Genomic DNA, 54,661 nt, shown 5'->3' with positions numbered 1-54,661 from the left:
AGCAGGCTGACCGAGCCGATGAGGAAGACGATGGCGGCAAGGAGCGTCGCATAGCGGGCATACCATGTGCCCGTCGTCTTGCTGACGAGCCAGGTATAGCCGCGCATGAAGGCGCCTTCCTTCTCCTCGCCGTGCCCGTCCGCATCGCCCGAGCGCATGAGGTAGGCCGCCATGACCGGTGTGATCAGGCGCGCCACCGCAAGCGAGAAGAACACCGCCACGGCGACGGTGAGGCCGAACTGGATGAAGTACTGGCCCGGAATGCCCGGCATGAAGGAGACCGGCACGAAGACCGCGATGATGGTGAAGGTCGTCGCGATGACCGCAAGGCCGATTTCGTCGGCGGCCTCGATGGCGGCCCTGTAGGGCGTCTTGCCCATGCGGATATGCCGCGCGATGTTCTCGATCTCCACGATCGCGTCATCCACGAGGATACCCGTGGCGAGCGTCAGCGCCAGGAACGAGACGAGGTTCAGCGAGAAGCCCATCATGTCCATGACGAAGAAGGTGGGGATCGCCGAGAGCGGCAGCGCGACGGCCGAGATCAGCGTCGCCCGCCAGTTGCGCAGGAAGAGGAGGACCACGATGACGGCGAGCAGCGCGCCCTCCATCAGCGTGTGCAGCGCGGCCTCGTAGTTGCCGTAGGTGAAGTAGACGGCGTCGTCGACCAGTTCGACCGAGACGTCCGGATATTGCGCGCGCACCTTGTCGAGGGACTTGGCGACGGATTCGGCGACCGTCACCTCGCTGGCCCCCTTGGAGCGGAAGACGGCGAAGGTCACGACGGGATTGCCGTTGAAGCGCGAGAAGGAGCGCGGCTCCTCGTAGGTATCGGTGATCTTGCCGAGTTCGGCCAGCCGCACGAAGCGGCCGTTCGGCAGGGCGATCATCGTGCTGTTGAGCTTCTCGACGGAGCGGGCGTCGCCCAGCGTGCGGATCGCCTGCTCGGCGCCGGCGACCTGGCCGCGGCCCGAGCCGACATCCGTGTTCATGCTGCGGATCTGGCGGTTCACGTCGGCGGCGGTAATGCCGAAGGAATCGAGCTTGTCCGGGTTGAGGTCGATGCGCACCTCGCGGTCGGCGCCGCCGAAACGGTCGATCTTGCCGATGCCCGGCTGGCCCTGGAGCGCGCGCTTGACCTTGTCGTCGACGAACCAGGACAGCTCTTCGAGCGTCATGTTGGGCGAGGAGACCGCGAAGGTCTGGATCGCCTGGCCTTCCACGTCGATCTTGGTGACGACCGGCTCCTCGATCGAGGCGGGCAGGTCGCTGCGGATGCGGTCGATCGCGTCCTTGACGTCCTGAAGCGCCTGGTCCGTCGGCTTTTCGATCTCGAAGAGCACGGAGGTGACGGAACTGCCGTCGGTGACGGTCGACATGATGTCGTCGACGCCCTCGATGCCGGCGACCGCATCCTCGATTTCCTTCGTGACCTGAACCTCGAGCTCCGCAGGAGCGGCGCCGCTCTGCGTCACGGAAACGGCGATGACGGGCACGTCGATATTGGGGAACCGCGTGATCGGCAACGTATAGAAGGATTGGATGCCGACATACATCAGCAGGAAAAACGCGAGCAGCGGCGCAATCGGGTTGCGAATGGACCAAGCTGAAAAGTTCATGTCCCCGAAGTCCTTGTTGAGAGACCAGACGTTCCACGGGCTCCGGCCCCTTCCCGGGTGGCCCGTCATGCCACCGGGCGCCCCAGCCCGGCATTCGCTTCCGTCCGCTGCGGAAGCGGCCCCGCCGAGGCGGGACCGTCACGTCATTTCGTGGCCGCGGCCTGTTCGGCATGGACCGGATTGACCCGGTCGCCGTCGCGGACATAGGCGCCGGCCTTGGCGACCACCTCGTCGCCGGCCGCAAGGCCGCTGACGATCTCGATCACCTGGCCGTCCTGGATGCCGGTCTCGACCGGGACCAGCTTCACGACGCCGTTCTCGACCTTGCGGGCCACCGTCTTGCCGTCCGCCGTCGTGATGGCGGACAGCGGCAGGACGATGCCCTCCCTCTCCTCGACGACGATCTCGGCGCTGGCGAACATGCCGGCGCGCGCCCTGCCCGGATCGTCGAAGCGGATATAGACGCGGCCGAGGCGGCTCTGCGGGTCGAGCGTCGGCTCGACGAGGCGAACCGTGCCGGTGAGCCTGGCGGCGCCGCCGGCGAGCGCGACGGTCGCCTTCTGGTCCGGCGCGAGCTTGAGGATCGCATCTTCCGAAACGTCCGCCTTCAGCTCGATCTCGCCGTCGCGGATGACGGTGAAGAGCGGGGAGGCGGCACCGCTCGCGATCGCGCCGATCTTCGCCGTGCGGGCGGAGACGATGCCGGCGACCGGCGACTTCACCGCGGTGCGGGCGAGCTTCAGGTCGATGTCGTCGATCTGGGACTGGGCCACCTTGATGTCGGCCTCCGAAACGCCGATCGCCTGCTCGGCCGAATTGACGCGGGCAAGCGCCGCATCCGCGGCGGCGACGGCCTGGTCGACGGCGGCCTGCGACTGCGAACCGGATTTCACGAGCCGCTGGGCGCGGTCGCGGGCGCGGACAGCCTCGTCGGCGGTGGCCCTGGCTTCGACGAGCTGCGCCTTGATCTGCGCGAGCGCGGCCTCGGCCTTGGCCAGCGTGGCCTCGGTCTGGCTCTTCTGCAGGAGCAGGGCGTCGTCGTTCAGCGTGGCGAGCGTGCCGTTCGCTTCGATCCTGTCGCCGACATCGGCGGCAAGCGTGCGGATCGAAAGGCCGTCGACGAGCGGCGTGACGTAGACCTCCTCGACCGCCTGGACCGTTCCGGTCGCGATCACGCGGTCGACGATGGCGCGCGTCTCAGCGGCGGTGACGACGATCGCCGGAAGATTCTGTGCCTGCTGCTGTGCGGCTGCATCGCCGGTCGCCGCATCGGCGGCGAAAGCGAGAACCGGATTGACCGTCATGAACGCGGCGACGGAAAAAGAGAGAACTTTCCTGTGTCCAGAAGCCATAGGCCGAACTTTCCCAAAGCATGACGTTATGATCTTGGTCCGGGCGTTCTTCTTGTTCTTCTTGCCGGACCTTCATTCCCTGTCAGTGTGGCGGACACGGAACGGCTCCCGGGCCTCTCCAAGCTCCAACTGTCCGGTCTATGTAATTGGCGCGCATCGCCCTTACAAGAGGTAACGGAATGGTGCCTCATTATTTTATACGTTTGACATTTCGATGGCAACGCGGCACGTCGCCGCGTTGCTTCCCTCCGAAATGAAACGTGCGGGGACCAGGCCCCGCACGTGCCGTTTTCCCCACGCGGGGATTTACTTGAGCGCCTCGTCCGTGATCTCGTGCGTCCAGGCGCCTTCCGGCTCCTTGGAAATGACCGGATCCGAACCGCCGGCAAGCAGCGAGGCTACCGTGCGCTTGTAGTCCGCCTCGTCGAGCGCGCCGTTGGAGCCGGCGGTCAGCTTGGCGACCTCGCCCATCATGCGCTTCTGGTGCGCTTCGGTCTGCGCGCCGGTCGAGTCGTTCTCGAGAACGATGTCGGCGGCTTCGTCCGGGTTCTCCTCGGCGTATTTCCAGCCCTTCATGGAAGCGCGCACGAACTTGACCATCCTTTCCTTGAAGGCCGCGTCCTTGAGCTTGTCTTCCAGCACGTAGAGGCCGTCCTCCAGCGTCGCGACGCCCTGGTCCTCGTACTTGAAGGTCACGAGGTCCTCCGGCTTGATGCCGGCGTCGATGACCTGCCAGTATTCGTTGTAGGTCATGGTGGAGATGCAGGCGGCCTGCTTCTGGATCAGAGGATCGACGTTGAAGCCCTGCTTCAGCACGGTCACGCCGTCCGGCCCGCCGTCGGTCGGGATCTTCAGGTGGCTCATCCAGGAGAGGAAGGGATATTCGTTGCCGAAGAACCAGACGCCGAGCGTCTTGCCCTTGAAGTCCTCCGGTCCGGTGACGCCGGATTCCTTCAGGCATGTCAGCATCATGCCGGACGACTTGAACGGCTGGGCGATGTTGACGAGCGGCACGCCCTTCTCGCGGGTGGCGAGCGCCGACGGCATCCAGTCGACGATGACGTCGGCGCCGCCGCCGGCGATCACCTGGGCGGGCGCGATGTCCGGGCCGCCGGGCTTGATCTCGACGTCGAGGCCCTCCTCCTCGTAAAAGCCCTTGTCTTTCGCGACGTAATAGCCGGCGAACTGGGCCTGCGTCACCCATTTCAGCTGAAGCGTCACCTTGTCGGCGGCCTCGGCCTGGAACGCGGCAAGCGAGAAGGCGCTTGCCATAAGCAGCGATGCGATCTTCGTTTTCATGTCAGTTCCCTCTTTCTTATTTTACGCCTGTCCACCGCGGACAGACGGGTGCCAGAACGTGACGACCCGCTCGATGAGCGCGACGATCCCGTAGAAGGCGGAGCCGGCCACCGCGGCGACCGCGATTTCGGCCCAGACCATGTCGACATTCATGCGGCCTACTTCCGTGGAAATCCGGAAGCCCATGCCGACGATGGGTGTTCCGAAGAATTCTGCGACGATCGCGCCGATGAGCGCGAGCGTGGAGTTGATCTTGAGCGCATTGAAGATGAAGGGCCAGGCCGCCGGAAGGCGCAGCTTGAGAAGCGTCTGGAACCAGTCGGCGGCGTAGGTGCGCATCAGGTCGCGCTCCATGTGGCTCGTCGCGGCAAGGCCCGAGACCGTGTTCACCAGCATGGGGAAGAAGGTCATGATGACGACGACGGCGACCTTCGACTGCCAGTCGAAGCCGAACCACATGACCATGATGGGCGCGACGCCGATGACCGGCAGGGCCGAGACGAAGTTGCCGAGCGGCAGGAGGCCCTTCTGCAGGAAGGGCGAGCGGTCGATGAGGATGGCGACCGCGAAGCCGAGGCCGCAGCCGAGCGCATAGCCGACGAGCACCGACTTGAGGAAGGTCTGGCGGAAATCCGCCCAGAGCGTCGGCACGGAGCTGACGAGCCGGGCCCAGATCATGCTCGGCGGCGGCAGAAGGACGGAGGGGATGGCGAAGCCCCGCACGATGCCTTCCCAGAGCACGAGGACGGTGACGCCGAAGATCAGCGGCACGGCGAGGCGCGCGGCGCGGTCGGCGGCGGGGCTTGCGAATTTCCGGCGCACCAGCCATTCGTTGAATGCCCAGGCGGCGAGCCAGAAGACGATGGCGGTAAGGAGGATGGAAAGGTTCATGCCCGTGCCCCCATGCGCTTGAGGACGAGGCTGTGGGCGAAGCCGACGACGACGACCAGCAGCGCGGCCACTGCCGCCGCCATGAAGAGCGCCGCCCAGATCTGCACCGTCTGGCCGTAGTAGGAGCCGGCGAGCAGGCGCGCGCCGAGGCCGGCGACCGCGCCGGTCGGCAGTTCGCCGACGATGGCGCCGACCAGCGAGATGGCGATCGCCACCTTCAGCGAGGTGAAGAGGTAGGGCATGGAGGCGGGCCAGCGCAGCTTCCAGAAGGTCTGCGCGCTCGAAGCATTGTAGGTGTGCATGAGGTCGAGCTGGATCTGCTCGGGGCTCCTGAGGCCCTTCACCATGCCGACGACGACCGGGAAGAAGGAGAGGTAGGTCGAGATAAGCGCCTTCGGCATCAGGCCGGAAATGCCGACGGCGTTCAGCACCACGATGATCATCGGCGCGATGGCGAGGATGGGGATCGTCTGGCTGGCGATGACCCAGGGCATCAGCGAGCGGTCCATGGCCCGGTTGTGCACGATGGCGATGGCGAGCAGGATGCCGAGCACCGCGCCCATGGCGAAGCCGAGGAGCGTCGCCGAAAGCGTGATCCAGGCATGGTAGACGAGGCTGCGCCTGGAGGTCACAGCCTTGTTGACGGTGGTGTCCCAGAGCTCCGCGAAGACCTGGTGCGGCGCCGGCAGCACCGGCCGCTCCTGCGCCATGGTCTTCGGCAGGAGCTCCATGAAGCCGACCGTCCCGCCGGCGCGCGCCGCCTGGTCGCGCTCGAAGGGCGCGTTGAGGACGACGGCAAAGACGTACCACAGCACGACGAGCGCCAGCACGACGGTACCTATCGGAAGCAGGCGGTCGCGGAGGAAGCTTGCCTTGTCCATGGCTCAGCTCCGCGCGGGAGAGGGCAGCAGCATCAGCCCCATGGCGAGAATGCCGAGGCCGACGCCGGCAAGCTGGGTGCCGCTCAGCCGCTCGCCGAAGAACAGGAAGGCGATGACGTTGACGAGCAACAGCTGGGTGATGGCGGAAAGCGAGATGGCAAGCCCCAGCCCGCCCTCGCGCATCAGCCGCAGCATCATCAGGTTGCCGACGATGTAGAGCGTCATGGAGAGCAGGAGGTAGAGGATGTTCGTCGTGCCGACATAGGCGCGCGAGGAGGTTGCCGCGCCGATGAAGACGGCGGTCGCGCCGAAGAGCCAGAGCACGAAGGGCAGCTTCATCAGGCGTGCTCCTCATAGCTGTGCCCCGCCCTCAAACCTTCGCGCACGCGATGGGCGACCTCCAGGAATTCCGGCGTCTCGCGGATGCCGAGGGGCCGTTCCTTCGGCAGCGGCGAGTGGATAACGTCGGTGACGCGGCCGGGGCGGGGGCTCATGACGACGATCTTCGTCGAGAGGTAGACGGCCTCGGGGATCGAGTGGGTGACGAAGCAGATCGTCTTGTGGGTGCGCGCCCAGAGCTTCAGAAGCTGCTCGTTGAGATGGTCGCGCACGATCTCGTCGAGCGCGCCGAAGGGCTCGTCCATCAGGAGGAGATCGGCGTCGAAGGCGAGCGCGCGGGCGATGGAGGCACGCTGCTGCATGCCGCCGGAGAGCTGCCAGGGATATTTCTTGCCGAAGCCGGAAAGGTTGACGAGGTCCAGCGTGCGCTCGATGCGCGCCTTCCGGTCCTCCCGGGAATAGCCCATGATCTCCAGCGGCAGGGCGATGTTCTTCTCGATGGTGCGCCAGGGATAGAGCGCCGCCGCCTGGAAGACGTAGCCATAGGCGCGGCGCCTGCGGGCCTCCTCCGGCGTCATGCCGTTGACGGTGATCGAGCCGGAGGTCGGTTTTTCGAGGTCGGCGATGACGCGCAGGAACGTCGTCTTGCCGCATCCGGAGGGGCCGATGAAGGAGACGAAATCGCCCTTGCCGACGGAAAGGTCGACGCCGGTAAGCGCCGTGACCGGGCCGTCGGCGGTCTGGAAGGTAAGGCCGAGATCCTTGGCGGAGACGACGGAATCGGACGGGGACATGCTGCTCATCTTTCGGCGCCTCGCACGGCGCGGTTTCCAGCAGACTGCATGTCCCTTCCCGGCATTGCAATCGGCATTGTCTGCGGTATCACCTTGGGCACGGAATTCTCGCGGGGAACGAAACGATGACGGTTGAAACGAAGGCCGAGTGCCGGGTGGTGCGCCCGGGCGGCGCCTATGACGGAAAGCAGGGGTTCAGCTATTTCGAGGGCATCGCCCGCGAGACGGTGGGCTCGTCCGGCATCTGCATGCATCTCCTGACGATCCCGCCGGGCGGGCGGGCAAAGGCCCACATGCACGAGAGCCACGAGACGGCGATCTACATGCTCTCCGGAGAGGCGCATACCTGGTACGGCGCGCGGCTGGAGAACCACGTCGTCGTGAAGGCCGGCGAGATGTTCTACATCCCCGCCGGTGTGCCGCACCTGCCGGCCAACCTTTCCGGCGAGCCGGCCTCGGCCGTCATCGCCCGGACAGATCCCCATGAGCAGGAGAGCGTGGTGCTTCTGCCGCATCTCGAGGGGCTGGTTGCGGTTTAGGGGGCGGAGAGTGCAAGCACCCCCCTCTGTCCTGCCGGACATCTCCCCCTTACGGGGGGAGATCGGAAAGCCGTAACGTCTTCCCGAGACAGGATGGTTTTGTGCGCGGCAAGGGCGATGCATTCGCTGTGGCGCGGAGAGTGCTCCCAGCCGATCTCCCCCCTTGAGGGGGAGGTGTCCGGCAGGACAGAGGGGTGTATATGCCGCGGGCCTGATGCTCAAGACTTGCACCGCATCAGCGGCCCCCAGCGCGTGCCGTCGGGAAAGCTGACGGTGTAGCCGCCGCTATCCGGCGTCAGCGTCAGCTCGTGGGATGTCGGCTCGTCCGAGCCTTCCTCGTGGCATTCGGCCGGCACGACCGTCGCTCCGCCGACCTTCCTTCCCTCGCCCTTGAATTCGCAATGGGAGGCGGCGGTCGTGACGCCGTCCTTCCTTAAGAGGAAAAAGAAATCGGCGCCGGAGGATTCACCCGTCTCGGCATAGCGGCAACCTTCCTGGTCGCCGTAGCTGCCGTCCACGATGTCGGCCGCCGCGCCCGCCGGACCGGCAAGAACGATACCGAGAAGAAGGGCGGGGAGCGGACGGCCGGCGCGCATCACACGCCGCTCGCCGGAATGCCGCTGCGCTCCACCTTGCGCGGCGCGGTGATCTCCTTCCAGGTCGACAGCGCCTTGCTGACGGCCGGGAAGGGCTCGCGCCTGACGAACTGGCCGTGGCCCTCGCGCGTCTTCACCGCGCTTTCCTCGACGGCGACGACGCCACGCGTCAGCGTGTAACGCGGCAGGCCCGTCACCTCCTTGCCCTCGAAGACGTTGTAGTCGATGGAGGATTGCTGGTTCTTCGCGGAGATGGTCTTGGAGCGCTTCGGGTCCCACACGACGATATCCGCATCCGCGCCGACGAGGATCGCGCCCTTCCGCGGATAAATGTTGAGGATCTTCGCGATGTTGGTGGAGGTGACGGCGACGAACTCGTTCATGGTGAGGCGGCCGGTGTTGACGCCGTGGGTCCAGAGCATCGGCATGCGGTCTTCCAGGCCCCCGGTGCCGTTCGGGATCTTGCGGAAATCGCCGGCGCCGGTGCGCTTCTGGTCCGTGGTGAAGGCGCAGTGATCCGTGGCGACCACTTGCAGGGAGCCGCTCGCAAGGCCGGCCCAGAGCGAATCCTGATGCTGCTTGTTGCGGAACGGCGGGCTCATGACGCGGCGGGCGGCGTGGTCCCAGTCCTTGTTGAAATATTCGCTCTCGTCGAGCGTCAGGTGCTGGATCAGCGGCTCGCCGTAGACGCGCATGCCGTTCTGCCGGGCGCGGCGGATCGCCTCGTGCGCCTGTTCGCAGGAGGTGTGCACGACATAGAGCGGCGCGCCGGCCATGTCGGCGATGATGATGGCGCGGTTCGTCGCCTCGCCCTCGACGGAGGGCGGGCGCGAATAGGCGTGGCCCTCCGGCCCGTTGTTGCCCTCGTCCATCAGCTTCTGCTGCATGGCGGCGACGACGTCGCCGTTCTCCGCGTGGACGAGCGGCAGCGCGCCGAGCGCGGCGCAGCGCTGGAAGGAGGCGAACATCTCGTCGTCGTTCACCATCAGCGCGCCCTTGTAGGCCATGAAGTGCTTGAAGGTGTTGATCCCCTTCTCCTCGACGACTGTCTTCATCTCGTCGAAGACCTGCTCGCCCCACCACGTCACGGACATGTGGAAGGAATAGTCGCAGTTGGCGCGGGTCGACTTGTTGTCCCAGCGCTTCAGGGCGTCGAGCAGCGACTGGCCGGGATCGGGCAGACAGAAATCCACCACCATGGTCGTGCCGCCGGCAAGGCCGGCGCGCGTGCCGCTCTCGAAATCGTCGGCCGAGTAGGTGCCCATGAAGGGCATTTCGAGATGCACGTGCGGGTCGATGCCGCCCGGCATGACATAACAGCCCGCCGCATCCAGCACCGTATCGCCCGAGAGGTCCGGCCCGATCTCGACGATCTTCCCGCCTTCGACCTTGATGTCCGCCTTGTAGGTGAGGTCCGCGGTAACGATGGTCCCGCCCTTGATGACTGTGCTCATGATGGTCCGTTCCCTGTCTTGATTCTTCTTGCACGCAAAGCGCGGAGCCGCCCGGCAGGCCGGACGGCGGAACTCACTCCGCAATCCCCGCCGTCTCGATCACCGCGTGGAGCAGCACGTCCGCGCCGGCGGCGGCCCATTCCCTGGAAATCTCCTCCGCCTCGTTGTGCGAGAGGCCGTTAACGCAGGGGCACATGATCATCGTGGCGGGGGCGACTTTGGCGGCCCAGCAGGCGTCGTGGCCGGCACCGGAGATGATGTTCATATGGCTGTAGCCGAGGTCCTCGGCGGCCTTGCGGACGGTCGCGACCAGCGTCGGATCGAAGGTGACGGGATCGAAATGGCCGACCGCCTCGACAGAGCAGCCGACGCCGAGTTCTTCGCAGATCCTCGGCGCCTCCGCCTCGATGCGGGCGCGCATGCCGTCGAGCTTGGCCTGGTCCGGCGAGCGGATGTCGACGGTGAAGACGACCTTGCCGGGCAGCACGTTGCGCGAGTTCGGCGAGAAGAAGACCTGGCCGACGCCGCCGACGGCCCCCGGCTGGTTCTCCATGGCGACCGACTGCACCATCTCCAGGATGCGGGCCATGGCAAGACCGGCATTGACGCGCATCGCCATCGGCGTCGAGCCGGTATGCGCCTCGCGGCCGGTCAGCGTGAATTCCAGCCACCACAGGCCCTGACAGTGGGTGACGACGCCGATGTCCTTGCCTTCCGCCTCGAGGATCGGGCCCTGCTCGATGTGGTATTCGAAATAGGCGTGCATCTTGCGCGCGCCGACCTCCTCGTCCCCGGCCCAGCCGATGCGCTGCAGTTCCTCGCCGAAGGTCTTTCCCTCCGGGTCCTTGCGGGCATAGGCATAATCCTTCGTGTGCACGCCGGCGAAGACGCCGGAGGCGAGCATGGCGGGGGCGAAGCGGGCGCCTTCCTCGTTCGTCCAGTTGGTGACGACGATGGGATGTTTCGTCTTTATGCCGAGATCGTTCAGCGAGCGCACGACCTCGAGGCCGGAAAGGACGCCGAGCACGCCGTCGTACTTGCCGCCGGTCGGCTGGGTATCGAGATGCGAGCCGATATAGATGGGCAGCGCCTCGGGATCGGTACCCGCGCGCGTCATGAACATGGTGCCCATGGCGTCGACGCCCATGGTGAGCCCCGCCTCCTCGCACCATGTCCGGAAGAGCTGGCGGCCTTCGGCGTCGGCGTCGGTCAGCGTCTGGCGATTGTTGCCGCCGGCGACGCCGGGGCCGATCTTCGCCATCTCCATGAGGGAATCCCACAGGCGGTCCGCGTTGACACGCATGTTCTCGCCGGGTGCGGCCATGTCGTATGCTCCCACGTCTTCGGGCTCTGCGAAGCCTCATTTTGTTCCCGCCGGCCGGTGGCGCCGTTGTTGTTTTTGCGCCTTCCGATCAGGGCAGTTGCCTTTGTCTGATAACTGCCTGATAATTTGACCGGTTGGTAAACATTACAGCTTCCGTAGCGGCACTCAAGCCGAAAAACCAAAAAGCTTGGGGCTTCGCCCAAGAAAATGGCGGCTGGCTAAACTGGTGAATTTGACGGCACTTTTCCGGACGAGGGAAGCGCCGAGGGGGCACGATGGTACTACCGAGGGCAGCCAGGACGCAGCGGCGCACACGCATCCAGGAGGAGAAGGAGGAGCGGATCCTCGAAGCCGCGCTGGAAGTGTTCTCGCTGCACGGGTTCCGCGGCGCCACGGTCGACCAGATCGCCGAAGTCGCCGGCATGTCGAAGCCGAACCTGCTCTACTATTTCCGTACCAAGGAGGCGATGCACCGCGCGCTGATCACCCGCGTGCTCGATACCTGGCTCGATCCGCTGCGCGAATTCGATGCGGAGGGCAACCCGGTCTCGGAAATCCGCAGCTACATCCGCCGCAAGCTGGAGATGGCGCGGGATTTCCCGCGCGAGAGCCGGCTCTTCGCCAATGAAATCCTGCAGGGCGCGCCGAACATCGAGGACGAGCTGAAAGGGCCGCTGAAAGCGCTCGTCGACGAGAAGGCGGAGGTCATCCGCAGCTGGGCGAAGGCGGGCAAGATCGCCAAATGCGATCCCTATCACCTGATCTTCTCGATCTGGTCGACGACGCAGCACTATGCCGACTTCGATGTGCAGGTGCGCGCCGTCCTGGGGCAGGATCACGCCGGAGAGGGGCGGTTCGAGGATGCGGCGCGCTTCCTCGAACAACTCTTCCTCAACGGCCTGCACATCAGCGAGCAGCCGGCCTAGATTTCATCTTCAACGCTTCCGCCTTCGGCTGGCCGAACAGGCCGGCGACGATCTGCTCGCGTTCACGCCACAGCGCCGGCAATGCAAGGAGCGCGATGCAGACGACGGCGATCGTGGTCTTGGTGAACTGCGACAGTTCCGGCGTGCGCCCGTCGGCATAGTAGACGGCGTAGACGATGGCGACGTGCCAGACATAGACCTGAAGCGAATGGCGGCCGAGCAGGCGCAGGAAGCGCAGCGTGAAGACCGCGGTGACGGCGCGGGCAAGGCCGCGCACCCAGGCGCTGTGGTGCTTCGGCCCGGCGATCAGCAGCCAGGCGAGGCCGGTCGCCACGGCGGCGAAGTTCAGGAGGTAGACCGGGCCGAAATCGGCGCGGATCTCCATCGTCGCGAACTTGTCGAGCACGGATTGCGGCAGGAGATCCCAGGCGGTGACGATGCGCAGCGGCAGGAAGAACAGGCAGACGGCGAGCGCCGCCTTCGGCAGCAGGGTCTTTTCCGGAGAGAAGATGCGCTGCCAGTCGATCTTGTCCTGCGCGGTCAGCACGCCGATCACCATTGCCGAGAAGAAGACGATCTGCCAGCCGAGCATGTTGAAGCTGGCACGGATGCCCTGGCCGTCCGAACCGGTGATCAGCGTATTCACGGGATCGGTGACGAAGCGCTGCAGGCCGAGCTGCGCGGCCATCCAGACGATCAGCGAGCCGGCCAGCACATGCGCCCATTTCCCGTTGAGGCAGAGCCAGACGAGGGGCGGTGCGAAGAGCATGTAGACGATGTATTGCGGCAGGATGTCCATGAAGGTCGGCTGGAACAGGAAGGTGGCGATCGCCGCCAGCCGCAGCGGCTCGTCGAAATTCGTGGTGCCGAGCCAGTTGTACCAGAGCCGGTAGGCATCGGGCAGCAGCATCTGCACCACGAGCACGGCCATGACCGTGCCCATGGCGTAGCGGTAGAGCTCGAAAGCGCGGCTGTAGATCAGCTGGCGGCCGGTCTCGTAACCGGATTTGAGCATCTTGCGCGCATAGACCATGCCGATGAGCAGGCCGGAGAGGAAGACGAAGCCCTGGGCGTCCTCGACGAAGGCGAACTGGCGATGGTTCACCTCCATCATCCAGTAGCCGCCAACAAAAATCAGATGGTTGATGAGCATGAAGACGAGGAAATAGCCCCGCATGCCATCGATGATCTCAAATCGCTTCAAAATATGCGCTCCGTCGATACTCATACGCCCCAACCGGGCCGCAACGCATGGCGCGGCGGATCGTTCCGAAAAAAATCAGTCGGGCAGGAGCGCCATCAGCGCGAGGCCGCAGGCGGTGACGAGCGCGCCGGCCAGAACCGGCACGCTCGCCCAGCCGTGGCCGAGCAAGCCTTCGAGCAGGATGATGAAGCTCGGCGTCAGGTAGCCGTAGCCGAGCACCTTGGAGGCCGGCAGGCGCATCGAGGCGTATTGCAGGAGCAGGAACGTGCCGGCCGTGGTGACGACGGCGAGATAGGTGACGGCGGCGTAGACCGCGAAGGGCAGGGCGGAAAAATCCGTTTCGATGAGGCCGCGGATGCCGGCCGGCACCAGCCAGATCGTCGCGCCGACCGTGACCCAGAAACCGAAGGCGACCGCCGGCTCCCCGCGGTCGAAGCGGCGGATCAGCGGCACGTAGAGCGCATGGCAGACGACGCCGACGAAGAAGATCATCTCGCCCGCGCCGACGTCGAAGGAGAAGATCGCGCCGATATCGCCGCGGAAGATCACCCAGACGGCGCCGGCGGCGGCGATGACGAGGCCGGCAAGCACGCCGGGCCGCGTCTTCTGGCCGAGCACGGGCAGCGCGAAGGCCGCGCTCAGCAGGGGCATCAGGGTGAAGACCGCGCCTGTGGCGACGGGGCTCGTGAATTCCAGCGCCATGAACATGGTCAGCATGTAGACGGCGATGAGTCCGCCGAGCAGGAGAAAACGCCAGGCCTCTTTCGGCAAGGTGGCGGGAACGCGGAAGAGGCCGAAGGCGAGCGCGGCCATCACGGCGATGGTGAGCATGTAGCGCCAGAGCGTCAGAGGCTCGGCCTCCATGTGGCGCGCGGCCAGTCCGCCGAAGGAGAAGGAGCCGGCGATCAGCACGGCGAAAAGCAGCATGGCGAGGTGGCCCTTCAGCTTTTCGCGGCCTTTCGCGTGTATGGAGAGGCCCGCGCGGGGCGGCATACGCTTCGTCAAGAAAATCACCCTATTGTCTGCGGCGCGGCGCGGTCATAGACCGATGCGCGACAAGGCGCCAGCCCCACAGGAAAGCCGCAATCTCCGCCCATATGCCGGCGGCACAGCAGAGGACAGGCAATGACGATGGCCATCGGCTTCAAGGACACGGACCGCAAGACGAGCGAACTGCTCGAGGACATCATCCGTTCGATCAAGGGCGAGCACGTCACGCTTCGCGACCTTCTGGCGATGATGGGCGAAAGCGGCCTTCTCCTGCTCTGCGCCTTCCTGTCGCTGCCGTTCCTCTTCCCGGTGTCGATCCCCGGCGTTTCGACCGTCTTCGGCGCCGGCATCGTGCTGATCAGCGCGGCGATCACGCTGAACCGCCTGCCCTGGCTGCCGGAAAAGGTCGCCGACCGGCGGCTGGAGAGCGGCAAGCTGAGGCCGGTGCTGGAGCGGGGCGTCACGTTCCTGCGCAAGATCGACCGCTTCTTCAAGCCGCGGCTGGCCTCGCTGACGACGGGGGCCGTCATGAACCGGATCAACGGGCTGGTGCTGATGGGGGCGGGGCTCCTGCTGATGGCGCCGCTCGGGCTCATCCCCTTCTCCAACACGCTGCCGGGCGTCGCCATCCTGCTGCTTGCCGCCGGCATTTCCCAGCGCGACGGGCTGGTGGTTCTCGCCGGCTACGTGATGGTGGTGCTGACGGTCGTCTATTTCGCGGCGCTTGCCTTCCTCGCCTATAGCGCGGGGCAGAGCTTCAATATTTTCGGGTGAGGCGGAGCCGAACATGCCCCTCATCCGGCCTGCCGGCCACCTTCTCCCCGCAAGCGGGGCGAAGGAGATGTGCCGAACCGGTTTCCTCAAACAACGACGGCTCGTGCGGTAAGTCCCCTCTCCCCGCTTGCGGGGAGAGGGTTAGGGTGAGGGGCCGATTTTCCGCCTACTCCGCGGCCTGCTTGGCCATCGGGTTGTTCGGGTGCGTCGTCCAGTTGGCGTAGTTCGGGTCGACCGTCTTGCCGGTGCGCTGGTCGAGCGTGCCGGGTTCGAGGGCGACCATGGTGATGCAGTTCTCGACCGGGCAGACGTTGACGCAAAGATTGCAGCCGACGCACTCGTCCTCCATCACCTCGAAGTGCCTGACGCCGTTGACGTATTGCGTGATCGCCTGGTGCGAGGTGTCCTCGCAGGCGATGTGGCAGCGGCCGCACTTGATGCAGGCGTCCTGGTCGATCCGGGCTTTGGCGATGTAGTTGAGGTTGAGGTACTGCCAGTCCGTGACGTTCGGCACCGCGCGGCCGACGATGTCGTCGAGGCTGCGGTGGCCCTTGGCGTCCATCCAGTTCGAGAGGCCCGTGATCATTTCCTGCACGATCTTGAAGCCGTAGGTCATGGCCGCGGTGCAGACCTGCACGTTGCCGGCGCCGAGCGCCAGGAACTCCGCCGCGTCGCGCCAGGTGGTGATGCCGCCGATGCCGGAGATCGGCAGGCCGTAGGTTTCGGGGTCGCGGGCGATCTCGGCCACCATGTTGAGCGCGATGGGCTTGACCGCCGGTCCGCAATAGCCGCCATGCGTGCCCTTGCCGCCGACCGTCGGGTTCGGCGCGAAATTGTCGAGATCGACGGAGACGATCGAGTTGATCGTGTTGATCAGCGACACGGCGTCCGTGCCGCCGGCCTTCGCCGCGCGGGCGGGCTTGCGGATGTCGGTGATGTTCGGCGTCAGCTTGGTGATGACCGGCATGCGGGTGTACTGCTTGCACCAGCGCACGACCATCTCGATATATTCCGGCACCTGACCGACCGCGGCGCCCATGCCGCGCTCGGACATGCCGTGCGGACAGCCGAAGTTGAGCTCGATGCCATCGGCGCCGGTCTCCTCGACGAGCGGCAGGATCGCCTTCCACTCCTCTTCCACGCACGGCACCATGATCGAGGCGATCAGCGCCCGGTCCGGCCAGTTCATCTTGACCTGCTTCATCTCGATCAGGTTCGTGTAGAGGTCCCGGTCGGTGATGAGCTCGATGTTGTTGAGGCCGAGAAGCCGGCGGTCGGCGCCCCAGATCGCGCCGTAGCGCGGCCCGTTGACGTTGACGACCGGCGGGCCTTCCGAGCCGAGGGTCTTCCAGACCACGCCGCCCCAGCCGGCCTTGAAGGCGCGCTCGACGTTGTAGGCCTTGTCGGTCGGCGGCGCGGAGGCGAGCCAGAACGGATTGGGCGACTTGATGCCGACGAAGGTGTTGCGAAGATCAGCCATGTCACATCTCCCTCAAGCGACGGCAACGGAAGGCTGCGCGCCGGCGGCCAGCATGCGGTTGATCGAATCCGCCGCGTCGCGGCCCTGCGCGACCGAGGTGACCGTCAGGTCCTCGCCCGCCTTCACGCAGTCTCCGCCCGCCCAGACATTGGCCATGGAGGTGCGGCCTTCGGCATCGACGGCGATGCGGCCTCCAGCCATGGCGAGCGCGCCGAGGCCGGAGGCCTCGAAGGTCTGGCCGATGGCCTTGAAGATCTGGTCGGCGGCCAGCGCACCGGTCTCGCCGGTGCCGACGAGCTTGCCGTCGCGCAGCTCGGTATATTCCATCTCGATGCCGGCGACATGGCCGTCCTTGGCGATGACGCGCTTCGGCTGGAGCCAGTGGCGGATCATCACGCCCTTGGAGGCGGCAAGATCCTGCTCGAATTCGGAAGCGTTCATGTGCTCCTTGCCGCGGCGGTAGCAGATCGTCACCTCTTCGGCGCCGAGGAGCTTGGCCTGCACGGCCGCGTCGATCGCCGTCATGCCGCCGCCGATGACGACGACGCGCCGCCCGACCGGCACGCTTGCCTTGTCCTTCGCCTGGCGCAGTTCCGCGATGAAGTCGACCGCATCGACGACGCCCGGCAGGTTTTCGCCTTCGGCGCCGAGCGCGTTGACGCCGGCAAGGCCCATGCCAAGGAAGACGGCGTCGAAATTGGCGGTGAGGTCGGCAAGGGTGAAATCGCGGCCGAGCTTCAGGCCGTTCTTCACCTCGATGCCGCCGATGGCGAGAACGTAGTCGACCTCCCGCTGCGCGAAGTCGTCGACCGTCTTGTAGGTGGCGATGCCGTATTCGTTGAGGCCGCCGGCTTTCTCGCGCGCCTCGAAGATCACGACGTCATGGCCGTTCATCGCGAGGCGGTGGGCGCAGGCAAGGCCCGCCGGGCCGGCGCCGACGACCGCCACGGCCTTGCCCGTGCGTGCCGCGCGTTCGTAGAAATGCTTGTTCTCGGTCATGGCGATGTCGGTCGCATAGCGCTGCAACCTGCCGATCTCCACGGGGCGGTGTTCCGCGGTGTTGCGCACGCAGGCCTGCTCGCAGAGCGTCTCGGTGGGACAGACGCGGGCGCACATGCCGCCGAGGATGTTCTGGTCGAAGATCGTCTTGGCCGAACCGATCGGATTGCCCGTCGCGATCTGGCGGATGAACAGCGGAATGTCGATGGAGGTGGGACAGGCCGTCATGCACGGCGCGTCGTGACAGAAGTAGCAGCGGTCGGCGGCGACCAGGGCCTCGTGGTCGTCGAGGCGCGGATGGAGGTCCGAAAAGTTTCTCTCGTATTCGGCAGGCGCAAGACGCCCCCGATGGATCCCAGATTGCGTCGTTCCCATAGTTATCTCCCATTCGAGTGGGCTTTTTGAATGGGAGAACGGTAACTCAGGTTTATTTTTTTATCAAACGGTAAAATTTCATGGGGAATGCTGGTTTCCCAGGGGCTCCCGCGGATAAAAACATGAGAACGAAAGTTATGTTTTCCTTCTGCCAGCGAAGGTGCACGCTGTCGCCTGTCCCTGCTGCGGCATCACATGACGTTTGACAGATCCCCCGAAATGATGGCAGCAAATCGTGTCGAACAATCGGAGCATGCAATGGCGAAGCGGACGGAAACAGCCGGGCGGCTGGACGATGCGGCGAGGGCCGGCTGGCTCTATTACGTCGCGGGCCGCACGCAGGACGAGATCGCCTCCGCCATGGGCATCTCCCGCCAATCGGCGCAACGCCTGGTTTCACTCGCCGTCGCCGAGCGGCTGATCAAGGTTCGTCTCGACCATCCGATCGCGGAATGCCTGGAGCTGGGCGAAGCGCTCAAGCAGAAGTTCGGCCTCGTGCATGTCGACATCGTGCCGAGCGATCCGGGTTCCACCTCGACGACGATCGGCATCGCCGAGGCCGGCGCGGCGGAGATTGAGCGCTGGCTGAAGAAGCCGGACCCGATCGTGCTTGCGGTCGGCACGGGGCGCACGCTGAAGGCGGCCATCGACCAGCTTCCGGCGATGGAATGTCCGCAGCATCGCATCATGTCGCTGACCGGCAACATCGGTCCGGACGGCTCGGCCGCCTACTACAACGTCATCTTCTCCATGGCCGATGCGGTCAAGGCGCGGCACTATCCCATGCCCCTGCCGGTCCTCGTCTCCTCCATCGAGGAGCGCGACCTGCTGCACAAGCAGAGCCTCGTGCAATCGACGCTGCAACTTGGCCGCGAGGCGGACGTCGCCTTCGTCGGCATCGGCGAGCTCGGCGCGGACGCGCCGCTCTGCCTCGACGGCTTCCTCGATCCCGAGGAGATGGCGCGGCTGATGGAGGAGGGCGCGGCCGGCGAAATCTGCGGCTGGATGTTCGACCGGAACGGCAAGCTGCTGGAAGGCAGCATCAACGAGCGCGTCGCCTCCGTGCCGCTGCCGCCGCGCGAGACGACGACGGTCATCGGCCTTGCCAAGGGCCGGCGCAAGCATGCCGCCATACTCGCTGCCCTTCGCGGCGGCATGATCAACGGCCTCATCACCGACGAGTCGACGGCACGCTACCTGCTTTCGGCCTGAACGGGCCTTCCCGAAGGCGGTGGATAACCATCCGTCAGGCAGAAATTTCCCATGAAATTCAATGCCCGCGGCTCTGCTTTGTGCAGTGCAGCAACGAATGATCGTTGACTTGTTGCGGCATTTTATGAGTAATTGCCCATGAGCGAAGCAAATGCTCAATATCCTTCTGGGAGGAAGACGATGAATCTGAGAACCCTTTTGCTGGGCACCTGCTCGGCTGCTCTCCTGTGCGGTTTCGCCAATGCGGAAACGCTGACCATCGCCACCGTGAACAACGGCGACATGATCCGCATGCAGGGCCTGACGGAAGACTTCACGACGAAGAATCCGGATATTCAGCTCGAGTGGGTGACGCTCGAGGAAAACGTGCTGCGCGAACGCGTCACGACCGACATCGCGACGAAGGGCGGCCAGTACGACATCATGACCATCGGCACCTATGAGGTTCCGATCTGGGCGAAGCAGGGCTGGCTCGTGCCGCTCGACAACCTCGGCGCGGACTACGACGTCGACGACCTGCTGCCGGCGATCCGCTCGGGCCTGACCGGCGAGGACGGCAAGCTCTATGCCGCGCCGTTCTACGGCGAATCCTCCTTCGTCATGTACCGCAAGGACCTGATCGAGAAGGCCGGGCTGACCATGCCCGACGCGCCGACCTGGGAGTTCATCGCGGACGCCGCCCGCAAGATGACCGACCGCAATGCCGGCATCAACGGCATTTGCCTGCGCGGCAAGGCCGGCTGGGGCGAGAACATGGCCTTCCTGACGGCGACCGCGAACGCCTTCGGCGCGCGCTGGTTCGACGAGAGCTGGAAGCCGCAGTTCGATCAGCCGGAATGGAAGAACACGCTCGACTTCTACGTCAAACTGATGAACGACGCCGGCCCGCAGGGCGCGTCCTCCAACGGCTTCAACGAAAACCTGGCGCTCTTCCAGCAGGGCAATTGCGGCATGTGGATCGACGCCACGGTTGCAGCCTCGTTCGTCTCCAACCCGAAGGAATCGACGGTCGCCGACAAGGTCGGCTATGCGCTCGCTCCCGACACGGGCCTCGGCAAGCGCGGCAACTGGCTCTGGGCCTGGAACCTCGCCATCCCGGCAGGCTCGCAGAAGACCGAGGCGGCGGAGAAGTTCATCGCCTGGGCAACCAGCAAGGACTACACCAAGCTCGTCGCCGAGAAGGAAGGCTGGGCGAACGTGCCTCCGGGCACGCGCACCTCGCTCTATGAGAACCCCGAGTACCAGAAGGCGGCGCCGTTCGCCAAGATGACGCTCGACTCGATCAACGCCGCCGACCCGAAGAACCCGGCCGTCAAGCCGGTGCCCTATGTCGGCGTGCAGTTCGTGGCGATCCCGGAGTTCCAGGGCCTCGGCACGACCGTCGGCCAGCTCTTCTCGGCAGCGCTCGCCGGCCAGATGTCGGTCGACGACGCGCTCACCCAGGCCCAGCAGGTCACGACACGCGAAATGACCCGCGCCGGCTACATCAAGTAAACCTCCTCCCCAAGGACGGGCTGCCCGGATGCGTTCCGGGCAGCCGATGAACGGGGATCGTTTCCGGCGCGGCCCGGCCTGCCGCCGCCCGCGCCGGACCTGCAAAAAAACATGTGACAAGAACATTCGGGCTCGCTCCAATAGGGACGCGAAACCTGTCCGGCGCCCCTGAAGCGGCCGGCAAAACGGGAGGTCACGGCAATGGCGACGGAGAACACGCGCGGTTTGTCGCGTCTGATGTTGGCGCCCTCGGTTGGGTTGCTTCTGGTCTGGATGATCGTGCCGCTGGCGATGACGCTGTGGTTCTCGTTCCAGAACTACAACCTGTTGAACCCGGCGAACGTAAGCTGGGCGGGCCTCTTCAACTACCAGTATTTCTATACGGACCCGGCGTTCTTCCAGTCGATCTGGAACACGCTGCTGATCGTGGGCGGGGTGCTCCTCATCACGGTGGTGGGCGGCATTGCGATCGCGCTTCTGCTCGACCAGCCGATGTGGGGGCAGGGGATCGTGCGCATCATGATCATCTCGCCCTTCTTCGTCATGCCGCCGGTGGCCGCGCTCGTGTGGAAGAACATGATCATGCATCCGGGCTACGGGGTTCTGGCCGACATCAACCGGACGATCGGCCTGCAGCCTGTCGACTGGTTCGCGCAGTATCCCCTGTTCTCGATCATCATCATCGTCGCCTGGCAATGGCTGCCGTTCGCAACGCTCATCCTCTTGACGGCGCTGCAGTCGCTCGACGGCGAGCAGAAGGAAGCGGCCGAGATGGACGGGGCGGGCGTGGTCAGCCGCTTCGTCTACCTGACGCTGCCGCACCTGGCGCGGGCGATCACGGTGGTCATCCTGATCCAGACGATCTTCCTGCTCGGCGTCTATGCGGAGATCCTCGTCACCACCAACGGCGGGCCGGGCTATGCCTCGACCAACCTCGCCTTCCTGATCTACCGCACCGCGCTTCTCGGCTACGACGTCGGCGGGGCGTCGGCCGGCGGCATCATCGCCGTCATCCTCGCCAACATCGTCGCCTTCTTCCTGATGCGCGCCGTCGGCAAGAACCTGGACAAGTAGGAGAGACGTCATGGCACGAGCCGTTTCGACCCGCCGCATGGCAGCATTCACCGTCGCCGCCTGGATCGTGGCGCTGATCATCTTCTTCCCGATCCTCTATACGGTCATCACCTCGCTGAAGTCGGAAGCGGAGGCGATCCGGGGCTTCAACCTGATCCCGTCCTTCACGCTGGAAAGCTACGTGACGGTGCAGACGCAGCGCGACTACTTCAAACCCTTCATGAACTCGGTGGTCATCTCGGTCGGCTCGACGCTGCTGGCGCTTCTCGTGGCGATCCCCGCGGCCTGGTCGATGGCCTTCTCGCCGACGAGGAGGACCAAGGACATCCTGATGTGGATGCTGTCGACGAAGATGATGCCGGCCGTGGCCGTGCTGGTGCCCATCTACCTCATCTTCCGCGACACGGGGCTGCTCGACACGCGCGCCGGCCTGACCGTCATGCTGACGCTGATCAACCTGCCGATCGTCGTGTGGATGCTCTACACCTATTTCCGGGAGATCCCCGGGGAGATCCTGGAGGCGGCCCGCATGGACGGGGCCTCGCTGCTCGACGAGATCGTGCATGTGCTGACCCCGATGGCGGTGCCGGGCATCGCCTCGACGCTGCTGCTCAACATCATCCTGGCCTGGAACGAGGCGTTCTGGACGATCCGGCTGACGACGACGAACGCAGCGCCGCTGACGGCCTTCATCGCCTCGTTCTCCAGCCCTCAGGGCCTGTTCTGGGCGAAGCTTTCGGCGGCCTCGACGCTCGCCATCGCCCCCATCCTGATCATGGGGTGGTTCAGCCAGAAACAGCTTGTCCGCGGCCTGACCTTCGGCGCCGTGAAGTAAGGGGAGGGAACTCATGGGCAAGATCATCCTGAAAAAGGTCAACAAGTCCTTCGGCGCCACGCAGGTCATCCCGGGCATCGACCTGACCATCGAGGACGGCGAGTTCGTCGTCTTCGTCGGCCCGTCGGGCTGCGGCAAGTCCACGCTTCTGCGCCTGATCGCCGGGCTGGAGGACACCACGAGCGGCACGATCGAGATCGACGGCAAGGACGTCACCGGGGCGGCGCCCGCCAAGCGCGGGCTTGCCATGGTGTTCCAGTCCTATGCGCTCTATCCGCATATGAGCGTGCGCAACAACATCGCCTTTCCGCTGAAGATGGCGAAGGCGAGCCCGGAGGTGATCGAGAAGAAGGTGGCGGAGGCGGCGCGCGTGCTCAACCTCACGGGCTACCTGGATCGGCGGCCGGGGCAGCTTTCCGGCGGCCAGCGCCAGCGTGTGGCCATCGGCCGGGCGATCGTGCGCGAGCCGTCGGCCTTCCTGTTCGACGAGCCGCTCTCGAACCTCGACGCGGCATTGCGCGGCACGATGCGGCTGGAGATCAGCGAACTGCACCACCAGCTCAAGACGACGATGATCTACGTCACCCACGACCAGGTGGAAGCCATGACCATGGCCGACAAGATCGTGGTGCTGAACGCCGGCAACATCGAGCAGGTCGGCTCGCCGCTCGATCTCTACAACAAGCCGGACAACCTGTTCGTCGCCGGGTTCATCGGCTCGCCGCGCATGAACTTCGTCACGGGCGATGCGGCAAAGCCGTGGAACGCGCCGACCGTCGGCGTGCGGCCGGAGCACATCAGGCTCTCGAAGGAAAGCGGGACCTGGAAGGGCGTCGTCGGCGTTGCCGAGCATCTCGGCTCCGACACCTTCCTGCATGTCAATGCCGAGACCATCGGCATGGTGACGGTGCGCGCCGGCGGTGACTTCCCCGTCACCCACGGCGACACCGTCTTCCTCACCCCGGACGAGAATCGCATCCACAGATTCGATGACAATGGATCGGCAATCCGATGAAGAGGCTTGAGGGTAAAAGCGCGCTGATCACCGGATCGGCGCGGGGCATCGGCCGAGCTTTCGCGGAAGCCTATGTGCGGGAAGGCGCCCGCGTCGCGATCGCGGACATCAACATCGAGCGCGCGGAAGCGACGGCAAATGAGATCGGTTCGGCCGCCTACGCCGTCGAGATGGACGTGACGCGGCAGGATTCGATCGAGGCGGCCGTCGCGGCCTGCGTCGGCGAGGCCGGCGGCATCGACATCCTTGTCAACAATGCCGCGCTCTTCGACCTTGCGCCGATCGTCGAGATCACGCGCGAAAGCTACGAGAGGCTGTTCTCGATCAATGTGGCCGGCACGCTGTTCACGCTGCAGGCGGTGGCCAAGCAGATGATCGCCCAGGGCCGCGGCGGCAAGATCATCAACATGGCGAGCCAGGCGGGACGCCGCGGCGAGGCGCTCGTCGCCGTCTACTGCGCCACCAAGGCGGCGGTCATCAGCCTCACCCAGTCGGCGGGGCTGGACCTCATCAAGCACGGCATCAACGTCAATGCGATCGCGCCGGGCGTGGTCGACGGCGAGCACTGGGACGGCGTCGACGCGCTGTTCGCCAAATACGAGAACCGGCCGCTCGGCGAGAAGAAGCGCCTGGTCGGGCAGGAAGTGCCCTTCGGCCGCATGGGCACGGCGGAAGACCTCGTCGGCATGGCGATCTTCCTCGCTTCCCAGGAAAGCAACTATGTCGTCGCGCAGACCTACAACGTCGACGGCGGCAACTGGATGAGCTGAGGCCCGCGCGGGCCTTGCGGACGCATAGACCGGATGAACCGGAAGGAATGGACCATGACCACGAAACTGTCGCTCGCCACCCTCGGGCAGATCGCCAAGACGGCAAGCGTTCCCGCCTATGAGCGCGGGAGCCTGAAGGCTGGCATCGTCCATTTCGGCGTCGGCAATTTCCACCGGGCGCACCAGGCCGTTTATCTCGACGACCTCTTCAACCTCGGCCTCGATCATGACTGGGCGATTATCGGTGCGGGCGTGCTGCCGTCCGACGCGGCGATGCGGGAAAAGCTCGCGGGCCAGGATTTCCTGACGACCGTCGTCGAGCAGGACAACAACCGCTCCGGCGCCCGCGTCACCGGCGCGATGATCGGCTATCTCGCGCCCGGCAATGCGGCGGCGACGGTCGCGGCCCTTGCGGACCCTGCGGTCCGCATCGTCTCGCTGACGATCACCGAAGGTGGCTACTTCATCAACCCGGCGTCGGGCCTCTTCGACCCGACCCATCCGTCGATTGCCGCCGACGCGGCCGATCCGGCCGATCCGAAGACGGTCTTCGGCCTGATCCTCGCCGGCCTCAAGGCGCGCCGGGACGGGGGCATCGCACCCTTCACGGTCATGTCCTGCGACAATATTCCGGGCAACGGTGAGGTGACGCATGCCGCCGTCTCCGGCCTTGCACGGCTTTTCGATCCGGCGCTCGCCGACTGGATCGACGCCAACGTCGCCTTCCCGAACGGCATGGTCGACCGCATCACGCCTGCGACCGGCGCGCGCGAGATCGGCATCGTGGCGTCCGACTACGGTATCGATGACGCCTGGCCGGTCTTCTGCGAAGAGTTCAAGCAATGGGTGCTGGAGGACCGCTTTCCGCAGGGCCGCCCGGCGCTGGAAAAGGTGGGCGTGCAGTTCGTGCCGGATGTCGCACCCTACGAGCACATGAAGATCCGCATCCTCAACGGCGGCCATGCGGCGATCGCTTATCCGGCGGCCCTGCTCGACATCCATTTCGTGCACGAGGCAATGGAGGATCCGGACATCCGCGCCTTCCTCGCCAAGCTCGAGCGCGAGGAGATCATCCCCGTCATCCCGCCGGTCCCGGATACCGACCTCAACGACTATTTCGCCCTGATCGAGCGCCGCTTCTCCAATCCCAAGATCGGCGACACGATCCCGCGCCTTGCCCAGGACGGCTCCAACCGCCAGCCGAAGTTCATCCTGCCGTCTACCGCCGACCGGCTTTCGCGCGGCGAGGACGTCACGGGCCTCGCGCTCGTCTCCGCCCTCTGGTGCCACTACCTTGCCGGCACGACGGACAGCGGCAAGGCGATTGCCTTCAACGACCCCAACATCGACCGGATCCATGCGGCGGCGACGGCGGCCAAGAGCGACTTCAATGCCTTCCTGGAGCTGAAGGACATCTTCGGCACCGTCGCGAGCTCGGACCTCTTCCGCAGGCGCTTCGCGGGCGCCCTTTCCTGCCTCCAGCAGAACGGGACGCGGGCGACATTGAAGCGCTATCTCGAAAACAGGCTGGCAGACTGAGGAAACCCTATAAAGCCGGGGCTTTTCATCGAGAGGGGCAGACAGTACCAACGGGGGCCTGAACGGAACGGAAAGCCATGGCCGCCAAAGCGACAGAACTGGTCATCTTCGATTGCGACGGCGTGCTCGTCGACAGCGAGCCGATCTCGATCGCGGTGCTGGTCGAAGCGCTGGCCGGAGCGGGCGTTGCGATGAGCGAAGAGGAGGCGCACGAGCGCTTCCTCGGCCGCAGCCTGAAAAGCATGTCGGAAATCCTGCACGACGACTACGGCCTTGCGGTCGACGCGGCCTTCCTCGAAGCGATGCGCAAGGTGCTCTACGAGCGGTTCCGCACCGAGCTCCAGCCGATCGAGGGCATTGCCGAGACGATCGACGGGCTCGGCATTGCCCATTGCGTGGCCTCCTCCAGCCAGCCGGAGCGCATCCGCCTGTCGCTCTCCGTCACCGGCCTCATCGACCGTTTCGAGCCGAACATCTTCAGCGCCACCATGGTCGAGCGCGGCAAGCCGGCGCCCGATCTCTTCCTTCATGCCAGCGCGGCCATGGGGGTCGACCCCGGCCGTTGCGTCGTCGTGGAGGATAGTCCTGCGGGCATCGCGGCGGCAAAATCCGCGGGCATGCGGGTCGTCGCCTTCACCGGCGGCTCCCATGCCCGGGCGCCGCGCCACCGCGAAATCCTGCTCAGCCTGAAACCCGACGCCCTGTTTGACGACATGCGGGAATTGTTACAGTTTGTCCGCAACGAAAAGGCCGACGGGAAAAAGCATTGATGCGCGATCTGATCGTTGCGGTGGACATCGGCACCGGCAGTGCCCGCGCCGGCGTGTTCGACCGGAGCGGCATGCTGCTCGGGCGGTCCGAGCATCCGATCGCCATGCGCCGGCCGAGCGCGAACCATGCCGAGCACGATTCCGAGGACATCTGGCAGGCCGTGTGCAGCGCGGTCAAGGCGGCCTGCGCGGCGGCCGGCGCCGAGGGACGGCACGTCAGGGCGCTCGGCGTCGATGCGACCTGCTCGCTCGTCATGCGGGACAGGCAGGGAAAGCCGCTTGCCGTCTCCGGCGGCGCGGAAGCCCGCTGGGACACGATCGTCTGGCTCGATCACCGTGCGCTCGAGGAGGCCGATCTCTGCACGGCGACGAACCATCCGGTGCTCGCCCATTCCGGCCGCGTCATGTCGCCGGAAATGGAGATGCCGAAGCTCATGTGGCTGAAGCGCCACCGGCCGGAGCAATGGGCGAAGGCCGGATATTTCTTCGATCTCGCCGATTTCGTCACCTGGCGGGCGACGGGTTCCAATGCCCGCTCGCGCTGCACGATGACGGCCAAGTGGAACTATCTCGCCCATGAGGAAACGCCCTGGAACGCGAGCTTCCTTGAGGCGATCGGGCTTGGGGACCTGCGCGAGCGCGGCTCGTTGCCGGAGGAGACAGTGGCTGTCGGCGAGGCTGTCGGACGCCTGACGCCGCAAGCCGCATCCGATCTCGGCCTTGATACGGATTGCGTCGTTGCGAGCGGCCTGATCGATGCCTATGCCGGCACGCTCGGCGTGCTCGGCCCGTTTGCCGGAGAGCCGGACAAGCTGGAAGGCCGGCTGGCGCTGATCGGCGGCACGTCGAGCTGCGTCGTCGCCTTCTCGCGCGAGGAGAGGTTCGGCTACGGCATGTGGGGGCCGTATTACGAGGCGGTGCTGCCGGGCTGGTGGCTGGCGGAGGGGGGCCAATCCGCGACCGGGGCGCTTCTCGACCATATCGTGCGTGCGCACAGCGCCGGCGGCGAACCTTCGGCGGCCAACCATCAGCGCATCGTCGCGCGCATCGGCGAGTTGCGGGCAGAGGAGGGCGAGGCCTTCGGCGCGCGCCTGCATGTCCTGCCGGATTTCCACGGCAATCGCTCGCCGCTCGCCGATCCGCATGCCCTCGGCGTGATCAGCGGCCTTGCGCTCGACGCCTCTTTCGACGGGCTGTGCCGGCTCTACTGGCGAACCTCGGTCGCCATCGCGCTCGGTATCCGCCATATCCTCGAAAAGCTCGGCGAATGCGGCTATCGGCTCGATACCCTCCACGTCGCCGGCGGCCATGTGCGCAATCCGTTGCTGATGGAGCTTTACCGCGACGTCACCGGCCGCCGCGTCGTTGTGCCGGACACGAGCGACGCGGTGCTGCTCGGAACGGCGATGGCCGCGGCGGTCGCCGGCGGGCTTTATCCGGACCTGCCTGAAGCGGGTTCGAGCATGTCTCCCGGCGGACGGGAATTCCCGCCGGATGCCAGCCGCAAGGCCGGTTACGAGCGGGATTATCGCCGCTTCCTCGCCCTCTGCCGGCACCGGGCGGAACTCGAAGCGATCGACTGAAAAAAATCGCGAAAAAAATCTGCAACCTGTCGGAACCAAATCCCGCGTGACGTGTTTTTCTGCTGTCACCGGTCTGCGCATATCCCCCAATGCGAGGCCCTCGACCGGTGATCGACCACGACACCGTGTCCCCCTCCGGTCCGTGGATACTCAAGCAGCCAGTGCCTCCCCGGCGCTGGCTGTTTTCTTTTGTGCGGAACGGGTTGCCTGAAAAAATGAAGGCGGCGGTGGGCGTGCCGTCCCACCGCCGCCGGCCGCGCCGCTGCGGCGGCCATCCGGGAGCGAGATCAAGCCGCTGCGCGGGTCTGCGGCGTAAAGAGAAGGGCCTGGTTGATGAGCACCTTCACCTGTTCGGGATTGAAGGGTTTGGAGACGAGGAAGGCGGGTTCCGGCCGCTCGCCTGTCAGGAGCTTTTCGGGATAGGCGGTGATGAAGATCACGGGGATCTGCGTGCGGGCGAGGATCGCGTTGACGGCGTCGATGCCGGAGCTGCCGTCGGCGAGCTTCACGTCGGCGAGAACGAGGCCGGGGCGGCTGTCGCTCCAGAGCGTTTCGGCCTCCGCCTGGGTGCGGGCGATGCCGGTGACGCGGTGGCCCATGCCGCTTACCATGTGAGCGAGGTCGAGCGCGATCAGCGGTTCGTCCTCGATGATCATGATGCCCGTCTCGGCCTGTGCGGCAATTTCCGCGAAGGCGGCATCGAGCAGGGCGCGGATGGCGCTTTCCTCCGCATCGAGGATCTCCGCGGTTTTTTCGACCGTGAAGCCTTCGACCGTCGCGAGCAGCAGCGCCTGGCGGCCGAGCGGCGGAACGTCGGAAAGATCGAAGGGCGCCTCGGTGCCGGGAGCGATGGAGACCGCGCCGCCGCGGCCCATCGAAACGGGAAGGGAGGAGATGATGCGGCTGAGGAGGCCGAAGAGCTTGGCCTTGTCGTCCTCGCCTTCCGGCATCACGGAAGGATCGATGAGGATGGTCTCCAGCATTGCGGCCACGTAGGCATCGCCCGAGGGCTGGGTGCCCGTGAGGGCGCGTGCATAGCGGCGCAGCGCCGGAAGGTGCGGTCCGATGCGGTCGGAAATCGGCATGAGATGTCCCCTGTTCTCGAATTGCTGCAATAGCAGTTGACGGTTTGAACGCGGGAGCCAAATTTAGGTTCCGGGACAGGGAACTTTTTTTGAAACGGGGCATTTCCACGCCGAATTCCTCACCCAAGGCGTGGATGAAAACGAAAGTGGTCAAGAGTGAATAGCGTGAACAAGAAAACGAGCGCGAGCCAATCTTCCAAAAGATCGGATGATCCGAATGCGCAGATCGCGATGAAGCTGCGCGCATTCTATCACTCGGTCCAGGAGGAGACGCTTCCCCAAAGGTTCCTGGATCTTCTCGAGAAATTGGATGCTGTCGAAAACAGCGTGCAAAGGGCCGAGTGAGGACGTAATGGACCAAGGACAGACCACTTTCAAGCGCGAGCTGCTGGCAGTTCTGCCGAGCCTTCGCGCCTTTGCCATTTCGCTGATCGGCCGTCACGACCAGGCCGACGACCTCGTGCAGGACACGATCATGAAGGCCTGGGCGAAGCAGGAACAGTTCGAGATGGGCACGAACATGAAGGCCTGGCTCTTCACGATCCTGCGCAACGAGCTCTACAGCAAGATGCGCAAGCGCGGCCGCGAGGTTCAGGATTCCGACGGCATCTTCACGGAAAACCTGGCGCAGCACCCCTCGCAATACGGGTCGCTCGACATGCAGGACTTCAAGAAGGCGCTGGAAAAGCTGCCGGACGAGCAGCGCGAGGCAATCATCCTCGTCGGCGCTTCGGGCTTTTCCTACGAGGAGGCAGCGGAAATCTGCGGCTGCGCGCTCGGCACGATCAAGAGCCGCGTGAACCGTGCCCGCCAGCGCCTGCAGGAGCTTTTGCAGGTGAGCGGAGAGAGCGATTACGGTCCCGACGCGGTGTCGGCACCCATCACGTCGCGCGCCTTTGCGTCCTGATGAAAACGCGAGCCGTCCTTCATGAGGAAGGACGGCGAAAAGAACGAGGGGGACAGGGCGAATTTGCGTCCGCCCGCATGAATGGCGGGTGAAAACGGATACGGAATCGCTTACCGAAAACGTATGAAGGACAACGTTCAGCCATTGCCGTCTGATGTTGCTGCGGTTCTGGGCGCGCCGGACCGTTTGGCCGCGCTCGACGCCGCGCTGCCGGTCTTTCTCGGTCCCGATCCGGATTTCGACGACATCGCCGCGCTGGCGGCCGGGCTCTTCTCCGTGCCGATCTCCCTCGTCACCATCCTCGGCCGTACCGATCAGTGGTTCCTTGCGCGCCAGGGCACGCCGGAAATCCGCGCTCCGTCAGAGGATTCCTTCTGCGCGCGCATGATCGCCGGCGGCGAGCCCCTGGTCATCACCGATGCGCGCGAGGACGGCCGCTCTGCCGGCCTGCCGAGCGTCACCGGCGAGCCGCATCTGCGCTTTTATGCCGGAGCGCCGATCGTCATCGGCGGCCAGGCGGTCGGAACCGTCTGCGCTTTCGACGTGAAGCCCCATTCGCCCGTCACTTCCGATCTCCTGCCCCGGCTGAAGCAACTGGCGTCGCTCGCCGCCTCCTTGATCCTGCTGAAGGACGAGGCCCGGCGGCGCGCGCTGGCGGCAGAAGCCCTCTCACGCGAGGAAAAGCGCCATGCGCTGGCGCTCGACGCCGCCAATGTCGCGAGCTGGCTGTGGGACATCTCGACGGGCATCGTGTCCGGCAACGAGACGTTCTACCGCATGCTCGGCGTCCAGCCGGCGAAGCCGATGAGCGCGCGCAGATTCTTCACGGCGGTGCATCCGGCGGATCGCAAGACGACCATCGGCAGGCTGCGCGAGGCGCTCGCCAGCGGCAAGGAATATGACGGCCTGTTCCGGACGGCCAAGTCGGGGCGCTGGCTGCTCGGCCGCGGGCGCGTGCACGAATGGGATGCGGACGGGCGGCCGAGCGTGTTCCTCGGCATCAATGTCGATGTGACCGACGGGCAGCTTGCCTCCGAACGCACGCGGCTGCTGCTGCGCGAGCTCAACCACCGGGTCAAGAACACGCTCGCCATGCTGCAATCGCTGGCGCGCCAGACCTTGCGGCAGACGAGCGATCCCGTCGAATTCATGGATGCCTTCGCCGGCCGCCTGCAATCGCTCTCGGAGGCGCACGGCCTGCTCAGCGACCACGAATGGGGCGTCATCCATTTGAAGATGCTGCTGCAGAAGCAGATCATGCCCTATGCGATCGACTACGAAAAACAGGTGGAGATCCACAAGGACGAGGTGGAACTGGGGCCGGACCAGGCGGTCGGGCTTGGGCTTGTGCTGCACGAGCTTGCCACCAATGCCCGCAAGTACGGGTCGCTGTCGGTCCGGTCCGGCAAGGTGGTGATTACCGCCCGCGTGTTGAACGAGGAAGGCCAGCGCGTGCTCAACATGACCTGGCATGAGGTCGGCGGACCGCTGGTCGATCCGAAGGGCCGGCGCGGTTTCGGTTCGGTCCTGATCGAGCGCAGCCTCGACAAGATCCTCGGCAGCAGCGTGCATGTCGAGTACCTGCCGAAGGGCGTGACCGCGGTCATCCGCATGCCGCTGTAGGCGGGCGCATTTCTCAAGGACAACCGAACGAGGGATCAGTCGTCGTCGCGGCGGGATTTCGGCGCGAGCAGGAAGCCGAGGGCGAGCGCGACGGCGGTTGCGGCCAGCGGCCTCTTCATGGTGACGGTGGCGGCCGCCGCCATCAGGTCGCGGCGGGCGGCAAGCTGCTGGCGGCGGATCCGGCGCAGTTCGCGTTCCCGTTTGTTGCGTGCGGCGACGACGGCGAGCACGATGAGCGCGACGAGCAGGAAGCCGCCCGCAAGGCCGAAGAGGGCGGGCACGGCGCCGTAGCGTTCGGCAAGCAACACCGCCGCCCCGACGATGGCGAGCACATAGGCCGTGACGAGCAGGACGCCGACGATGAGCCCGCCGATCGCGTTGCGCTTGGCAAGGTCCACCGTCTCGTCCACCCGGTCGGTGACGCGCGTGACGAGGTTTTGGATGAGAATGGCCCCCAGTGACAGCATGCCGAGTTCGCTCCGCGTGGAATGAGGGGCCGCGACGGCCCCGGGTGGGGCGCCGCGGCGCCCCTGTCGTATAATCGTGGGATCAGCGCCGCAGGAGGGCGGCGAGGAGGAAGCCGGCAGCGGCGGCGACGCCGAGCGTGGCGAGCGGGTGGTCGTGCACGGCCTTGCGCGCCTTGCGGCCGGAATCCTGGTACCGGGCCTGAAGGTCGGCGAGAATGTCCTCGCCGGCGGCGATCATGTCGCGGATGTCGTTTTCCGCGCGATCCTTCAGGCCGTGCGCGGCATCGCTCACCTCGGCCTTCACAGCACGCGCCTTCTTGCGGATGCCGCCGGCGCCGCTCGAGGCGTCATTTGCGAGGACACGGGCGAGCGAGGCGATTTCCTCGCGCAGTTCCGCGATCTGATCCTCGACGGCCTGGGCTTCTGCGTGAAGTCCGTTGCGGAGGCTCTTGCTGCGGGATGAAAACAATCCGGTGGCCATGCCGTTTCTCCTTTTGCGGTCGCCCGCGGCACGCGCGGGCCGAACAGCGCTCCACCCCCTTGGCGGAACGGTCTTTCCGGGCGGGGTAACGCGGAACGATGCAAAAGGTTCCGCAAGGCGCTGGAAAATCAGGCCGAAGCGGTATGGGGCAGCACGAAGGGCACGCCGGGGGCGGGCACGCCGTTGATCCGCATGCGGCAGCCGAAAACGGCCTCCATCGCATCGTCGGTCATCACCTGGGCGGGCGGGCCGGCATGCTCGATGCGGCCGTTCTTCATCATCACCATGTGGTCGGCGAACATGGCCGTCAGGTTGAGGTCGTGCATGACCGCGACCACGCCGCCACCGCCTTCGCAATAGCGGCGGGCAAGCTGCATGATGGTCAGCTGGTGGCGGATGTCGAGCGCGGAGACCGGCTCGTCCAGCATCAGGAAACAGGGTTCGCCGTCGAGCACCGGCTCCCAGATCTGCGAGAGCACGCGGGCGAGCTGAACGCGCTGCTGCTCGCCGCCGGAAAGCTCCTGGTAGAAGCGGCCGGCAAAGCCCGCGAGGTCGACGGCGGCGAGCGCCTCGGCGGTGACCGCGTCGATGCGCTCGGCGTGGCGGTTCGGGCCGACCGTGAGGCCGAGGCGGACGATCTCGCGCACGGTGAAGGGGAAGGCGATGGTCGCGGCCTGCGGCAGCACGGCGCGCTTGACGGCGAGCTGCCAGGGTTCGAGCGTGCGGATGTCGTGGCCGTTGAGCGTAATGTCGCCCTTGCTTGCCAGTTCGCCGGCGATCGCCTTCAGCGTCGTCGTCTTGCCGGAGCCGTTGGGGCCGACGATGGCGGTGAGTTCGCCGGCTTTGGCTTCCAGCGACACACCGTGCACGATGGTCTTGCCGGACAGGCTGACCGTGAGGTTCCTTGCGGTGATCATGGGGTCTACCAGCCGCTCCGCGTGCGGTCGCGCAGGAGCACCCAGAGGAAGAAGGGCGCGCCGGCAAGGGCCGTGATGATGCCGATCGGCAGTTCGGCGGGCGCGACGATGGTGCGCGCCAGCATGTCGGCGCCGAGCAGCAGCACCCCGCCGAGGAGCGCGGAGGCGGGCAGCAGATAGCGATGGTCCGGGCCGATGACGATGCGCAGCAGATGCGGCACGACGATGCCGACGAAACCGATGCCGCCGCTGACGGCGACGGAAGAGCCGACCGCGCCGGCGACGGCGACGATGGCGGTGTATTTCAGCCGCTGCACCTTGACGCCCATGTGGAAGGCTGCCGCTTCGCCGAGCGTGATGGCGTTGAGGCCGCGCGACAGGAAGGGCACGACGAGAAGGGCGAGCAGGATGATGGGGCCGGCGGCGAACAGCTTCACCCAGGTCATGCCGGAAAGCGAGCCGAGCCCCCAGAAGGTGATGTCGCGCAGCTGCTTGTCGTCCGCCATGTAGATGAGGATGCCGGTGACGGCGCCTGCGAGCGCGGAGATCGCGATGCCGGCGAGCAGCATGGTGGCGACGGAGGTCTGCCCGCCGCGCGTGGCGATGCGGTAGAGCAGCAGCGTCGTCAGCAGGCCGCCGACGAAGGCGGCGACCGGCAGCGTGTAGGCGCCGAGCGCGAGCATCATCCCGGCCGGCAGGCTGCCGCCGAGCACGATCATGAGCACCGCGCCGAGCGCCGAGCCGGAGGATATGCCGACAAGGCCGGGATCGGCGAGCGGATTGCGGAAAAGGCCCTGCATGACGGCGCCGGACATGGCGAGCGCGGCGCCGATGAGAAAGCCGAGCAGGGCGCGGGGCATGCGGATGTCGAAGACGATGATGCGGTCGCGAACGCTGAGCGCGGTGTCCTCCGCGCCGGTCAGGAGCGCGCCGATGACGTTGAAGGCGGACGCGTCGGATGCCCCGGTCGCGACCGACAGGGCCAGCGCCACGACGGACAGAACGACGAGAACGGCAAGCGTCAGCCGCGCGATCATCGTCCGGTCGCCGGCAGCGTGGGACTGGACGGAACGCATCAGGAAGGAGCCGCGCGCAAGCGGGCCGCGCAAGGCATCATTGAGAGACATTGCCGGACTTGCCGTAGAGTTCTTTGTTGAGGTCGCGGATGGCCGAGGCGGTACGCGGGCCGAAGCCGAGGAGATGCAGGCTGTTCATGCGCAGGACCGCCTTCTTCGCGCCGGCCGGCGTCACCGAGATCGCCGGATGGGCGAGGATCTCCTCGTCCGTGCTGCCTGCGCCGGGCCGCGTCATGACCATGACGACATCCGGCTTGGCATTGATGATCGCCTCGTCGGTGAGCGGCTTGTAGCCTTCGAAGGTGCCGTCCGTCGCATTGATCGCGCCGGCAAGGCCGATGATGCCGTCGGCGGCGGTGCGGCTGCCGGCGGCCATGACGCGGCCGTTCTGGAAGCTGAGGATGAAGAGCACGCGCTTGCGCTCGCTTTCCGGCCGCTTGGCTGCGTCGGCGATGGCGGCGTCGAGCTCGGCGCCGACCTTTTCTTCCAGCTCCTTCGCCTTTTCCGGCACGCCGAGGAACCTGCCGACGACGTCGATCTTCTTGAGGATCGCCGCGCGGTCGTAGCCTTCCGGCACGGTCTCGAAGGGAATGCCGGCGCTCTTGAGGACGGCGAGGGCATCGGCCGGGCCGCTGCCCTCCACGGCGAGGATGGCGGTCGGGTTGACCGCGATGACGCCTTCCGGCGAGAGCGCGCGCATGTAGCCGACATCCGGCAGCTTCAGGGCCTCTTCCGGATACATGCTGGTGGAATCGCGGGCGACGAGCCGATCGCCTTCGCCGAGCGCATAGACGATTTCGGTGATCGCGCCGCCGATCGTCACGAGCTTCGAGCTGTCGACCTGCTGCATCTCCTGCGCGACGGCCTTCCTGATGAAGCTGCCCGGGCCGTTTGCCGTGAGCGGCAGAAGCAGCGGGGCGGAAAGCGCAAAGACGGTGAGGGCCACTTCCCACGGGCGGGCGCGGCGCAGATCGAAGCTCTTGCTCATGGTCGTGTTCCTTCGCGGGTTCCGTGCTCAGGCGGCGACGCTGTCCGGGCGCGGCAGGTTGTCGAGGATTTCGCGCCAGTCCGTGCGCTCCGTCATGCCTTCCTTCCGCTTGCCGAAGAACTGGACGATCATCTCGCCGCTCGCGTCATAGGCTTCGAGCGAGGTGACGTGACCGTCGGAGGTCGGCTTGCGCACCACCCAGCACTCGGCGATGTGGTCCGTGCGCAGGTGCATGTGGAAGGTCGGGTCCATGACGTTGAGCCAGGGACCCATCGGCTGGATGTTCTTGACGGGTCCGGTGTGGATCTGGATCGTGCCGTGGTTGCCGACGAAGCACATGATGTCGGTGCCGCGTTCGGCGGCGGCGCGCAGCAGTTCGCCGGCGGCATCGGCGCGGACCTGGCGGGCGAAGTCCTCGCCGACGCTGCGCACGGCATCCTGGCGGGCGATCTTGAGCTTCTTCAGCATGCCGAAGAACTGGTGGGTGTCCGTCATGGCGCTCCAGCTCTCGCGCAGCGCCGCAACGTCGACCGGGCCGGTCTCGACGGTCTTTTCCGAAACGACCGCGACGAATTCCTGCGACTGGTCCTCCAGCCGGAAGTCGGCGACGATGGCCTCATAGGCTTCAAGGTTGGAGGCCGCGCGCAGATGCACCTTGTGCACGGCGTCGCCCGCCTTGTCGAAGAATTGCAGGCTGCGGCGGACCTGTTCGCCGTCCGTCTTGGTCACGGCGAAACCGTGCGCCCAGACGCCGGGGAAGATGCGCAGGTCGATGTTCTCGCCCAGCACGATCGAGGCGTGCTTGCCGGTGTTGATCTTCTCGAAGACGCCGATCTTCTCGTGCACGACGCTTTCGTTGCGGGTGAGCGCCATGACTTCGCCCAGCGCTTCGGCGCGCTCCAGGAACCGGTTGGCATCGCCGTCGATGCGCACCGCCGTAAGGCCGACCTCGGCCGCCACGAGCGCGGCTTCCGAGATGCCGAGCTGGGCGGCGATGTCGCGCTCGCGCATCTTGGGATTTTCGGCGCGGAAGGCGCGGATTTCGGCGGGGGTCGGTCGGGTCGTGTTGGTCATGGGCGCGGCCTTCATCGAAATGCGGGTTGCCTTCCCGTCCACACCGTCACGTTCCGGTAAATTTTCTTGGCGGAACAGGGGTTTGACGGGGATTTTGGCGTTTACTATCTTGACTTCATTACTCATATTTATTTATGCACGCAATACCGGTGCCATAAAGTCGTGTTAATTCTTTGGCTGGTGACCGGTGGAATTGACCGCGGCCGGTGCTTTGGCCGATATTCGAACCGGTATTGTGAAACAGGCGAGCCCATGACCGTACGTACCCTTCTCCTCTCGGCGATGCTTTCTGCCGGCGTTCTTTCCGGCGCCGCAGCCCAGGAGGCCGCAGCGACCAAGGGGCTGGACGTGGAGCTGAATGCGCTTGCCAGCTCGCAGAAGGGCTGCCTCTTCACCTTCGTCGCGGCGAACGGCTTTGCGCAGAACGTCTCGAAGGTTTCCTTCGAATTCGTTATCTTCAACGACAAGGGTACGGTCGAGCGCCTGGCGCTGCTCGACTTCCGCGACCTGCCGGCGGGCAAGTCCAAGGTGCGCCAGTTCGACGTTCCGGGCATCAAGTGCGAGACGGTGAAGAACCTGTTGATCAACGATGCCCCGGTCTGCGAAGGCGAGGGGCTGGAGAAGAGCCGCTGCATGGACGGCATCGTGACGCGCAGCAAGGCGACGGCCGGCCTCGAAGGTTGAGTTGACAGTAGCGCGGCGCATGATGCGCATCGACGCATGAAACGGAATGACGGGTGATATCATGGCTGGAAGCAAGTGGCTCTGGGTTGGCGCGGGCGCCATTTCCCTGCTCGCTCATGCTGGCGCGGCTGCAATCCTCACCATGGCGCCTGCGCCGCAGCAGGAGGAAGAGATGATCGCCGGCGGCGTCGTCGCGGAAGTGGCGATGCTCGGCAACGGCGCCTTCGAGGCGGTGGAATCGGGCAATCCCGAGGATGTGATCACGCCCGAGACGATCCAGCCGGACGTCACCGAGCCGGTGCCGCAGGAAGTGGCGGAGCTCCAGCCGACCGAGATCCAGCCCGAGATGGCCGAGGTCGCCCCGGTCGATCCCGTCGTCTCCGAACCGGTGGAGGAGCTCATCGTTCCCTCCGCCGAAGTGGAGATCGCGGCGATCCCGATTCCGGAAATCAAGCCGGAGATCGAGCCGGAGGAAGAGATCAAGCCGGTTCCGGAAGTGAAGAAGGAAGAGCCGGTCAAGAAGGTCGAGCGCAAGAAGCCGAAGCAGAAGGTGGTCAAGAAGGCCGGCGAAAAGGGCAAGGCCAAGCAGAGCGCCACGAAGGGCGAGGTCGACGGGTCGGAGAATGTGAAGTCCGCGTCCGTCGGCGGCCGGAAGAAGGGCAATTCGTCCGTGGCCGGCAATGCCGCCGTCAGCAATTACCCGGGCAAGGTGCGCAACAAGATCAACCGCGCCAAGCGGCGCGCTCCGGGCGGCGAACGCGGCAGCGTGGTCGTCAGTTTCGTCGTCGGCTCCGGCGGCCAGGCGAGCGGCATCCGCGTTGCGCGCAGCTCCGGCAGCGCGGCGCTCGACCGGGCGGCGGTCGATTCGGTGCAGCGCGCCGCTCCCTTCGCGAAAATCCCGGAGGCCGCGGGCAGGTCGTCCTGGGCCTTCAACGTGCCGATCGTCTTCAACTGAGGCCTTCATTCCCGCCGTCCTCCAGCCGGCGGGATTTTTTTGCCATAAAATATGACTTTCATAGTCATGTTTATACTTTACTCTGAAAATCAAGTTTTGTAGGTTGCCCTCGAACTGAGGCTCCGCCCGCGCGGAGTGCCAAAGGGGATGCTGCATGAACTCTATGACTGCAGGCCGCATGGAAGCGGTCTTGAAGGCAATGATCGCCGAACGCGACCGGCGCATCGCGGACCTGGAACGCCAGCTTGCCGCACTGAAAAAGCAGATCGCGGCACCGCAGGATGCGGCCGTGGCGCCGGCCGTTCCGCGGAGTGAGGCGCGGGCGCAGCAGGCGCCCCGCAGCGTGGAAGTCACCAAGATCAAGCGCCGGACCGGCGAAGCGGAGAGGAAGGCGATGCGCGAGAAGCACAGGCAACAGCAGCAGGCCCGCCAGCGGCAGGACAACGATGCCCGCAAGGGCGAAGGCAGGGCGGCGCTCGAAGGGCGCAGCTTCCTCTATGTTGGCGGTCGGGACTGCCAGGTGGCGCACCTGCGCCAGATCGCCAGCTCCTACGGCGCCAACCTCATCCACCATGACGGAGGCCTGCGCGAGGCGGTCTCGCGCATCGACAACGTTCTGCCCTCGGTCGACTGCGTCTTCTGCCCCATCGACTGTATCAGCCACGATGCCTGCATCCGCGTGAAGACGGGCTGCAAGAAGTGGGAGAAGGCCTTCGTGCCGCTGCGGAACGGCAGCAAATCCTCCTTCGAGCGCGCCCTGCAGAGCATGAGCCAGGGAGACAATGTCCAGTGAATGACGAAAGACCCGAAGCCTTCATAATGATCGGCCTGCACAAGCTGGCCGCACAGAACGGCGATGGCCTCGTGCCGGAACTCTATGCTCTCTTGACGCGCCGCGCGGCCATGCTGGAAAGCGAGAATGTAACGGAGTTTCCCGTGCACGACGCCCGTCCGCCGGCCCGTGCCGCGAGCTTCGAGGCCGAGCCCGCCCTTGAAGCGCGCAATGACAATGTCGTACCTTTCCCCGCGCCGCGTCGCGCGCGGCGGGATTCGTTCTGACATAGAGGTCCTCATGTTCATCGCCATGAACCGCTTCCGGATTGCCGCCGGCCACGAGGAAGCATTCGAGAATATCTGGAAGGGGCGGGAATCGAGCCTTGCCGAAATGCCCGGCTTCAAGTCCTTCCACCTGCTGCGTGGCGATACGAATGCCGAGGAGGGCTATACGCTCTTCGCCTCCCATACGGTCTGGACGAGCAAGGACGACTTCGTCGCCTGGACGAAGTCGGAAAACTTCCGCCAGGCGCACAAGAATGCCGGCGACAACAAGGGCATCTATCGCGGCCCGCCGAAATTCGAAGGCTTCACGGCCGTCGTCGGCGCATAGGCGCCATCAGGAACTTTCGGGAATATATTCAGCGCTTCGGGCATGACCGGAGCGCCGTTCATGCGTTCCTGTTCGGCAGGAAGGCGCCGAGCGCCACCGCCAGCCATCCCGCCATCATGATGACCCCGCCGGTCGGCGCCGCCATGGGGAAGAGGCCGTGTCCGGCCGAATGGCGGAAGACGAGGTCGCCGGCAAAGAGCGCGGTGCCGAGGATGAGGAGGAGCGCGGCGAGCGGCGCCGTGCGCATGGAAGGCCAGGCGGCGTGGAGCGCGACGAGCGCCGGCGCATGGGCAAGGCACATGGCGGAAGCGCCGGCCATCAGGCGCGGATCGCTGCCATGGGAGGCGGCGGCGGCCGCGGCGACGCCGGCAAGGCCCATCAGGCCGGCAACGAAAAGGCTCGCCGGGCGAAGCGAAATCGACATCGGTCTTCCTATTCCTGGTTCTGCATGTGGTGGGCGAGCCGCGTCACGGGCTCGAGGATGACCTTGCGCAAGCCCTCGCCCGCCACCGTCTCCTCCAGCGCGCGGACGAAGCAGAGCAGCCATTCGTCCCGCTCCGCCGGCCCGATCGGCGCGACGAAATGGCGTCGGCGCAGCATCGGGTGGCCGCGCTTGTCCGTGTAGAGCGGCGGCCCGCCGAGCCAGCCCGTCAGATATTCGTAGAGCTTTTCCTCGCTGCCGGAAAGATCCGGCGGATGGATGGCGCGGCAGCGCGCCGCCTCCGGCAGGGTATCCATCAGTTCGTAGAAGCGCCGCGTTAACGCCCGCACGGCGGCATCGCCCCCGATCGCCTGGTAAAGGGTGATCGTCTCGCCCTGCCGCTCCTCGTCGTCGGTCATATCCGCCATGGCCCGTGTCCCGTTCCTTGCGGTCTTAGCGCCGCCGCGTCCGGCACGCAATGGCGGGGTGCCGGCGTGCGACGAAGGCGCCCTGTCGCCGTTCCCGCTGCATTGACAAGAAACCGTCCAGACGGTATGTTTAGTCATGAGCAAGGCGCACCATCGCAAGAAGCACCCCGAAGCCGTCCGCCGGCAATTGCTGGAGGTCGCGGCGAGGCTGTCGCTGGAAAAAGGGCCGTCGAGCGTGACGCTCGACGCCGTTTCCCAGGCGGCGGGCGTGAGCAAGGGCGGCCTGCTGCACCATTTCCCGAACAAGCTGTCGCTCCTCGACGGCCTGTTCGACGACCTGACGGAAAAGCTGGACCGGGCGATCGGGGAGAAGATGCGGGACGATCCCGAGCCGAAGGGGCGTTTCACGCGGGCCTATGTCGCCGTGTGCTTCCTGCCGGAGGGGATGGCGGACGGCGAGCAGTGGAAGGTGCTGACCGTCGCGCTCATTTCCGAGCCGCACCTGCGCGAGCGATGGCGGCAATGGGTGGAGCGGCACTTCGCCGAGAATGTCGGGACGGATTCCTCGCTCGACGCCGTGCTCGTCCGCTACGCAGTTGACGGCCTTTGGCTCGCCGACCTGCTCGGCGCGCCGAGCATGGATGCGAAAACGCGTGCGGCCATGCTGGAACGGCTGCTGACGCTTTCGCGCGCCTGACCCATATGCAATTCGCGCCGCAAGGCGCCGTTGGCGCGGCCTGCGCCGGAGACCTGCCATGAACCTCACCGCCGTCTACGCCGTCCTCGTCGTCGCCATCGTCTTCGAAGTGCTCGGCACGTCCGCCATGCAGGCGGCCCAGCATTTCAGCCGCCTCGTGCCGACCGTGACGATGGTGGTCTGCTATGCCATCGCCTTCTATTTCCTTTCCTGGAGCCTGCGTTACGTGCCGGTCGGCATCGCCTACGCGATCTGGAGCGGTCTCGGCATCGTGCTGATCTCGCTCGTCGGCTATTTCGCCTTCGGCCAGAAGCTCGATCTTGCGGCCATCCTCGGCCTCGGCCTCATCATTGCCGGCGTCTTGGTGCTGAACCTTTTCTCCAAATCGACATTCCACTGAAGGACGCCGGAAATCGTGGCGGCCCCCGCTTGCCAACAAACGGGTCTGGTTCTATCGATTCCGGCGAATTGAAAGCGGTTTCAATTTCCGGCTTTAAAAGGAATGGTCATGGCAATACGCACCATCGTATGGGGTGAGAACATCCACGAGCAGACGAACGAGATCGTGCGCTCGATCTATCCGGACGGCATGCACAACACGATCGCCGAAGCGCTCAACAAGGACCCGGCGATCAGCGCCGCGACGGCCACGCTGCAGGAGCCGGAGCACGGCTTGAGCGAGGCGCGCCTTGCCGAGACGGATGTGCTCCTCTGGTGGGGCCACAAGGATCACGGCGCGGTCAGCGACGAGGTGGTGGAGCGCGTGGCAAGGCGCGTGTGGGAGGGCATGGGCCTTCTCGTGCTGCATTCGGGCCACTTCTCGAAGATCTTCAAGCGCCTGATGGGCACGCCCTGCGCGCTCAAATGGCGCGAGGCGGGCGAACGCGAGCGCGTCTGGGTCGTCAATCCCCGCCATCCGATCGCCGAGGGCCTCGGCGAGAACTTCGTGCTGGAAAACGAGGAGATGTACGGCGAGCAGTTCTCCGTGCCGGAGCCGCTGGAGACGGTCTTCATCTCCTGGTTCGCGGGCGGCGAGGTCTTCCGTTCCGGCCTGACCTGGCGCCGCGGCGCCGGCAACATCTTCTACTTCCGCCCGGGCCACGAGACCTATCCGACCTATCACGACGCCACCGTGCAGAAGGTGCTCGTCAACGGCGTCAAATGGGCCTTCAACCCGCAGGGCACCTACGCGGCGATCCACGATGCGCCGAACGTGCCGGTCGAGCAGGCGCTGGAGCCGATCGAGGAGCGCGGCCCGAAACTGCATCAGGCCGGCGAAGCCGGTTACCGCTGAGGCGAACATGCGTCTTCTCGTTCTTGGAACAGGTGGCATGGCCAACGCCCATGCCAGGCACTTTGCTGCGATCGACGGGGTCGAATTGGTGGGCGCGGTCGACGTGGACCCCTCGCGCGCCAAGGCCTTCGCCGACCTGCACGCCATCCCGAACGTCTTCACCTCGCTGGAGGACGCGATCGCCTGGGGCGGCTTCGATGCGGCCACCAACGTGACGCCCGACCGCGCGCACCATCCGACGACGCTGGCGCTGCTGGCGGCGGGCAAGCATGTCATGTGTGAGAAGCCGCTTGCGGAAAACTATGCCAAGGCGGACGAGATGGCGCGCGCCGCCGAGGCCTCCAGCCTCGTCACCATGGTGAACCTCACCTACCGCAACGTGGCGCCCTTGCAGAAGGCGCGGGAAATGGTGCTCGCCGGCGAACTCGGCCGCGTGCGCCATGTCGAGGCGTCCTATCTGCAAAGCTGGCTCGTCTCGAAGGCCTGGGGAAACTGGGCGACGGAGAGCCAGTGGCTCTGGCGGCTTTCCACCAAGCACGGTTCGAACGGCGTGCTCGGCGATGTCGGCATCCATATCCTCGATTTCGCCAGCTACGGCGCGGCGAGCGACGTGGAGCACGTCTTCGCGCGGCTGAAGGCCTTCGACAAGGCGCCGGACAACCGCATCGGCGAATACGATCTCGATGCGAACGACAGCTTCACGATGACGGTCGATTTCGCCAATGGCGCGCTCGGCGTCATCCATTCGAGCCGCTGGGCGACGGGCCATCTCAACGAGTTGCGCCTGCGAATGCACGGCGACAGGGGAGCGCTGGAGGTCATCCACTCGACGGAGGGCTCGAAGCTGCGCGGTTGTCTTGGCGAGGATGTCGAAAAGGCCGTCTGGCGGGAGATCGACGCCGGCACGGTGCCGACGAACTACCAGCGCTTTGCCGCCGCGGTCGCCGCGGGCGAGCAGATCGAACCCGGTTTCCGTCACGCCGCCGAGCTTCAGAAGGTGCTCGACCTTGCCATCGAGACCGAGAAGGAGCGCCGCGAGATGAAGGTCTGATCTTATGCCGGGGCAGGGCCCGTCGAGCCGCGAACGAGGAAATCGACGGGCCAGACCTCCTGCAAGGCTTCCGGCGCTTCGCCCTGCAACAGCCGCAGCGCCATGTCGCCGATCCGCGCGCCCGCCGCGCGGATCGGCGATTGCGTCGTGGTGAGCGCCGGCACGAGGTTTTCCGGGCTGAGATAAGGAAAGACGTCGTCATGGGCGACGAGCGAGATGTCGCCGCCCACGGTGAGACCTGCAATGCGGATCGCCCGCATGGCGCCGAGCGCCGACATCATGGAACCCGCAATGACGGCGGTCGGCGGGGAGGGAAGGGTGAGAAAGGCCTGCATCTGCCGGAAGCCGGCCTCGTCGCTGAACTCGCCATGGCCGGTGAGGGCGGGATCGACGGCGATGCCGAGGGCCCGAAGCGTCGTGCGATAGCCCTCGTCCCGATCCCGTGCATAGGTGCTGGCGATGTCGCCGTTGATGAGGGCGATGCGGCGGTGGCCGAGCCCGGCGAGGTGCCTTGTCGCCGTTTCCATCGCTCCGAAATTGTCGATGTCGAGAAAGGCGAAGGGCTTTTCCGTCTCGGTGCGGCCATGCACGATGAAGGGCAGATCCAGCGCCTGCAGAAGCGTGATGCGGGCATCCCTGCAGGCGGGCGTGTGCACGACCACCGCGTCGACAGCCCGCCCATGAACTCGCTGGAATGCGGCCCGAAACGCCCGCCGCCCTGGAAGACGATGCCGATCGCGCCCGCCCGGCCGGTGGCGAGCCGCTGCGCGCTGATGTTCGGCCGGTAGCCGAGCCGTTCCGCCGCTTCCAGAACGCGTGCTCGCGTTTCCGGCCTTACCTCCGGATATCCGCTCATCGCCCGGCTCACCGTTGTCCGGGACAGGCCGATGCGGGCGGAAAATTCCTTGAGGTTCATCCTGCCTCTCTGGGAGCGGTCGATACTTCCCCGTCTTATGGACCCTGCTGCCCACCACGGCAAGCGAGGCCGGAAAGAGCGAAGCTGGCTTGTCGCGCATGCGCCCGATGCACCCGAACATTTCCCTATGGTTGTGAAATCCCGCTTGATATTTGTTAATAGCAAGTTAAAGTCTAAATATTAACGATATGGTTGTGCCTGAGGGTATCCTCACCTTTAATAAGAAGATGCTGAAACGGTAAGTCGAGGGGAAGCCCGGCTCACCGGCTGGTTCCTTTCGGGGCAAGGATGCTCCGGACGGTGTGTTTTGCGACGATTTTCGGGAAGAGATCATGCAGGCGGGCTCTGAACTGCCGGCTGCAGCGGGTGCGTCTGCGCGTTCGGATCTGCGGTCGGAAAATCCTGGTACATGGGGCGGCGCTTGGCTCCGGCGGGCATGGGCGCGGACGGGAAGGGCGCTGGGCAGGCCGAGCGCGCCGCTCGTCTACACCCGCAGCGAGACCGGCCGGCGCCCATCCTATCTGCGTGTGCTGGAGCGCCTGTTCGGTGCCCGCCGGGCGGGACTGCGCGATATTCTGCTTTCCCGCGCGCCGGTGTTGTTCGTCATGGTCGAGGAGTCCTTCATCCTTTACCTGGTGGTCGGCCTGCTGCGCGCCCTGACCGGCCGGCGGACGGCGGGCCTGCTGCTCCGTCCGATGCCGCTTGCCGCCTCGTCGCGCTGGCGCTGGCGCTGGAGGCGCGGGGTGCTGCGCCGATTGAAGCGCTGCCGTTCCATCCAGACACTCACCATCCTTCCCTTCAGCGTCTTTCCGGCGTTCTCGTCGATCGCGGACGGCTGGATCTACGATTTCCAGCTCTGGGACCTGACGGAGGAGGAACGCAAGGCCGTGAACCTGCTGCGCGGCGAGCGCCGGCCGGGCGGCCGGCTCGTGCTGACGGCGATCGGCAGCCAGAATGCGCAGAAGGGGTTCGATCTCTTCGTCGACATCTATGCCCGGTCCGCCGCCTTGCGCTCGCGCTACCAGTTCATCGCCTGCGGCAAGGTGGCGCCCGATGCGGGCGAGCATGCAGCGGTTCTGGGCGAGGCCGGCGGCGTGCTTGTCGACCGGGCCATTACGGATTGCGAACTGCTCGGTACCTATGCGGCGAGCGATGCGGTCTGGTGCCTCTGGCCGCCGGTCGGAGACCATGCCTCCGGCATTCTCGGGCGGGCGGCGCAGCTCGGCATCCCGGTCGTCGTGCGCCAGGGATCGCTTGCGCATCGGCTGTGCATCGTCGAGAACCTTCCGCATGTCGCCGCGACGGCGGATGGCGTCATGGAGCGGCTGGCCGACCCGATACCGCCCCGCAACGAGGCGCGCGGCCATCTTGCCGCCCTGCGTTTCGCCGAAGAGAGCGAGGCGAGGCTGCGGGCCGCTCTCGGCCTTGCCGAAGCGGGCGTGCCCGCAAAGGCGTGAGGTTCGGGAAGGCTCCTTGATGAGGCGGCAAGGAGGCTCGGCACGCACGTGGGGTCCGGCGTGCGCGGATTTTCTCAGCCACATGGGATAGACAATCTCCATGCGCGGGCCAGCGTTGCGAGCTGCAAATCGCCGCTCGCATGCGGCGGGAAGCCCGCCCGACGGGCGGGCTTGCAGCGGCCAGCCACGAGCAAGATTTTCATGCGATAGGCTGGGGCTGGAACTGATGGATGCGATCCAGGCCTTTTGGTTGTGAACAGCCTCCTTTCAGCCACCCTTGATGCTGGAGGCCTTCTATGAACCGTGTCGTACTTGCCCGCTATTCCGAGCCGCTGGAATGGATCAAGCTGATTCCCGACGACTTCGAGGTCATCATCTACAACAAGGGCGGCAAGATCGAGTCACCGGACATCATCCGCCGGGCCACCCGCATCATCGACCGTCCGAACGAGGGCCGGGAGTCCGAGACCTATCTCCATCACATGCTGACGGAGGCGCGGGACGACGACGGTTTTACCGTCTATGCCCAAGGCGGCCCCTTCGAGCATAGCCCGGATTTCATCGGGCTGCTGCATACCTGGAAACGCTGGGACGATCTGCAGCCGATGTCGTGGCAATGGCTCGCCGACAAGAAGGTGCCCCCGCCGCTGCTGCTTTCGGAATACGAGCGCGGCCTGCTCGGCCGTCCGCGCGTCCGTCTCGAACGGTTCTCGCTTCTGACCTGGGGCCCGATCGACTTCATCGACCAGGGCGCCTGGGGCATGGGCAATGTCTATCGCGCCATCCACGGCGGACTGCCGGACGGCACCAACATCGCAAGCCACTTCCTGAGCCTGGCCAAGCTCGAGGGGCTGGCGGAAGAGGCCGCGCGGCACACGCTCGGCGTCTTCTCCTATGGCGCCATCTTCGCCGTCCGCAACAGGCGCGTCGCCGAAGTTCCGGCCGAGTCCCTCGAACTCCTGCGCAATCTTTCCGTATCCGGCATCGCCGTCTACGGCTATATCCTCGAACGCCTGTGGCTGCACCTTTTCGGCGAAAAGTTCGTCCTGCCGAAACTCACGCCCTCACCGCTCTGAAATGGCGCATTGGCAAGCGCGAGCGGCTTTTCCGAGGAAAGCAGGGGGCGTCTATAACAGATTGTAAAATATAACTAATCCCCCTTTTTTGTTGCCTGTCATGTTCTGCTATCGTTCATGGCGATCCCAAGTTATTGGGGAAGAGGTGGTCGATCACAAGCATATGGCGCACCTGAATCACAAGCCCAACCAAGACCCTTACGGCTCAGTTCGTCCGGACCGTTCAAAGGCCGGGAAAGTACTTCGACGGCCCCCGAGGCAAGCGGCCTGAGCTTGATCTCGGCTCGCCGGCATTGATCTCGTTGGCAGAGGCTCGGGAGAAGGCTCTTGCAAATCGCAAGCTTGTATATGCAGGGGGCGATTCTCTGGCGGAAAGGCGCAAGGTGAGGGCTATCCTCACATTTGAGCAGGCCGCGAAGAAAGCGCACATCGAGCTTTTACCTACATGGAAGAATCCGCGAGACCAGGCGGCATTCTGTCGACGCTTCAGATGCACGTTTTCCCTCGTTTTGGGACCGTGCTTGTTTCCGACGTGACGAGTGCTGATGTCCGGCAGGTTATTCTCGCCGTTCGACAGGCAGCGCCCGAAGTCGCTCGCAAACTGGTATTCCGCGTCTCCGCCGTTTTTAAGGGGCGATTGCCGAAGGCATGAGGAAGGACAATCCGGCGCGGGCAGACGTGCTGTGCTGCCTCGTGTCGAAGTGAAGACGAAGCATCGCAAGGCGCTGCCTTACTCTGAAGTGGCAAGTTGCATCGAGACCGTGAGACAATCAGGCGCCGGTATGTCGACCAAACTGGCGCTGGAGCTATTGATACGGCCTCCCGATCCAGCGAGGTACGGCTTGCGGAATGGTCAGAATTCGACTTTGACGACAAGGTATGGGAAATCCCGGCGGAGCGGATGAAAATGAACCGTTCACATCGTGTGCCGCTTTCACCCCGTGCGGTTTCCATTCTAACCGATGCCAGGGTTCTGGCTGATGGTTCAGGTCTTGTTTTTCCGAGTACGATCAAGGGGCGGCCGTTGTCGGATATGACCCTCTCGAAGCTGGTGAAGGAACTGGGTTTCGATGCGGACGTCCATGGCTTCCGAACCAGTTTCAGGACATGGGTGCAGGAACGGACGACTTTTCCTCGCGAGGTTCATGGGAGCGATCGACCTTTCCATCGAGGGAACGAGCTCTTCTCACGGCAGTCTCCTTCGCCTTCATCTTCGCCCAGCTTGGGGTGTGACGATGCGCGATATTCGGCGCTCGCGCTCAATACCGCGAGCCTCGGTCACAATTTCGAGGGCTATGGCGCGGCATGGGAGCCGGAGCGGGTGATCGATGCCTGCGCTTCCCGCGGTTTCGGCTAGATCATCTTCTGGCCTCGGGAAATCGGCCGGCATGCCGTCGTGACCGGCGAGCGGGCACGGGCGGCGGACCTCTCTGTCGCCGGCCTTTGCCGGACCCCCTTTCTTGTCGGAACGGCCGCCATCGACAGGACGGCGGTCTTCGATGAGGCGAGGGCTGCCATCGACATGGCCGCCGGGCTCGCCACCGCCGTGCTGACGATTGTGACGGGTGATGTCCATCCTGGCACGAAGGGCGTTGCCGACAGCTTGAAGATCGCTGCCGAGCGTGTCGCGGACCTCGCACCCTACGCGGCCGAACGCAATGTCAGGCTGGCGCTGGAACCGCTGAGCCCTGTCTACGCCGGGAATCGCTCCTGCCTCACGACCGTGCGTGACGCGGTCGATATCTGCGAGGCGGTCGGTGCGCCGAACCTCGGCATCGCCGTCAATGTCTACCATGTCTGGTGGGACTGAGACCTTGAGGCCCAATTGCAGCGGGCCGGCAAGGAGAGGATTTTGACGAAAACGGTACCGGCGGCAACGAATCTCCTAGAATGCACTTCATTGCTTTCGAAAGCCGGCATCCATGTTTTACGACCATGCCCACGCTTCCCTTGAGCGGATGTTGCAAGGGTCGCGTCGATCTGTCAGTCAAGGGGCTGCTGAATACCAGCTGCTAAGATGCTGTGCCCTGTCTCCACGAGAGAACATCGAACCGGCCCTGAAAAGGGCGGGTCATCCGAGATCAACGCGTGCCGATACTCAATGCTCGTGCGCCAAAAGCTCGGAGATTTCCTCGCGTACCGCCACGAAATTGGGATCGCTGCGCCGGCGGGGGCGCTCGCCGGGCACTTCGATTATCCGGCGTATGCGACCTGGACGCGGCGCCATCACGACAACCCGGTCTGATAGAAAGACGGCTTCCTCGACATCATGCGTCACCAGCACGACTGTGCTCTGCTCGCTTTCCCAGATATCGAGCAGTTCGCTCTGGAGGTGGGTTCGAGTGAGTGCGTCGAGGGCGCCGAGCGGCTCATCGAGCAGAAGGAGCGGCGGACGCGGGGCGAGCCCGCGCGCAATGGCCGTGCGCTGCGACATCCCGCCAGAAAGCTGGTGCGGCAGCGCCGACTCGAAGCCGCGCAAACCGACAAGCTCGATCAGCTCGGCGACGCGGGCGGATTTTTCCGCCGCCGCTCCCGGCAGGGACCTCAAGGCCAGCCCGATATTCTTTTCCACCGACAGCCAGGGCAGAAGGCGGTGATCCTGAAAGACGATGCCCCGTTTCAGGCTGGGGCCGGAAATCTCCGTGTCGTCCACCGTGATCGTACCCCGGTCGGGCTTATCCAGACCCGCCAAGAATCGCAAAAGGGTCGACTTGCCGCAGCCCGACGGGCCGACGATCGACAGGAACTCGCCCGGCCGGATCGAGAGCGAGATATCGTCCAGCGCGTGCACGTCCCGGCCCTGAACCTGGAATGTGCGGGATACGTGGTTGATCCTGACCGCGCCGGAACGCGCCGGAGGCGGCGGCAACCGGCTTGAGCCGGTGTCGAATGCGTTCAATGCCTGTGCCAAGGGATCGCCCTCCGTGAGAAACCGATAACGAGGCGATCGAGCGTCACGCCGATCAGCCCGAGAAACAAGACGCCGAGCAGGACCTGGTCCATGCGCGCATATTCGCGCGCCGCGGCGAGATAGGCGCCGAGCCCGTCGCCCATGCCGTTGATATAGCCGGTACCGATCAGATATTCCGCGCCGAACGTTCCAAGCCAGGCGACGTTGAGGGAGAGTTCCGCGCCCGCGACGATCGAAGGCATGGCAGCCGGCAGGACAATCGAGCGAAGCGTGTCGCGCCGGCTCAGTTCGAGGACGCGGCCGACCTCGCGCCAGCCATCCGGCACGTTCTGGCAACCGGCCTGTGCACCGAGCGCCATCGGGAAGAAGGCGCCGAGGGCAATCAGCGTGATCTTCATCGTTTCGCCATTGCCGAGCCAGGCCGAAAGCAGCGGGATCCAGGCAAAGAGCGCGATCTGGCGCAGGCTGTTGACCGTGGGATTGAACAGGCCGCGCGCCAGTCCCGACGTTCCGAGCAGCACGCCGAAGACAAGCCCTGCCGTCGCCCCGATCAACCAGCCGGATAGCGCGCGCAGCAGCGTGGCGGCAGTGGCGCCCGACAAGCTGCCGTCGAGAACGCCGTTGACGCCGGCCGTCAGTACTTCCATCGGTGAAACGAAAAGATCCCGGTTGGCGAGCCCCGCTGCATCGGCTGCGCTCCAGGCGAGGATCAGCAGCGCGGGAAGAACAAGCGCCTTCCAGAACAGGTGGCTGTCGTGACGCATGGGGGTGGTACTGTTGCTCATGGCATCAACCCGCAGTCTTGAACGACCAGCCGGTGACCCGATGCTGGCCCTTCAGCAGCGCCCAGTCGAGCAGCCAGCCGACGAGGCCGACCACCACGATGGTGGAGAACACGACATCGAGCTGGAAAGCCTTGCGGCCCCACATCATGAGATAGCCGATGCCGGATGCCGATGAGATCATCTCGACGAGGATCAGTGCTTTCCACCCCTTGGAAAGCGCCAGACGCAGGCCCGTGAGGATGGAGGGGAGTATCGATGGCAGGATCACCCGGCGCACGCGCGTCGCCCATGGGAGCTCCAGCACGGCGGCCACCTCGTCGAACTTGCGCGGCCGGTTGCGCAGGCCCTCATAGGAGGAGACCATCAAGGGCAGGAAACAGGTCTTGGCGATCAGGATGATTTTCAGCGCCTCGCCTATGCCGAACAGCAGCATGAAGAACGGCAGCCAGCCAAGCGAGGGTACCAGGCAGATCGCCCGCACGGTCGGCGAGACATAAATGTCGAGCGGCCGCCATAGGCCGAAGGCGATGCCGAACAGAAAGCCGAGCCCGCCGCCGACCGCGAGCCCGGCCAGGACCCGACCAAAGCTGACCAGCAGTTCGCTCTGCAATTCGCCTGTGGCGACGAGGTCGGAAAGGGTGTCCCATACGAGCGAGGGTGCCGGCAGGATCAGCGGCGAAAACCACTGCTGCTGCACGGCGTAGGACCACAGCGCGAGCACCGCGAGCGGCACGGCCAGGCCGAGCGCGACGGTCGGTGCATGCGCGCACACCTGCGAGAATGCTCGTCCCAACCAGCCCGGTCGCCAGGCCGACGCGCGCTCGCCGGCACCCGGTGCCAGCGGTATCTTGTAGCTGATGTCGGACATCGCCGGTCTCCCTGCTGCGTTCAAGGTTGCTGAAGCGCGGTCCCGCTGCCGTCAGCCGACCGCTTTTCCGTTGATGTCCCTCGGCTTCCAGACCGACTGGTAGCCGAGATCGGCGATGACCTTCTTCAGCAGGCTGTCGTCGATCCATTGGTCGATATCGAACGGGCGGCGCACGAGCCGCTGTTCCAACGTGAAATCGAGCCCCGCCTTGATGTTGCCGCGATAGAAGTCGTCGAGCAGCGGCGAGTTGCGATCCGCAAGGAGGTCCCCCTCGTAGTCCTTCACATAGGTCTCGCGCGGCGAGCCGGTCAGCGCCCAGATATCGAACAGCTTGTCCCGGTTCTCCTCCTGGCTGGCGAAGTGCGAGGCCTCGACGAAGGCTTTCAGCACGCGCTCGGTAATCTCCGGATTGTTCGCCCGGAACTGCTCATGCACCGTGAACGATCCGAACGTGGCGCCCGGCGCCGGGTTGCCTTTGGTGGTATAGGCGACTTCGACCAGCCCCTTGTCCACGAGCGCCAGAACCGTGTTGCCCTGGCCGAGCAGCGCATCAACGTCGCCCGACTGGATCGCCGAGACCTGGTCGGCACCCTGAAGATCGTAGATCTCGACGTCGGCGTTCTTGAGGTTGGCCTGTTCGAGAATACGCGACAGCGAGAGTTCGAAAATCGTGCCGCGCTGGAAAGCGACTTTCTTGCCTTTGAGATCGGCGATCGTCTTGATGTTCGCCGCCGGGCGCGCACCGATATAAGTCGGTGAGTTGCCTTGCCCCGAGATCACCGTGGTGGGCACGCCCGCGCCGCGCCCAACGATGTTCGGCAGGCCGCCATAGCTCGCAAAATCGAGTTGCCCGTTGGCGAAGGCTTCGTTGATCGCCGGCCCCGTGCCGCGGGGAAACTGCCATTCGATGCGGATATTGTCGGCTTCGAATTCCTTTTCGAGCAGTTCCAGCGCGCGCAGCACGCCTATCGAGCCGGAGCCGTAGGGCCTGCCGGCCGCATTGCCCGGACCAGCCAGGCGGATCACCTCGACCTTCGTCTGCGCCCGCAGGATTGAGGGGGTTGCGAGCGTCAAGGCTGCCGTTCCGGCAAGTCCGCTCAGAAGCGTTCTGCGTGTCATTGTCATTGTCATCATCCTTTCCGACGTCGTTGAGACGCAGCAAATGCCCGCTGGTCGCTGACCGCGGCTTATGTCAACCGCGCAGTCGCGCCATGATTTCAGGGGAGGGACTGCGCCGTCCGCCCTCGGCCCAGCCGACATCCCGGCGATAGCTGCCGAAAAGCCCGGCAAGCTCGATGTCCGATTCCGTCACTCCTGTCGGCCGGTCCGCGTCGGGAGAGACATAGAGCGCGTCATCCGGACACCAGACCTCGCACATGAAGCAGGTCTGACAGTCATGCTGTCGGGCGATCACCGGCACGTCGCCCTTGACCATATCGAACACGTTGGTCGGACAGACGTTGACACAGATGTTGCAGCCGGTGCAGCGGCTGGAGCTTATCAACTCGATCATGCCGCCAGAACCTCATGCGCCGGGCCGTTCACCGGAGCCATGCCCGTCCATACCTCGTCAAGGCCTCCGCTGACGACATGATGACGCTGTGCCTCGTCGCGGGACGGGAAGTCCTCGCGCTTGTGCATGCCGCGGCTCTCGGTGCGCGCCAGCGCCGAGCGGTACATCCAGCGTGCGGTGGCGAGCATGGCGACGCCTTCGCGGGTGCGCACGGCATCGGCACGTTCCGCAGCGTCCGCGTTGCGCAGGCTGTCCCACAGGCCGTCGAGACGCGACAGCGACTCGTTCAGCCGGTCCGCATGGCGGTGATATGTATGGTCGTAGGGCAGCACCTCGTCGCGCACGTTCCGGATGAGCGCCGCGGCGTCGATGCGATCGCCGGTGTTTTCCGCAACGCCGATACTGCCGGCGCGGATGACCGTACGGGCACGTCCGCGTTTCTGGCGTGCATATTCGCCGGCCGAGGCGCCAGCCCAGAAGCCGGATGACATGGCCCATGCCGCATTGTGGCTGCCGCCCCCGGTGAAGGCGCCGCAGACCAATTCGCGGGTTGCCGCATCGCCTGCCGCATAGAGGCCGGGCACGGTCGTGGCGCAGCCTTCGTCGACGATCCGCAGGCCACCGGTGCCCCGCACCGTCGCCTCCAGCCGAAGCGTGATCGGGAATCGGTCCTTGAACGGGTCGATCTTGAGGCGGTTGAGCGGCAGGAAGAAATTCGGCTGCGCATGGCGCATCGCGGCTTGCTCCTGCGGATCGGCATTCAGCCGAGCGTAGACCGCCTGGCCCGCGCCCAGCGCCTTGGCGATGTTGGAGCGCCCGCCTTTCGATGCGGCACCCGGCACCGGTGAGCCATCCGCAAAGGTAAACTCCGCCCAGTCGTAGAAACGCGTCTTGGTGACCGACCCATGTTCCAGCGCCATGGCGTAGGCCGAGGAGAATTCCATTCCCGACAGCTCCGCGCCGAACTCGGCGGCCATGAGGTGGCCATCGCCTGTCAGCACGTCGCAACCGAGGGCCTTGGACAGGAAGGCGCAGCCGCCTGTGGCTATGACAACCGCTCCGGCCCGTACCGCCCAGGTATCGCCCTTCTGGCGGCGTATGCCCGCTGCGCCGGCAGCGGCACCGCTGGCGTCTCGCAGAAGCTCAAGGGCCGGACTGTGGTCGAGGATGCGCACACCGCTTGATTTCACGCGCTTGCGCATCAGCCGCATGTAGTCCGGCCCGTCGAGCGAGGTGCGTACCTGTTCGCCGTCCACGCCGGTCGGAAAGGGATGGCCCCATTCGACGAGATGATTGACGTTCTGATAGGTTCGGTCGAGCACCCGCCGCATCCAGGCCGGGTCGGCAAGCCGCCCGCCGAGATCCCAGCGGCTGTTCATTGCCTTGGCGCGTCGCTCCGGGTCCGGAGGAACATACCAGACACCGGTCCCTGATGGCGCCGTCGCACCCGACGTGCCGCAAAAGCCCTTGTC

General features: G+C 65.4%; 58 protein-coding genes and 2 pseudogenes (2 of these 60 cut by a window edge). 30 read left to right on the top strand and 30 right to left on the bottom strand.

Annotation, left to right across the window (positions count from 1 at the left end; all coding sequences use genetic code 11):
- From ACIIOY_RS16045 to ACIIOY_RS16015, 7 genes are all read right to left on the bottom strand, one after another.
- Window positions 1-1,619, bottom strand: the 5' end (the start) of a protein-coding gene (locus ACIIOY_RS16045) for an efflux RND transporter permease subunit (RefSeq protein ID WP_411035679.1). The gene continues 1,693 nt to the left of window position 1, outside the view; the window shows 1,619 of its 3,312 coding nt (coding positions 1-1,619); it begins with the start codon at window positions 1,617-1,619; its stop codon lies off the left edge, out of view.
- A gap of 143 nt (window positions 1,620-1,762) precedes the next feature.
- Window positions 1,763-2,971 (bottom strand): efflux RND transporter periplasmic adaptor subunit, encoded by a 1,209-nt coding sequence (locus tag ACIIOY_RS16040; protein ID WP_411035678.1) that lies wholly within the window; start codon window positions 2,969-2,971, stop codon window positions 1,763-1,765.
- A 306-nt stretch (window positions 2,972-3,277) separates the two neighbouring features.
- Window positions 3,278-4,270, bottom strand: a complete 993-nt coding sequence (locus ACIIOY_RS16035; RefSeq protein WP_411035677.1) for an ABC transporter substrate-binding protein — start codon at window positions 4,268-4,270, stop codon at window positions 3,278-3,280.
- A gap of 21 nt (window positions 4,271-4,291) precedes the next feature.
- A complete protein-coding gene (locus tag ACIIOY_RS16030; RefSeq protein ID WP_411035676.1) occupies window positions 4,292-5,161 on the bottom strand; it encodes an ABC transporter permease in 870 nt (289 codons plus the stop codon).
- Window positions 5,158-6,042 carry an ABC transporter permease gene (locus ACIIOY_RS16025; protein WP_411035675.1) on the bottom strand — a complete coding sequence of 295 codons (885 nt, stop codon included), beginning with the start codon at window positions 6,040-6,042 and terminating at the stop codon, window positions 5,158-5,160. Before ACIIOY_RS16025 ends, ACIIOY_RS16030 begins: the two co-directional genes overlap by 4 nt.
- A 3-nt stretch (window positions 6,043-6,045) precedes the next feature.
- Window positions 6,046-6,381: a DMT family transporter gene (locus ACIIOY_RS16020; RefSeq protein ID WP_411035674.1), complete on the bottom strand. Its 336-nt coding sequence runs from the start codon at window positions 6,379-6,381 to the stop codon at window positions 6,046-6,048.
- The gene (locus ACIIOY_RS16015) at window positions 6,381-7,175 is read right to left on the bottom strand and encodes an ABC transporter ATP-binding protein (RefSeq protein WP_411035733.1); all 795 of its coding nucleotides are present in this window, start codon (window positions 7,173-7,175) and stop codon (window positions 6,381-6,383) included. The genes ACIIOY_RS16020 and ACIIOY_RS16015 overlap by 1 nt, the downstream gene beginning before the upstream one ends.
- A 125-nt stretch (window positions 7,176-7,300) precedes the next feature.
- Here ACIIOY_RS16015 and ACIIOY_RS16010 point away from each other — a divergent pair, with 125 nt between their 5' ends.
- Window positions 7,301-7,714: a cupin domain-containing protein gene (locus ACIIOY_RS16010; RefSeq protein ID WP_411035673.1), complete on the top strand. Its 414-nt coding sequence runs from the start codon at window positions 7,301-7,303 to the stop codon at window positions 7,712-7,714.
- Between the two features lie 218 nt (window positions 7,715-7,932).
- Here ACIIOY_RS16010 and ACIIOY_RS16005 read toward each other — a convergent pair whose 3' ends face one another.
- The 3 genes from ACIIOY_RS16005 to ACIIOY_RS15995 form a co-directional block, all read right to left on the bottom strand.
- Window positions 7,933-8,310: a hypothetical protein gene (locus ACIIOY_RS16005; RefSeq protein WP_411035672.1), complete on the bottom strand. Its 378-nt coding sequence runs from the start codon at window positions 8,308-8,310 to the stop codon at window positions 7,933-7,935.
- Window positions 8,310-9,764, bottom strand: coding sequence for a dihydropyrimidinase (gene hydA / locus ACIIOY_RS16000; RefSeq protein WP_411035671.1), 1,455 nt, complete (start codon window positions 9,762-9,764; stop codon window positions 8,310-8,312). Before hydA ends, ACIIOY_RS16005 begins: the two co-directional genes overlap by 1 nt.
- A gap of 73 nt (window positions 9,765-9,837) precedes the next feature.
- Window positions 9,838-11,088 carry a Zn-dependent hydrolase gene (locus ACIIOY_RS15995; RefSeq protein WP_411035670.1) on the bottom strand — a complete coding sequence of 417 codons (1,251 nt, stop codon included), beginning with the start codon at window positions 11,086-11,088 and terminating at the stop codon, window positions 9,838-9,840.
- 275 nt (window positions 11,089-11,363) lie between these two features.
- On the opposite strand from ACIIOY_RS15995, the gene ACIIOY_RS15990 reads away from it, so the two are divergent.
- On the top strand, window positions 11,364-12,014 hold the full coding sequence (locus tag ACIIOY_RS15990) for a TetR family transcriptional regulator C-terminal domain-containing protein (RefSeq protein ID WP_411035669.1): 651 nt from the start codon (window positions 11,364-11,366) through the stop codon (window positions 12,012-12,014).
- Here the strand turns inward: ACIIOY_RS15990 and ACIIOY_RS15985 are convergent.
- Together ACIIOY_RS15985 and ACIIOY_RS15980 are read right to left on the bottom strand one after the other, a co-directional pair.
- The gene (locus ACIIOY_RS15985; protein WP_411035668.1) at window positions 11,995-13,218 is read right to left on the bottom strand and encodes an OpgC family protein; all 1,224 of its coding nucleotides are present in this window, start codon (window positions 13,216-13,218) and stop codon (window positions 11,995-11,997) included. The two genes, ACIIOY_RS15990 and ACIIOY_RS15985, sit on opposite strands and share 20 nt — an antisense overlap.
- 75 nt (window positions 13,219-13,293) lie before the next feature.
- A complete protein-coding gene (locus tag ACIIOY_RS15980) occupies window positions 13,294-14,232 on the bottom strand; it encodes a DMT family transporter (RefSeq protein ID WP_411035667.1) in 939 nt (312 codons plus the stop codon).
- A 111-nt stretch (window positions 14,233-14,343) separates the two neighbouring features.
- On the opposite strand from ACIIOY_RS15980, the gene ACIIOY_RS15975 reads away from it, so the two are divergent.
- Window positions 14,344-14,982, top strand: coding sequence for an exopolysaccharide biosynthesis protein (locus tag ACIIOY_RS15975; RefSeq protein ID WP_411035666.1), 639 nt, complete (start codon window positions 14,344-14,346; stop codon window positions 14,980-14,982).
- A gap of 166 nt (window positions 14,983-15,148) precedes the next feature.
- On the opposite strand, the gene preA is transcribed toward ACIIOY_RS15975, so the two are convergent.
- Together preA and ACIIOY_RS15965 are read right to left on the bottom strand one after the other, a co-directional pair.
- Window positions 15,149-16,462, bottom strand: a complete 1,314-nt coding sequence (preA, locus tag ACIIOY_RS15970; RefSeq protein ID WP_411035665.1) for an NAD-dependent dihydropyrimidine dehydrogenase subunit PreA — start codon at window positions 16,460-16,462, stop codon at window positions 15,149-15,151.
- Between the two features lie 12 nt (window positions 16,463-16,474).
- A complete protein-coding gene (locus ACIIOY_RS15965; protein WP_411035664.1) occupies window positions 16,475-17,836 on the bottom strand; it encodes an NAD(P)-dependent oxidoreductase in 1,362 nt (453 codons plus the stop codon).
- Between the two features lie 258 nt (window positions 17,837-18,094).
- Between ACIIOY_RS15965 and ACIIOY_RS15960 the strand changes: the two genes are divergently transcribed.
- From ACIIOY_RS15960 to ACIIOY_RS15920, 9 genes are all read left to right on the top strand, one after another.
- Window positions 18,095-19,048 (top strand): sugar-binding transcriptional regulator, encoded by a 954-nt coding sequence (locus tag ACIIOY_RS15960; protein ID WP_411035663.1) that lies wholly within the window; start codon window positions 18,095-18,097, stop codon window positions 19,046-19,048.
- Between the two features lie 180 nt (window positions 19,049-19,228).
- On the top strand, window positions 19,229-20,542 hold the full coding sequence (locus ACIIOY_RS15955; protein ID WP_411035662.1) for an ABC transporter substrate-binding protein: 1,314 nt from the start codon (window positions 19,229-19,231) through the stop codon (window positions 20,540-20,542).
- 201 nt (window positions 20,543-20,743) lie between these two features.
- The gene (locus ACIIOY_RS15950) at window positions 20,744-21,616 is read left to right on the top strand and encodes a carbohydrate ABC transporter permease (protein WP_411035661.1); all 873 of its coding nucleotides are present in this window, start codon (window positions 20,744-20,746) and stop codon (window positions 21,614-21,616) included.
- Window positions 21,617-21,626: 10 nt separating this feature from the next.
- On the top strand, window positions 21,627-22,451 hold the full coding sequence (locus ACIIOY_RS15945) for a carbohydrate ABC transporter permease (protein WP_411035660.1): 825 nt from the start codon (window positions 21,627-21,629) through the stop codon (window positions 22,449-22,451).
- Window positions 22,452-22,464: 13 nt separating this feature from the next.
- Window positions 22,465-23,466, top strand: a complete 1,002-nt coding sequence (locus ACIIOY_RS15940; protein ID WP_411035659.1) for an ABC transporter ATP-binding protein — start codon at window positions 22,465-22,467, stop codon at window positions 23,464-23,466.
- The gene (locus tag ACIIOY_RS15935) at window positions 23,463-24,236 is read left to right on the top strand and encodes an L-iditol 2-dehydrogenase (RefSeq protein ID WP_411035658.1); all 774 of its coding nucleotides are present in this window, start codon (window positions 23,463-23,465) and stop codon (window positions 24,234-24,236) included. Before ACIIOY_RS15940 ends, ACIIOY_RS15935 begins: the two co-directional genes overlap by 4 nt.
- A 54-nt stretch (window positions 24,237-24,290) precedes the next feature.
- Window positions 24,291-25,775: a mannitol dehydrogenase family protein gene (locus tag ACIIOY_RS15930; protein ID WP_411035657.1), complete on the top strand. Its 1,485-nt coding sequence runs from the start codon at window positions 24,291-24,293 to the stop codon at window positions 25,773-25,775.
- A 77-nt stretch (window positions 25,776-25,852) separates the two neighbouring features.
- The gene (locus ACIIOY_RS15925; RefSeq protein WP_411035656.1) at window positions 25,853-26,545 is read left to right on the top strand and encodes an HAD family hydrolase; all 693 of its coding nucleotides are present in this window, start codon (window positions 25,853-25,855) and stop codon (window positions 26,543-26,545) included.
- Window positions 26,545-28,128: an FGGY-family carbohydrate kinase gene (locus ACIIOY_RS15920; protein WP_411035655.1), complete on the top strand. Its 1,584-nt coding sequence runs from the start codon at window positions 26,545-26,547 to the stop codon at window positions 28,126-28,128. The genes ACIIOY_RS15925 and ACIIOY_RS15920 overlap by 1 nt, the downstream gene beginning before the upstream one ends.
- Window positions 28,129-28,415: 287 nt before the next feature.
- Here ACIIOY_RS15920 and ACIIOY_RS15915 read toward each other — a convergent pair whose 3' ends face one another.
- Complete coding sequence (locus tag ACIIOY_RS15915) at window positions 28,416-29,213, bottom strand: response regulator (RefSeq protein WP_411035654.1); 798 nt, start codon at window positions 29,211-29,213, stop codon at window positions 28,416-28,418.
- A gap of 165 nt (window positions 29,214-29,378) precedes the next feature.
- On the opposite strand from ACIIOY_RS15915, the gene ACIIOY_RS15910 reads away from it, so the two are divergent.
- The 3 genes from ACIIOY_RS15910 to ACIIOY_RS15900 all read left to right on the top strand — a co-directional run bounded on the left by ACIIOY_RS15910 (window position 29,379) and on the right by ACIIOY_RS15900 (window position 31,743).
- The gene (locus ACIIOY_RS15910) at window positions 29,379-29,558 is read left to right on the top strand and encodes a NepR family anti-sigma factor (protein WP_411035653.1); all 180 of its coding nucleotides are present in this window, start codon (window positions 29,379-29,381) and stop codon (window positions 29,556-29,558) included.
- A 7-nt stretch (window positions 29,559-29,565) separates the two neighbouring features.
- Window positions 29,566-30,120 (top strand): RNA polymerase sigma factor, encoded by a 555-nt coding sequence (locus ACIIOY_RS15905; RefSeq protein WP_306032175.1) that lies wholly within the window; start codon window positions 29,566-29,568, stop codon window positions 30,118-30,120.
- 123 nt (window positions 30,121-30,243) lie between these two features.
- Window positions 30,244-31,743: a sensor histidine kinase gene (locus ACIIOY_RS15900; protein ID WP_411035652.1), complete on the top strand. Its 1,500-nt coding sequence runs from the start codon at window positions 30,244-30,246 to the stop codon at window positions 31,741-31,743.
- Window positions 31,744-31,778: 35 nt separating this feature from the next.
- Here ACIIOY_RS15900 and ACIIOY_RS15895 read toward each other — a convergent pair whose 3' ends face one another.
- The 6 genes from ACIIOY_RS15895 to ACIIOY_RS15870 form a co-directional block, all read right to left on the bottom strand.
- Window positions 31,779-32,210 (bottom strand): hypothetical protein, encoded by a 432-nt coding sequence (locus tag ACIIOY_RS15895; RefSeq protein WP_411035651.1) that lies wholly within the window; start codon window positions 32,208-32,210, stop codon window positions 31,779-31,781.
- An 82-nt stretch (window positions 32,211-32,292) separates the two neighbouring features.
- On the bottom strand, window positions 32,293-32,691 hold the full coding sequence (locus ACIIOY_RS15890) for a glycine zipper domain-containing protein (RefSeq protein WP_411035650.1): 399 nt from the start codon (window positions 32,689-32,691) through the stop codon (window positions 32,293-32,295).
- A gap of 128 nt (window positions 32,692-32,819) precedes the next feature.
- Window positions 32,820-33,608, bottom strand: coding sequence for a heme ABC transporter ATP-binding protein (locus ACIIOY_RS15885; RefSeq protein WP_411035649.1), 789 nt, complete (start codon window positions 33,606-33,608; stop codon window positions 32,820-32,822).
- A 5-nt stretch (window positions 33,609-33,613) separates the two neighbouring features.
- Entirely contained in the window at window positions 33,614-34,735 is a 1,122-nt protein-coding gene (locus ACIIOY_RS15880) for a FecCD family ABC transporter permease (RefSeq protein WP_411035648.1), read from the bottom strand.
- Entirely contained in the window at window positions 34,722-35,672 is a 951-nt protein-coding gene (locus tag ACIIOY_RS15875; protein ID WP_411035647.1) for a heme/hemin ABC transporter substrate-binding protein, read from the bottom strand. The genes ACIIOY_RS15880 and ACIIOY_RS15875 overlap by 14 nt, the downstream gene beginning before the upstream one ends.
- 27 nt (window positions 35,673-35,699) lie before the next feature.
- Window positions 35,700-36,746: a hemin-degrading factor gene (locus ACIIOY_RS15870; protein WP_411035646.1), complete on the bottom strand. Its 1,047-nt coding sequence runs from the start codon at window positions 36,744-36,746 to the stop codon at window positions 35,700-35,702.
- A gap of 252 nt (window positions 36,747-36,998) precedes the next feature.
- On the opposite strand from ACIIOY_RS15870, the gene ACIIOY_RS15865 reads away from it, so the two are divergent.
- The 5 genes and pseudogenes from ACIIOY_RS15865 (at window position 36,999) to hmuQ (ending at window position 39,772) form a co-directional block, all read left to right on the top strand.
- Window positions 36,999-37,430 (top strand): hypothetical protein, encoded by a 432-nt coding sequence (locus tag ACIIOY_RS15865; RefSeq protein ID WP_411035645.1) that lies wholly within the window; start codon window positions 36,999-37,001, stop codon window positions 37,428-37,430.
- Between the two features lie 46 nt (window positions 37,431-37,476).
- Window positions 37,477-38,385 carry an energy transducer TonB family protein gene (locus ACIIOY_RS15860; RefSeq protein ID WP_411035644.1) on the top strand — a complete coding sequence of 303 codons (909 nt, stop codon included), beginning with the start codon at window positions 37,477-37,479 and terminating at the stop codon, window positions 38,383-38,385.
- 463 nt (window positions 38,386-38,848) lie between these two features.
- A pseudogene (locus tag ACIIOY_RS15855) lies at window positions 38,849-39,178 on the top strand (DUF2325 domain-containing protein); the annotation flags it as partial.
- Window positions 39,175-39,444 (top strand): hypothetical protein, encoded by a 270-nt coding sequence (locus ACIIOY_RS15850; protein WP_411035643.1) that lies wholly within the window; start codon window positions 39,175-39,177, stop codon window positions 39,442-39,444. The pseudogene ACIIOY_RS15855 and the gene ACIIOY_RS15850, both read left to right, overlap by 4 nt.
- 13 nt (window positions 39,445-39,457) lie before the next feature.
- Window positions 39,458-39,772, top strand: coding sequence for a heme-degrading protein HmuQ (gene hmuQ, locus ACIIOY_RS15845; protein WP_411035642.1), 315 nt, complete (start codon window positions 39,458-39,460; stop codon window positions 39,770-39,772).
- 58 nt (window positions 39,773-39,830) lie between these two features.
- Here the strand turns inward: hmuQ and ACIIOY_RS15840 are convergent, their stop codons facing one another.
- Entirely contained in the window at window positions 39,831-40,196 is a 366-nt protein-coding gene (locus tag ACIIOY_RS15840; protein WP_411035641.1) for a DUF423 domain-containing protein, read from the bottom strand.
- Window positions 40,197-40,204: 8 nt separating this feature from the next.
- Window positions 40,205-40,612, bottom strand: a complete 408-nt coding sequence (locus ACIIOY_RS15835) for a group II truncated hemoglobin (RefSeq protein ID WP_411035732.1) — start codon at window positions 40,610-40,612, stop codon at window positions 40,205-40,207.
- A 145-nt stretch (window positions 40,613-40,757) separates the two neighbouring features.
- Between ACIIOY_RS15835 and ACIIOY_RS15830 the strand changes: the two genes are divergently transcribed.
- From ACIIOY_RS15830 to ACIIOY_RS15815, 4 genes are all read left to right on the top strand, one after another.
- A complete protein-coding gene (locus ACIIOY_RS15830) occupies window positions 40,758-41,318 on the top strand; it encodes a TetR/AcrR family transcriptional regulator (protein WP_411035640.1) in 561 nt (186 codons plus the stop codon).
- A 58-nt stretch (window positions 41,319-41,376) separates the two neighbouring features.
- Window positions 41,377-41,718 (top strand): SMR family transporter, encoded by a 342-nt coding sequence (locus ACIIOY_RS15825; protein WP_411035639.1) that lies wholly within the window; start codon window positions 41,377-41,379, stop codon window positions 41,716-41,718.
- Between the two features lie 108 nt (window positions 41,719-41,826).
- A complete protein-coding gene (locus ACIIOY_RS15820) occupies window positions 41,827-42,612 on the top strand; it encodes a ThuA domain-containing protein (protein WP_411035638.1) in 786 nt (261 codons plus the stop codon).
- Window positions 42,613-42,619: 7 nt separating this feature from the next.
- The gene (locus tag ACIIOY_RS15815) at window positions 42,620-43,663 is read left to right on the top strand and encodes a Gfo/Idh/MocA family protein (protein ID WP_411035637.1); all 1,044 of its coding nucleotides are present in this window, start codon (window positions 42,620-42,622) and stop codon (window positions 43,661-43,663) included.
- Between the two features lie 2 nt (window positions 43,664-43,665).
- Here the strand turns inward: ACIIOY_RS15815 and ACIIOY_RS15810 are convergent.
- Window positions 43,666-44,579 (bottom strand): annotated as a pseudogene (locus tag ACIIOY_RS15810) (LacI family DNA-binding transcriptional regulator).
- Window positions 44,580-44,911: 332 nt separating this feature from the next.
- Between ACIIOY_RS15810 and ACIIOY_RS15805 the strand changes: the two are divergent.
- The 6 genes from ACIIOY_RS15805 to ACIIOY_RS15780 all read left to right on the top strand — a co-directional run bounded on the left by ACIIOY_RS15805 (window position 44,912) and on the right by ACIIOY_RS15780 (window position 48,922).
- The gene (locus tag ACIIOY_RS15805) at window positions 44,912-46,036 is read left to right on the top strand and encodes a glycosyltransferase family protein (protein WP_411035636.1); all 1,125 of its coding nucleotides are present in this window, start codon (window positions 44,912-44,914) and stop codon (window positions 46,034-46,036) included.
- A 296-nt stretch (window positions 46,037-46,332) separates the two neighbouring features.
- Complete coding sequence (locus ACIIOY_RS15800; RefSeq protein WP_411035635.1) at window positions 46,333-47,112, top strand: hypothetical protein; 780 nt, start codon at window positions 46,333-46,335, stop codon at window positions 47,110-47,112.
- A 176-nt stretch (window positions 47,113-47,288) separates the two neighbouring features.
- On the top strand, window positions 47,289-47,648 hold the full coding sequence (locus ACIIOY_RS15795) for an integrase arm-type DNA-binding domain-containing protein (protein WP_411035731.1): 360 nt from the start codon (window positions 47,289-47,291) through the stop codon (window positions 47,646-47,648).
- A complete protein-coding gene (locus ACIIOY_RS15790; protein ID WP_411035634.1) occupies window positions 47,558-47,764 on the top strand; it encodes a phage integrase central domain-containing protein in 207 nt (68 codons plus the stop codon). Before ACIIOY_RS15795 ends, ACIIOY_RS15790 begins: the two co-directional genes overlap by 91 nt.
- A 96-nt stretch (window positions 47,765-47,860) precedes the next feature.
- Window positions 47,861-48,469: a tyrosine-type recombinase/integrase gene (locus ACIIOY_RS15785; protein ID WP_411035633.1), complete on the top strand. Its 609-nt coding sequence runs from the start codon at window positions 47,861-47,863 to the stop codon at window positions 48,467-48,469.
- 39 nt (window positions 48,470-48,508) lie between these two features.
- On the top strand, window positions 48,509-48,922 hold the full coding sequence (locus ACIIOY_RS15780) for a sugar phosphate isomerase/epimerase family protein (protein ID WP_411035632.1): 414 nt from the start codon (window positions 48,509-48,511) through the stop codon (window positions 48,920-48,922).
- 288 nt (window positions 48,923-49,210) lie between these two features.
- Here the strand turns inward: ACIIOY_RS15780 and ACIIOY_RS15775 are convergent, their stop codons facing one another.
- The 6 genes from ACIIOY_RS15775 to ACIIOY_RS15750 all read right to left on the bottom strand — a co-directional run.
- Window positions 49,211-50,023, bottom strand: a complete 813-nt coding sequence (locus tag ACIIOY_RS15775) for an ABC transporter ATP-binding protein (RefSeq protein WP_411035631.1) — start codon at window positions 50,021-50,023, stop codon at window positions 49,211-49,213.
- On the bottom strand, window positions 50,008-50,808 hold the full coding sequence (locus tag ACIIOY_RS15770; RefSeq protein WP_411035630.1) for an ABC transporter permease: 801 nt from the start codon (window positions 50,806-50,808) through the stop codon (window positions 50,008-50,010). Before ACIIOY_RS15770 ends, ACIIOY_RS15775 begins: the two co-directional genes overlap by 16 nt.
- A 4-nt stretch (window positions 50,809-50,812) precedes the next feature.
- Window positions 50,813-51,676 (bottom strand): ABC transporter permease, encoded by an 864-nt coding sequence (locus ACIIOY_RS15765; RefSeq protein WP_411035629.1) that lies wholly within the window; start codon window positions 51,674-51,676, stop codon window positions 50,813-50,815.
- A gap of 51 nt (window positions 51,677-51,727) precedes the next feature.
- Window positions 51,728-52,795, bottom strand: a complete 1,068-nt coding sequence (locus ACIIOY_RS15760; RefSeq protein ID WP_411035628.1) for an ABC transporter substrate-binding protein — start codon at window positions 52,793-52,795, stop codon at window positions 51,728-51,730.
- 73 nt (window positions 52,796-52,868) lie between these two features.
- Complete coding sequence (locus ACIIOY_RS15755) at window positions 52,869-53,189, bottom strand: 4Fe-4S dicluster domain-containing protein (protein ID WP_411035627.1); 321 nt, start codon at window positions 53,187-53,189, stop codon at window positions 52,869-52,871.
- Window positions 53,186-54,661, bottom strand: the 3' portion of a protein-coding gene (locus ACIIOY_RS15750) for an FAD-dependent oxidoreductase (RefSeq protein WP_411035626.1). It continues 147 nt past the right edge of the window; the window shows 1,476 of its 1,623 coding nt (coding positions 148-1,623); its start codon lies beyond the right edge, outside the window; the stop codon is at window positions 53,186-53,188. The genes ACIIOY_RS15755 and ACIIOY_RS15750 overlap by 4 nt, the downstream gene beginning before the upstream one ends.

This window comes from Shinella agrisoli, assembly GCF_046557955.1.
GTDB lineage: Bacteria > Pseudomonadota > Alphaproteobacteria > Rhizobiales > Rhizobiaceae > Shinella.
This window is presented reverse-complemented; position numbering and strand designations above follow the sequence as displayed.

Coding starts and splice junctions, on each gene's coding strand:
- ACIIOY_RS16040 (WP_411035678.1), bottom strand. CDS start 2,971: ATGGCTTCTGGACACAGGAAAGTTCTCTCTTTTTCCGTCGCCGCGTTC.
- ACIIOY_RS16035 (WP_411035677.1), bottom strand. CDS start 4,270: ATGAAAACGAAGATCGCATCGCTGCTTATGGCAAGCGCCTTCTCGCTT.
- ACIIOY_RS16030 (WP_411035676.1), bottom strand. CDS start 5,161: ATGAACCTTTCCATCCTCCTTACCGCCATCGTCTTCTGGCTCGCCGCC.
- ACIIOY_RS16025 (WP_411035675.1), bottom strand. CDS start 6,042: ATGGACAAGGCAAGCTTCCTCCGCGACCGCCTGCTTCCGATAGGTACC.
- ACIIOY_RS16020 (WP_411035674.1), bottom strand. CDS start 6,381: ATGAAGCTGCCCTTCGTGCTCTGGCTCTTCGGCGCGACCGCCGTCTTC.
- ACIIOY_RS16015 (WP_411035733.1), bottom strand. CDS start 7,175: ATGTCCCCGTCCGATTCCGTCGTCTCCGCCAAGGATCTCGGCCTTACC.
- ACIIOY_RS16010 (WP_411035673.1), top strand. CDS start 7,301: ATGACGGTTGAAACGAAGGCCGAGTGCCGGGTGGTGCGCCCGGGCGGC.
- ACIIOY_RS16005 (WP_411035672.1), bottom strand. CDS start 8,310: ATGCGCGCCGGCCGTCCGCTCCCCGCCCTTCTTCTCGGTATCGTTCTT.
- hydA (WP_411035671.1), bottom strand. CDS start 9,764: ATGAGCACAGTCATCAAGGGCGGGACCATCGTTACCGCGGACCTCACC.
- ACIIOY_RS15995 (WP_411035670.1), bottom strand. CDS start 11,088: ATGGCCGCACCCGGCGAGAACATGCGTGTCAACGCGGACCGCCTGTGG.
- ACIIOY_RS15990 (WP_411035669.1), top strand. CDS start 11,364: ATGGTACTACCGAGGGCAGCCAGGACGCAGCGGCGCACACGCATCCAG.
- ACIIOY_RS15975 (WP_411035666.1), top strand. CDS start 14,344: ATGACGATGGCCATCGGCTTCAAGGACACGGACCGCAAGACGAGCGAA.
- preA (WP_411035665.1), bottom strand. CDS start 16,462: ATGGCTGATCTTCGCAACACCTTCGTCGGCATCAAGTCGCCCAATCCG.
- ACIIOY_RS15965 (WP_411035664.1), bottom strand. CDS start 17,836: ATGGGAACGACGCAATCTGGGATCCATCGGGGGCGTCTTGCGCCTGCC.
- ACIIOY_RS15960 (WP_411035663.1), top strand. CDS start 18,095: ATGGCGAAGCGGACGGAAACAGCCGGGCGGCTGGACGATGCGGCGAGG.
- ACIIOY_RS15955 (WP_411035662.1), top strand. CDS start 19,229: ATGAATCTGAGAACCCTTTTGCTGGGCACCTGCTCGGCTGCTCTCCTG.
- ACIIOY_RS15950 (WP_411035661.1), top strand. CDS start 20,744: ATGGCGACGGAGAACACGCGCGGTTTGTCGCGTCTGATGTTGGCGCCC.
- ACIIOY_RS15945 (WP_411035660.1), top strand. CDS start 21,627: ATGGCACGAGCCGTTTCGACCCGCCGCATGGCAGCATTCACCGTCGCC.
- ACIIOY_RS15940 (WP_411035659.1), top strand. CDS start 22,465: ATGGGCAAGATCATCCTGAAAAAGGTCAACAAGTCCTTCGGCGCCACG.
- ACIIOY_RS15935 (WP_411035658.1), top strand. CDS start 23,463: ATGAAGAGGCTTGAGGGTAAAAGCGCGCTGATCACCGGATCGGCGCGG.
- ACIIOY_RS15930 (WP_411035657.1), top strand. CDS start 24,291: ATGACCACGAAACTGTCGCTCGCCACCCTCGGGCAGATCGCCAAGACG.
- ACIIOY_RS15925 (WP_411035656.1), top strand. CDS start 25,853: ATGGCCGCCAAAGCGACAGAACTGGTCATCTTCGATTGCGACGGCGTG.
- ACIIOY_RS15920 (WP_411035655.1), top strand. CDS start 26,545: ATGCGCGATCTGATCGTTGCGGTGGACATCGGCACCGGCAGTGCCCGC.
- ACIIOY_RS15915 (WP_411035654.1), bottom strand. CDS start 29,213: ATGCCGATTTCCGACCGCATCGGACCGCACCTTCCGGCGCTGCGCCGC.
- ACIIOY_RS15905 (WP_306032175.1), top strand. CDS start 29,566: ATGGACCAAGGACAGACCACTTTCAAGCGCGAGCTGCTGGCAGTTCTG.
- ACIIOY_RS15900 (WP_411035652.1), top strand. CDS start 30,244: ATGAAGGACAACGTTCAGCCATTGCCGTCTGATGTTGCTGCGGTTCTG.
- ACIIOY_RS15895 (WP_411035651.1), bottom strand. CDS start 32,210: ATGCTGTCACTGGGGGCCATTCTCATCCAAAACCTCGTCACGCGCGTC.
- ACIIOY_RS15890 (WP_411035650.1), bottom strand. CDS start 32,691: ATGGCCACCGGATTGTTTTCATCCCGCAGCAAGAGCCTCCGCAACGGA.
- ACIIOY_RS15885 (WP_411035649.1), bottom strand. CDS start 33,608: ATGATCACCGCAAGGAACCTCACGGTCAGCCTGTCCGGCAAGACCATC.
- ACIIOY_RS15880 (WP_411035648.1), bottom strand. CDS start 34,735: ATGTCTCTCAATGATGCCTTGCGCGGCCCGCTTGCGCGCGGCTCCTTC.
- ACIIOY_RS15875 (WP_411035647.1), bottom strand. CDS start 35,672: ATGAGCAAGAGCTTCGATCTGCGCCGCGCCCGCCCGTGGGAAGTGGCC.
- ACIIOY_RS15870 (WP_411035646.1), bottom strand. CDS start 36,746: ATGACCAACACGACCCGACCGACCCCCGCCGAAATCCGCGCCTTCCGC.
- ACIIOY_RS15865 (WP_411035645.1), top strand. CDS start 36,999: ATGACCGTACGTACCCTTCTCCTCTCGGCGATGCTTTCTGCCGGCGTT.
- ACIIOY_RS15860 (WP_411035644.1), top strand. CDS start 37,477: ATGACGGGTGATATCATGGCTGGAAGCAAGTGGCTCTGGGTTGGCGCG.
- hmuQ (WP_411035642.1), top strand. CDS start 39,458: ATGTTCATCGCCATGAACCGCTTCCGGATTGCCGCCGGCCACGAGGAA.
- ACIIOY_RS15840 (WP_411035641.1), bottom strand. CDS start 40,196: ATGTCGATTTCGCTTCGCCCGGCGAGCCTTTTCGTTGCCGGCCTGATG.
- ACIIOY_RS15835 (WP_411035732.1), bottom strand. CDS start 40,612: ATGACCGACGACGAGGAGCGGCAGGGCGAGACGATCACCCTTTACCAG.
- ACIIOY_RS15830 (WP_411035640.1), top strand. CDS start 40,758: ATGAGCAAGGCGCACCATCGCAAGAAGCACCCCGAAGCCGTCCGCCGG.
- ACIIOY_RS15825 (WP_411035639.1), top strand. CDS start 41,377: ATGAACCTCACCGCCGTCTACGCCGTCCTCGTCGTCGCCATCGTCTTC.
- ACIIOY_RS15820 (WP_411035638.1), top strand. CDS start 41,827: ATGGCAATACGCACCATCGTATGGGGTGAGAACATCCACGAGCAGACG.
- ACIIOY_RS15815 (WP_411035637.1), top strand. CDS start 42,620: ATGCGTCTTCTCGTTCTTGGAACAGGTGGCATGGCCAACGCCCATGCC.
- ACIIOY_RS15805 (WP_411035636.1), top strand. CDS start 44,912: ATGCAGGCGGGCTCTGAACTGCCGGCTGCAGCGGGTGCGTCTGCGCGT.
- ACIIOY_RS15800 (WP_411035635.1), top strand. CDS start 46,333: ATGAACCGTGTCGTACTTGCCCGCTATTCCGAGCCGCTGGAATGGATC.
- ACIIOY_RS15790 (WP_411035634.1), top strand. CDS start 47,558: ATGGAAGAATCCGCGAGACCAGGCGGCATTCTGTCGACGCTTCAGATG.
- ACIIOY_RS15770 (WP_411035630.1), bottom strand. CDS start 50,808: ATGAGCAACAGTACCACCCCCATGCGTCACGACAGCCACCTGTTCTGG.
- ACIIOY_RS15765 (WP_411035629.1), bottom strand. CDS start 51,676: ATGTCCGACATCAGCTACAAGATACCGCTGGCACCGGGTGCCGGCGAG.
- ACIIOY_RS15760 (WP_411035628.1), bottom strand. CDS start 52,795: ATGACACGCAGAACGCTTCTGAGCGGACTTGCCGGAACGGCAGCCTTG.
- ACIIOY_RS15755 (WP_411035627.1), bottom strand. CDS start 53,189: ATGATCGAGTTGATAAGCTCCAGCCGCTGCACCGGCTGCAACATCTGT.